60 protein-coding genes and 1 riboswitch (2 of these 61 cut by a window edge) are annotated in these 55,300 nt (G+C 71.8%); of the genes, 21 read left to right on the top strand and 39 right to left on the bottom strand.

Annotated elements, in window-relative coordinates; genetic code table 11:
- The 3 genes in view from AC6JBM_RS51030 to AC6JBM_RS51020 are tightly spaced (at most 4 nt apart) and all read right to left on the bottom strand, a layout consistent with a single transcriptional unit that may run on beyond the window.
- On the bottom strand, nt 1–483 hold the 5' portion of the coding sequence (locus AC6JBM_RS51030) for an ABC transporter permease (protein WP_497980740.1). 291 nt of this gene lie to the left of the window's left edge; only the first 483 of its 774 coding nucleotides appear in the window; the start codon lies at nt 481–483; its stop codon lies off the left edge, out of view.
- Between the two features lie 4 nt (nt 484–487).
- Complete coding sequence (locus AC6JBM_RS51025) at nt 488–1,249, bottom strand: ABC transporter permease (RefSeq protein WP_497986720.1); 762 nt, start codon at nt 1,247–1,249, stop codon at nt 488–490.
- Nucleotides 1,249–2,187: an ABC transporter ATP-binding protein gene (locus AC6JBM_RS51020; protein WP_497980739.1), complete on the bottom strand. Its 939-nt coding sequence runs from the start codon at nt 2,185–2,187 to the stop codon at nt 1,249–1,251. Before AC6JBM_RS51020 ends, AC6JBM_RS51025 begins: the two co-directional genes overlap by 1 nt.
- 54 nt (nt 2,188–2,241) lie before the next feature.
- Between AC6JBM_RS51020 and mptB the strand changes: the two genes are divergently transcribed.
- Nucleotides 2,242–3,555 (top strand): polyprenol phosphomannose-dependent alpha 1,6 mannosyltransferase MptB, encoded by a 1,314-nt coding sequence (mptB, locus tag AC6JBM_RS51015; RefSeq protein ID WP_497980738.1) that lies wholly within the window; start codon nt 2,242–2,244, stop codon nt 3,553–3,555.
- A 46-nt stretch (nt 3,556–3,601) separates the two neighbouring features.
- Here the strand turns inward: mptB and AC6JBM_RS51010 are convergent, their stop codons facing one another.
- Nucleotides 3,602–4,144 (bottom strand): hypothetical protein, encoded by a 543-nt coding sequence (locus tag AC6JBM_RS51010; protein ID WP_497980737.1) that lies wholly within the window; start codon nt 4,142–4,144, stop codon nt 3,602–3,604.
- A gap of 108 nt (nt 4,145–4,252) precedes the next feature.
- Between AC6JBM_RS51010 and AC6JBM_RS51005 the strand changes: the two genes are divergently transcribed.
- Entirely contained in the window at nt 4,253–4,723 is a 471-nt protein-coding gene (locus AC6JBM_RS51005; RefSeq protein ID WP_497980736.1) for a hypothetical protein, read from the top strand.
- On the opposite strand, the gene dnaG is transcribed toward AC6JBM_RS51005, so the two are convergent.
- Nucleotides 4,656–6,548, bottom strand: coding sequence for a DNA primase (gene dnaG / locus AC6JBM_RS51000; RefSeq protein WP_497980735.1), 1,893 nt, complete (start codon nt 6,546–6,548; stop codon nt 4,656–4,658). The two genes, AC6JBM_RS51005 and dnaG, sit on opposite strands and share 68 nt — an antisense overlap.
- Before the next feature lie 616 nt (nt 6,549–7,164).
- On the opposite strand from dnaG, the gene AC6JBM_RS50995 reads away from it, so the two are divergent.
- The 3 genes from AC6JBM_RS50995 (at nt 7,165) to AC6JBM_RS50985 (ending at nt 9,945) form a co-directional block, all read left to right on the top strand.
- A complete protein-coding gene (locus tag AC6JBM_RS50995) occupies nt 7,165–8,265 on the top strand; it encodes a polyprenyl synthetase family protein (RefSeq protein WP_497980734.1) in 1,101 nt (366 codons plus the stop codon).
- Between the two features lie 250 nt (nt 8,266–8,515).
- Entirely contained in the window at nt 8,516–9,034 is a 519-nt protein-coding gene (locus AC6JBM_RS50990; RefSeq protein ID WP_497980733.1) for a SigE family RNA polymerase sigma factor, read from the top strand.
- Nucleotides 9,031–9,945 carry a hypothetical protein gene (locus AC6JBM_RS50985; RefSeq protein ID WP_497980732.1) on the top strand — a complete coding sequence of 305 codons (915 nt, stop codon included), beginning with the start codon at nt 9,031–9,033 and terminating at the stop codon, nt 9,943–9,945. Before AC6JBM_RS50990 ends, AC6JBM_RS50985 begins: the two co-directional genes overlap by 4 nt.
- Before the next feature lie 5 nt (nt 9,946–9,950).
- Here the strand turns inward: AC6JBM_RS50985 and AC6JBM_RS50980 are convergent, their stop codons facing one another.
- From AC6JBM_RS50980 to AC6JBM_RS50970, 3 genes are all read right to left on the bottom strand, one after another.
- The gene (locus AC6JBM_RS50980) at nt 9,951–10,601 is read right to left on the bottom strand and encodes a hypothetical protein (RefSeq protein WP_497980731.1); all 651 of its coding nucleotides are present in this window, start codon (nt 10,599–10,601) and stop codon (nt 9,951–9,953) included.
- A 236-nt stretch (nt 10,602–10,837) separates the two neighbouring features.
- A riboswitch (cyclic di-AMP (ydaO/yuaA leader) is annotated at nt 10,838–10,977 on the bottom strand.
- A gap of 73 nt (nt 10,978–11,050) precedes the next feature.
- Complete coding sequence (locus AC6JBM_RS50975) at nt 11,051–12,595, bottom strand: sensor domain-containing protein (protein ID WP_497980730.1); 1,545 nt, start codon at nt 12,593–12,595, stop codon at nt 11,051–11,053.
- 80 nt (nt 12,596–12,675) lie between these two features.
- Complete coding sequence (locus AC6JBM_RS50970; RefSeq protein ID WP_497980729.1) at nt 12,676–13,827, bottom strand: FAD-dependent monooxygenase; 1,152 nt, start codon at nt 13,825–13,827, stop codon at nt 12,676–12,678.
- Nucleotides 13,828–13,894: 67 nt separating this feature from the next.
- On the opposite strand from AC6JBM_RS50970, the gene AC6JBM_RS50965 reads away from it, so the two are divergent.
- On the top strand, nt 13,895–14,806 hold the full coding sequence (locus AC6JBM_RS50965) for a TetR/AcrR family transcriptional regulator C-terminal domain-containing protein (protein ID WP_497980728.1): 912 nt from the start codon (nt 13,895–13,897) through the stop codon (nt 14,804–14,806).
- A 132-nt stretch (nt 14,807–14,938) separates the two neighbouring features.
- Nucleotides 14,939–15,766 (top strand): aldo/keto reductase, encoded by an 828-nt coding sequence (locus tag AC6JBM_RS50960; protein ID WP_497980727.1) that lies wholly within the window; start codon nt 14,939–14,941, stop codon nt 15,764–15,766.
- Nucleotides 15,767–16,042: 276 nt separating this feature from the next.
- Here the strand turns inward: AC6JBM_RS50960 and AC6JBM_RS50955 are convergent, their stop codons facing one another.
- The 5 genes from AC6JBM_RS50955 to AC6JBM_RS50935 all read right to left on the bottom strand — a co-directional run bounded on the left by AC6JBM_RS50955 (nt 16,043) and on the right by AC6JBM_RS50935 (nt 20,329).
- Nucleotides 16,043–16,225, bottom strand: a complete 183-nt coding sequence (locus tag AC6JBM_RS50955; RefSeq protein WP_497980726.1) for a hypothetical protein — start codon at nt 16,223–16,225, stop codon at nt 16,043–16,045.
- 102 nt (nt 16,226–16,327) lie between these two features.
- Nucleotides 16,328–17,587 (bottom strand): NAD(P)/FAD-dependent oxidoreductase, encoded by a 1,260-nt coding sequence (locus AC6JBM_RS50950; RefSeq protein WP_497980725.1) that lies wholly within the window; start codon nt 17,585–17,587, stop codon nt 16,328–16,330.
- A gap of 71 nt (nt 17,588–17,658) precedes the next feature.
- On the bottom strand, nt 17,659–18,882 hold the full coding sequence (locus AC6JBM_RS50945) for a deoxyguanosinetriphosphate triphosphohydrolase (protein WP_497980724.1): 1,224 nt from the start codon (nt 18,880–18,882) through the stop codon (nt 17,659–17,661).
- Nucleotides 18,879–19,979 (bottom strand): AI-2E family transporter, encoded by a 1,101-nt coding sequence (locus tag AC6JBM_RS50940; protein WP_497980723.1) that lies wholly within the window; start codon nt 19,977–19,979, stop codon nt 18,879–18,881. Before AC6JBM_RS50940 ends, AC6JBM_RS50945 begins: the two co-directional genes overlap by 4 nt.
- A complete protein-coding gene (locus AC6JBM_RS50935) occupies nt 19,976–20,329 on the bottom strand; it encodes a VOC family protein (RefSeq protein ID WP_350620716.1) in 354 nt (117 codons plus the stop codon). The genes AC6JBM_RS50940 and AC6JBM_RS50935 overlap by 4 nt, the downstream gene beginning before the upstream one ends.
- A gap of 303 nt (nt 20,330–20,632) precedes the next feature.
- Here AC6JBM_RS50935 and AC6JBM_RS50930 point away from each other — a divergent pair, with 303 nt between their 5' ends.
- The 4 genes from AC6JBM_RS50930 (at nt 20,633) to AC6JBM_RS50915 (ending at nt 22,871) form a co-directional block, all read left to right on the top strand.
- Nucleotides 20,633–20,986 carry a hypothetical protein gene (locus AC6JBM_RS50930; RefSeq protein WP_497980722.1) on the top strand — a complete coding sequence of 118 codons (354 nt, stop codon included), beginning with the start codon at nt 20,633–20,635 and terminating at the stop codon, nt 20,984–20,986.
- Entirely contained in the window at nt 20,983–21,945 is a 963-nt protein-coding gene (locus AC6JBM_RS50925) for an ADAM 12 protein (protein WP_497980721.1), read from the top strand. The genes AC6JBM_RS50930 and AC6JBM_RS50925 overlap by 4 nt, the downstream gene beginning before the upstream one ends.
- A gap of 42 nt (nt 21,946–21,987) precedes the next feature.
- Nucleotides 21,988–22,413 carry a roadblock/LC7 domain-containing protein gene (locus AC6JBM_RS50920; protein WP_497980720.1) on the top strand — a complete coding sequence of 142 codons (426 nt, stop codon included), beginning with the start codon at nt 21,988–21,990 and terminating at the stop codon, nt 22,411–22,413.
- 86 nt (nt 22,414–22,499) lie between these two features.
- On the top strand, nt 22,500–22,871 hold the full coding sequence (locus AC6JBM_RS50915; protein WP_350620724.1) for a hypothetical protein: 372 nt from the start codon (nt 22,500–22,502) through the stop codon (nt 22,869–22,871).
- A 104-nt stretch (nt 22,872–22,975) separates the two neighbouring features.
- Here AC6JBM_RS50915 and ppdK read toward each other — a convergent pair whose 3' ends face one another.
- Nucleotides 22,976–25,627: a pyruvate, phosphate dikinase gene (gene ppdK / locus AC6JBM_RS50910; protein ID WP_497980719.1), complete on the bottom strand. Its 2,652-nt coding sequence runs from the start codon at nt 25,625–25,627 to the stop codon at nt 22,976–22,978.
- A gap of 346 nt (nt 25,628–25,973) precedes the next feature.
- On the opposite strand from ppdK, the gene dusB reads away from it, so the two are divergent.
- Nucleotides 25,974–27,089: a tRNA dihydrouridine synthase DusB gene (gene dusB, locus AC6JBM_RS50905; RefSeq protein ID WP_497980718.1), complete on the top strand. Its 1,116-nt coding sequence runs from the start codon at nt 25,974–25,976 to the stop codon at nt 27,087–27,089.
- A 27-nt stretch (nt 27,090–27,116) separates the two neighbouring features.
- Here dusB and AC6JBM_RS50900 read toward each other — a convergent pair whose 3' ends face one another.
- The 10 genes from AC6JBM_RS50900 to AC6JBM_RS50855 form a co-directional block, all read right to left on the bottom strand.
- Complete coding sequence (locus tag AC6JBM_RS50900; RefSeq protein WP_497980717.1) at nt 27,117–27,521, bottom strand: PIN domain nuclease; 405 nt, start codon at nt 27,519–27,521, stop codon at nt 27,117–27,119.
- Entirely contained in the window at nt 27,518–27,736 is a 219-nt protein-coding gene (locus tag AC6JBM_RS50895) for a type II toxin-antitoxin system VapB family antitoxin (protein ID WP_497980716.1), read from the bottom strand. Before AC6JBM_RS50895 ends, AC6JBM_RS50900 begins: the two co-directional genes overlap by 4 nt.
- Nucleotides 27,737–28,253: 517 nt before the next feature.
- A complete protein-coding gene (locus tag AC6JBM_RS50890) occupies nt 28,254–28,406 on the bottom strand; it encodes a hypothetical protein (protein WP_497980715.1) in 153 nt (50 codons plus the stop codon).
- A 464-nt stretch (nt 28,407–28,870) separates the two neighbouring features.
- The gene (locus AC6JBM_RS50885) at nt 28,871–29,374 is read right to left on the bottom strand and encodes a polymorphic toxin-type HINT domain-containing protein (RefSeq protein ID WP_497980714.1); all 504 of its coding nucleotides are present in this window, start codon (nt 29,372–29,374) and stop codon (nt 28,871–28,873) included.
- A 240-nt stretch (nt 29,375–29,614) separates the two neighbouring features.
- A complete protein-coding gene (locus AC6JBM_RS50880; RefSeq protein WP_497980713.1) occupies nt 29,615–30,340 on the bottom strand; it encodes a hypothetical protein in 726 nt (241 codons plus the stop codon).
- Nucleotides 30,337–31,203 carry a hypothetical protein gene (locus AC6JBM_RS50875; RefSeq protein WP_497980712.1) on the bottom strand — a complete coding sequence of 289 codons (867 nt, stop codon included), beginning with the start codon at nt 31,201–31,203 and terminating at the stop codon, nt 30,337–30,339. The genes AC6JBM_RS50880 and AC6JBM_RS50875 overlap by 4 nt, the downstream gene beginning before the upstream one ends.
- A gap of 249 nt (nt 31,204–31,452) precedes the next feature.
- The gene (locus AC6JBM_RS50870) at nt 31,453–32,187 is read right to left on the bottom strand and encodes a hypothetical protein (protein WP_497980711.1); all 735 of its coding nucleotides are present in this window, start codon (nt 32,185–32,187) and stop codon (nt 31,453–31,455) included.
- 64 nt (nt 32,188–32,251) lie between these two features.
- Nucleotides 32,252–32,413 carry a hypothetical protein gene (locus tag AC6JBM_RS50865; RefSeq protein ID WP_497980710.1) on the bottom strand — a complete coding sequence of 54 codons (162 nt, stop codon included), beginning with the start codon at nt 32,411–32,413 and terminating at the stop codon, nt 32,252–32,254.
- A 266-nt stretch (nt 32,414–32,679) separates the two neighbouring features.
- Entirely contained in the window at nt 32,680–33,435 is a 756-nt protein-coding gene (locus tag AC6JBM_RS50860) for a zf-HC2 domain-containing protein (RefSeq protein WP_497980709.1), read from the bottom strand.
- Nucleotides 33,436–33,738: 303 nt separating this feature from the next.
- On the bottom strand, nt 33,739–34,710 hold the full coding sequence (locus AC6JBM_RS50855) for a TetR/AcrR family transcriptional regulator (RefSeq protein WP_497980708.1): 972 nt from the start codon (nt 34,708–34,710) through the stop codon (nt 33,739–33,741).
- A 64-nt stretch (nt 34,711–34,774) separates the two neighbouring features.
- Here AC6JBM_RS50855 and AC6JBM_RS50850 point away from each other — a divergent pair, with 64 nt between their 5' ends.
- Nucleotides 34,775–35,206 carry a VOC family protein gene (locus tag AC6JBM_RS50850; RefSeq protein ID WP_497980707.1) on the top strand — a complete coding sequence of 144 codons (432 nt, stop codon included), beginning with the start codon at nt 34,775–34,777 and terminating at the stop codon, nt 35,204–35,206.
- Entirely contained in the window at nt 35,203–36,204 is a 1,002-nt protein-coding gene (locus AC6JBM_RS50845; RefSeq protein ID WP_497980706.1) for an aldo/keto reductase, read from the top strand. Before AC6JBM_RS50850 ends, AC6JBM_RS50845 begins: the two co-directional genes overlap by 4 nt.
- A 344-nt stretch (nt 36,205–36,548) precedes the next feature.
- Here the strand turns inward: AC6JBM_RS50845 and AC6JBM_RS50840 are convergent, their stop codons facing one another.
- The 6 genes from AC6JBM_RS50840 to AC6JBM_RS50815 all read right to left on the bottom strand — a co-directional run bounded on the left by AC6JBM_RS50840 (nt 36,549) and on the right by AC6JBM_RS50815 (nt 41,918).
- Nucleotides 36,549–36,953, bottom strand: coding sequence for a RidA family protein (locus AC6JBM_RS50840; protein ID WP_350620739.1), 405 nt, complete (start codon nt 36,951–36,953; stop codon nt 36,549–36,551).
- Nucleotides 36,954–37,082: 129 nt separating this feature from the next.
- A complete protein-coding gene (gene cobF, locus AC6JBM_RS50835; RefSeq protein WP_497980705.1) occupies nt 37,083–37,844 on the bottom strand; it encodes a precorrin-6A synthase (deacetylating) in 762 nt (253 codons plus the stop codon).
- A gap of 501 nt (nt 37,845–38,345) precedes the next feature.
- On the bottom strand, nt 38,346–39,428 hold the full coding sequence (locus tag AC6JBM_RS50830; RefSeq protein ID WP_497980704.1) for an ABC transporter ATP-binding protein: 1,083 nt from the start codon (nt 39,426–39,428) through the stop codon (nt 38,346–38,348).
- Nucleotides 39,429–39,585: 157 nt separating this feature from the next.
- Nucleotides 39,586–40,380 (bottom strand): ABC transporter permease, encoded by a 795-nt coding sequence (locus AC6JBM_RS50825; protein WP_497980703.1) that lies wholly within the window; start codon nt 40,378–40,380, stop codon nt 39,586–39,588.
- Between the two features lie 324 nt (nt 40,381–40,704).
- Nucleotides 40,705–41,511: a molybdate ABC transporter substrate-binding protein gene (modA, locus tag AC6JBM_RS50820; RefSeq protein ID WP_497980702.1), complete on the bottom strand. Its 807-nt coding sequence runs from the start codon at nt 41,509–41,511 to the stop codon at nt 40,705–40,707.
- Complete coding sequence (locus AC6JBM_RS50815; protein WP_497980701.1) at nt 41,508–41,918, bottom strand: TOBE domain-containing protein; 411 nt, start codon at nt 41,916–41,918, stop codon at nt 41,508–41,510. Before AC6JBM_RS50815 ends, modA begins: the two co-directional genes overlap by 4 nt.
- 91 nt (nt 41,919–42,009) lie before the next feature.
- On the opposite strand from AC6JBM_RS50815, the gene AC6JBM_RS50810 reads away from it, so the two are divergent.
- Nucleotides 42,010–42,936 (top strand): class I SAM-dependent methyltransferase, encoded by a 927-nt coding sequence (locus tag AC6JBM_RS50810; RefSeq protein ID WP_497980700.1) that lies wholly within the window; start codon nt 42,010–42,012, stop codon nt 42,934–42,936.
- Nucleotides 42,937–43,167: 231 nt separating this feature from the next.
- Here AC6JBM_RS50810 and AC6JBM_RS50805 read toward each other — a convergent pair whose 3' ends face one another.
- The 7 genes from AC6JBM_RS50805 to AC6JBM_RS50775 all read right to left on the bottom strand — a co-directional run bounded on the left by AC6JBM_RS50805 (nt 43,168) and on the right by AC6JBM_RS50775 (nt 48,875).
- The gene (locus AC6JBM_RS50805) at nt 43,168–43,644 is read right to left on the bottom strand and encodes a YcxB family protein (RefSeq protein ID WP_497980699.1); all 477 of its coding nucleotides are present in this window, start codon (nt 43,642–43,644) and stop codon (nt 43,168–43,170) included.
- A 188-nt stretch (nt 43,645–43,832) separates the two neighbouring features.
- On the bottom strand, nt 43,833–44,546 hold the full coding sequence (locus AC6JBM_RS50800) for a histidine phosphatase family protein (protein ID WP_497980698.1): 714 nt from the start codon (nt 44,544–44,546) through the stop codon (nt 43,833–43,835).
- Nucleotides 44,547–45,293: a TIGR03943 family putative permease subunit gene (locus AC6JBM_RS50795; RefSeq protein ID WP_497980697.1), complete on the bottom strand. Its 747-nt coding sequence runs from the start codon at nt 45,291–45,293 to the stop codon at nt 44,547–44,549.
- On the bottom strand, nt 45,290–46,297 hold the full coding sequence (locus AC6JBM_RS50790) for a permease (protein WP_497980696.1): 1,008 nt from the start codon (nt 46,295–46,297) through the stop codon (nt 45,290–45,292). The genes AC6JBM_RS50795 and AC6JBM_RS50790 overlap by 4 nt, the downstream gene beginning before the upstream one ends.
- A 135-nt stretch (nt 46,298–46,432) precedes the next feature.
- Nucleotides 46,433–47,815, bottom strand: a complete 1,383-nt coding sequence (locus AC6JBM_RS50785) for a glycine--tRNA ligase (RefSeq protein WP_350620761.1) — start codon at nt 47,813–47,815, stop codon at nt 46,433–46,435.
- Between the two features lie 173 nt (nt 47,816–47,988).
- Nucleotides 47,989–48,513 (bottom strand): hypothetical protein, encoded by a 525-nt coding sequence (locus tag AC6JBM_RS50780; RefSeq protein ID WP_497980695.1) that lies wholly within the window; start codon nt 48,511–48,513, stop codon nt 47,989–47,991.
- 41 nt (nt 48,514–48,554) lie between these two features.
- A complete protein-coding gene (locus AC6JBM_RS50775) occupies nt 48,555–48,875 on the bottom strand; it encodes an antibiotic biosynthesis monooxygenase family protein (RefSeq protein WP_497980694.1) in 321 nt (106 codons plus the stop codon).
- A gap of 32 nt (nt 48,876–48,907) precedes the next feature.
- Here AC6JBM_RS50775 and AC6JBM_RS50770 point away from each other — a divergent pair, with 32 nt between their 5' ends.
- From AC6JBM_RS50770 to AC6JBM_RS50745, 6 genes are all read left to right on the top strand, one after another.
- The gene (locus tag AC6JBM_RS50770) at nt 48,908–49,156 is read left to right on the top strand and encodes a DUF6703 family protein (protein ID WP_497980693.1); all 249 of its coding nucleotides are present in this window, start codon (nt 48,908–48,910) and stop codon (nt 49,154–49,156) included.
- A gap of 32 nt (nt 49,157–49,188) precedes the next feature.
- Nucleotides 49,189–50,019, top strand: a complete 831-nt coding sequence (locus tag AC6JBM_RS50765) for a metal ABC transporter ATP-binding protein (RefSeq protein ID WP_497980692.1) — start codon at nt 49,189–49,191, stop codon at nt 50,017–50,019.
- 11 nt (nt 50,020–50,030) lie between these two features.
- Complete coding sequence (locus tag AC6JBM_RS50760; RefSeq protein ID WP_497980691.1) at nt 50,031–50,903, top strand: metal ABC transporter permease; 873 nt, start codon at nt 50,031–50,033, stop codon at nt 50,901–50,903.
- 70 nt (nt 50,904–50,973) lie between these two features.
- Complete coding sequence (locus tag AC6JBM_RS50755; RefSeq protein ID WP_497986719.1) at nt 50,974–51,225, top strand: ArsR/SmtB family transcription factor; 252 nt, start codon at nt 50,974–50,976, stop codon at nt 51,223–51,225.
- The gene (locus AC6JBM_RS50750) at nt 51,209–51,982 is read left to right on the top strand and encodes a hypothetical protein (protein ID WP_497980690.1); all 774 of its coding nucleotides are present in this window, start codon (nt 51,209–51,211) and stop codon (nt 51,980–51,982) included. Before AC6JBM_RS50755 ends, AC6JBM_RS50750 begins: the two co-directional genes overlap by 17 nt.
- A gap of 27 nt (nt 51,983–52,009) precedes the next feature.
- Nucleotides 52,010–52,606: a hypothetical protein gene (locus tag AC6JBM_RS50745; protein ID WP_497980689.1), complete on the top strand. Its 597-nt coding sequence runs from the start codon at nt 52,010–52,012 to the stop codon at nt 52,604–52,606.
- 80 nt (nt 52,607–52,686) lie between these two features.
- On the opposite strand, the gene AC6JBM_RS50740 is transcribed toward AC6JBM_RS50745, so the two are convergent.
- Both AC6JBM_RS50740 and AC6JBM_RS50735 read right to left on the bottom strand, forming a co-directional pair.
- Nucleotides 52,687–54,591 (bottom strand): acyl-CoA dehydrogenase family protein, encoded by a 1,905-nt coding sequence (locus AC6JBM_RS50740; protein WP_497980688.1) that lies wholly within the window; start codon nt 54,589–54,591, stop codon nt 52,687–52,689.
- A gap of 38 nt (nt 54,592–54,629) precedes the next feature.
- On the bottom strand, nt 54,630–55,300 hold the 3' portion of the coding sequence (locus AC6JBM_RS50735) for an alpha/beta fold hydrolase (RefSeq protein ID WP_497980687.1). 154 nt of this gene lie beyond the right edge of the window; the window shows 671 of its 825 coding nt (coding positions 155–825); its start codon lies off the right edge, out of view — the gene reads right to left on this strand; it ends in the stop codon at nt 54,630–54,632.

The raw sequence follows: 55,300 nt of genomic DNA, 5'->3' as shown, positions 1-55,300 counted from the left end.
CCCCAGCCCACCGAAGGCGAACCCGACGAGCAGCGCCGCGGGGAAGGCCGCGATCGCCCGCAGCGGCGAGGTCAGGCCGAGGGCCACCATCACCACGAGGAACGCGGCCGAGTAGAACGCGCCCCGCGTCATGGCCCACAGCAGCTCGCCCGAGGCCAGCTGCAGCGGCGTCACCGGCGTGGCCAGCGTCGCGTCGTACAGCTTCATGAACTTCAGCTTCCCGTAGAAGTTCATCACCGTCTCGGCCATCGCGCCCGTCATCGCCGAGGCCGCCAGCGTCGCCGGGGCCACGAACTCGGCATAGGACACCAGCCGCCCGTCCCCGACCGGCACCTCGCCGATGAGCTGCCCGACGCCCACCCCGATCGAGAACAGGTAGAGCATCGGCTCGGCGATCCCCGACACGAGCACGAGCCAGTAGGTCACGTGCCGCGCCGCCGACACGTTGCGCAGCATCACCGAGAGCGCGCCCCCGAGCAGCATCGCCTCAGTCCTCCAGCCGCCGGGTGAACCCGCGCACCGCGAGCGCGTAGCCGAGCCCGGCGTAGGCGGCCAGGACCCCGAGGTGCGCCCACACGCCCCAGGCCGTCGCCGTGCCCAGCGTCGCCGCGCGGCACAGCTCGACGCCGTGCCACAGCGGCGACGCGTAGGCCAGGACGCGGGCCGGCGCCGGCAGCGCGCCGACCGGGAAGAACACCCCGGCGAAGAGCGTCATCGGCACGACCACGAGCCGGAACAGCACCGCGAAGTAGTTGTCGCTGGCCACCACCGAGGCGAACGCGAACGACGGCGCCGCGAACGCGAGCCCGGTCAGGATCGCGGGCCCGAGCGTCGCCGGCGCCCACCACGAGTGCAGGGCGCCGAACGGCAGCAGCACCAGCAGGAAGGCGAGCGCCGCGACCCCGACGCGCAGGCACACGTAGAGCAGGTGCCCCCGCAGGATGTCGGCGGACGTCACCGGCGAGGCGCGCATCGCGTGGTAGGTGCGAATCCAGTTGAACATCGAGAACACGGGCCAGGTCGCGTCGTTCACCGCGACCTGCAGCGCCGTCGAGGCGAGCAGCCCCGGCCCGATCCAGTCGAGGTAGGGCGCGCCGAGCCCGGACGGCCGCGCGTCCACGTATCCGCCGACCGTCACCCCCATGGCGACGAGGAACATCGCCGGCAGCGCGAAGGAGCTCAGCACCGAGCCGCGCCAGATGCGCCGATAGCACACCAGGTGGTATTCGAGGACCGCGAACGTCCCCATCACTCGACCAGCGTCCGGCCGGTGAGGTGCAGGAACACGTCCTCGAGCGAGCCGCGGCGCACCAGCGTGCTCGACGGGGCCAGCCCCCGCGCGGCGATCTCGGCCAGCGCCTCGTCGCCGTCGTCGGCATAGACGAGCGTGCGGTCCGGCAGCACCTCGATCCGCTCGCCGATCCCGCCGAGCTTGTCGCCCTGCGCCGGGTCGGCCGGGCTTTCGAGGCCGAAGCGGACCTCGACGACCTCGCGGGTCGAGTGCCGCGCGATGAGCTCCCGCGGCGAGCCCTCGGCCACGATCCGCCCGCCGTCCATCACCACGAGCCGGTCGCACAGCTGCTCGGCCTCGTCCATGTAGTGCGTGGTGAGCACCAGCGTCACGCCCCGCTGCTTGAGCCGGAACAGCCGCTCCCACACCAGGTGCCGGGCCTGCGGGTCGAGCCCGGTCGTCGGCTCGTCGAGCAGCACCAGGTCGGGCTCGTTGACCAGCGCCCGGGCGATCGTCAGCCGCCGCTTCATGCCACCGGACAGCGGCTCGACCTTGTCCCCGGCCCGGTCCCCGAGCTGCACGAAGTCGAGCAGCTCCCGGGCCCGCTCGCGCGCGACGCGCCGCGGAATGCGGAAGTAGCGCGCGTAGACCACCAGGTTCTCCAGCACGGTGAGCTCGGGATCGAGCGTGTCCTGCTGCGGGCACACCCCGAGCCGCGCCCGGATCGCCGGCCCGTCGCGCGCCGCGTCCAGGCCCAGGATGCGCAGCCGCCCGCTGGTGGGCCGCGACACGCAGCCGATCATGCGCATCGTGGAGGACTTGCCGGCCCCGTTGGGCCCCAGGAACCCGAACGCCTCGCCGGGCGCCACCCGGACATCGATCCCATCGACAGCCGTAAAATTCCCGAACCGTTTGACCAGCCCGCTCGCCGCGATCAATGCCCCGTCGTCGACCACGACCCGACCATAGCGGCGGGGCACGACATTTTCGCGGCGATTACGATGCCCCTCGTGCGATGGCTCGGGCTCGCGGCCTCAACCCTGCTGGCGCTCAGCGGATACCTGGCGGGCCGGCCCGGGACCCACGACGCCGCCTGGGTGACGGGCGTGTGCGTCTGGTTCGTGGCGCTGGGCATCCTCGCCTACGCCTGGTGGAACCTGCGCGGCGAGCCGGGGAGCCTGCTCGTGACGGCCGCGCTGTGGAGCCTGCCGCTGCTCGTCGCCCCGCCCATGGGCGCCCTGGACGTGTACGCGTACGCCTGCCAGGGCCAGCTCTTCAACGCCGGCATCAACCTCTACGAGCACGGCCCGTCAGCGCTGCCCTGCACGTGGCTGTCGGACGTCCCGCCGCTGTGGCGCGACACCCCGACGCCCTACGGCCCGCTGTGGTTCGCCGTCTCGGGCGCCGTGGCCTGGGCCGCGCACGGGCACCTGCTCGTCGCCGTCGGACTCTTCCGCCTGGTCGCGGTTCTCGGGCTGGTCATGTGCGTGGCGGCCGCGCACCGGTTCACGGACGGCAACGCGGCGCTCGCGGCCAGCCCGCTGGTGCTGGTACACGTGATATCCGGCGCGCACAACGACATCCTGGTGGCCGGGTTCGCGCTCGCCGGCTTCGCGCTGGCCGCCCGCGGCCGGGCCACGCTCGGCGGCATCGCCTTCGGGCTGGCCGCCGCGGTCAAGGTGACCGGGCTGGTGGCGGCGCCGTTCGCCGTCCTGCTACTGCTGTCCCTTCGGAAGCGAACGACATTTGTGGCGGCGACGGTGGCGACCTACGCTGTTCTTGCCGCACTGACCGGCCACGGCCTGGGCTTCCTGCGCGCGCTGGGAGCCACGGCGGGGCTGGTGCAATGGCTGTCGATCCCGAGTGGCGTCGGGATGGCGGTCGGATACGTCCTGCGGGTCGCGGGCCTGCCGGGCGCGTTCGGCACCTCCGTCGCGATCGCCCGCGCGATCGGCCTGGTGGTCCTCGCCGCCCTGCTGCTCTGGCTGTGGCTGCGGGCCGTGCGCCGATCGGCCGACCACAACGCCGTCCTGACCCTGGCCGGCCTCGCACTGCTCGTCACGGCGGTGCTCGGACCGGTGTTCTACGCCTGGTATGCGCTCGCGGGCATCGCCGTGCTGGCCGCGACGCAGCTCACCGGCCGCCTGCGCACCGGCGTGCAGGTGGCCGTAGTCGCCCTGCCGTTCCTGACCCTGCCCGACAGCCTCGGCCTGGCCACGAAGACCAAGGTCCCGGGCGCGTTCCTCGACGTCGCCCTGGTCGTCACGGTAGCCGTGCGCCTGGCCCGCCGCCGCTCACGCGACCACTTCGCCCAGGCGCCATAAGCTCGGCCGCGTCGACACCCTCACCGCGCGCCCGGCCCACCACCGCTCACGCGACCACGCCGACACCCGACTTCGCCCAGGCCACCAGCGCCGCCGTGTGCTCGGCCACCCCGGGCGCGCCCGCGTCGACACCCTCGTCGTAGCGCACCGTCCACCGCAGCCCGTTGACGCCCGGCACCCGCCGCCCCACGACGCGCACCCCGCCCTTCGCCCCGGTGATCTCCTCGAGCGGATGATGCGACGTGTGCGCGATCGACTTGTTGACCCGCACCCGCACCTGATCCGGCACCCGATCGGGATCGAGCAGCGTGACGACGAGCGGCGGCCGGTCCTCCATCACCGCGTACGCGTCGTCACCCACCGGCACCTCCCGCGCCGCGGTCACGGAGAGTTGCCGCCCCGACCACGTCGCCTTGTGAATCTCGTGCCACCCGAGCCGCTCCTCGGCCCCCGGCAGCCACACCCCGTGATTGGTCACCACGACGACGTCATCGCCGGTGGCCCCCGCCCACGCGACGACGCGCTCGTCCGCCCCGAGCCTCGGCCGGCGCCCGGCCGGCAGCTTCCGCCGCTTGAAAACGCCAAACACGGCTAATACTCCCATTTCCGAAGTTCATGACTCAGGTCCGCGGGGGTCCGGACCGTTGCTCCCGTCAGACACCGTTCGGCCCTGGCGGGCCTCTCTGCCGGGCCCGCCGTGGCAAGAACGAAGGAACCGGCCCGACGAGCGGACACCGAGCCCAACGGCCCGCACCTCACCACCGGCCCGCGCCCCGACGGTGCGGCGCTCGAATACGACACCGCCACTCGCAGCACGCCCCATCCGCGCGACGACCCTGGCCTCGTCACCAGCCCGCGCGTCGACCTCGCGGCGCACGGACACGACACCGCCACCCGCCCCGCGAACGGCCCGCGCGGCGACCTCGCGGCACACGGACACGACACCGCGGCCCGCAGCACGCCCCATCCGCGCGACGGCCCGCGCCTCGCCACCGGCCCGCACGTCGACCGCGCGGCGCACGGGCACGACACCGCCACCCGCGGCGCGCCCGATCCGCGCACCCGCACGATCGCCGGCCACGGAACGCGCGAGCCGCGGCTCACCAACGACTCGCACCCCGATCGCGCAGGGCGCGGGCGTGCTGCTCCAGCGACACCAGCTCGCTGAACAGCCGCAGGTGCTCGTCGGCGCTGCTCACCGGGTTGATCCGCTGCAGCTTCGACTTCAGCTCGCCGATCGTGCGGTTCAGCGCCATGAGCTGCAGGCGGTTGATCGTCACCTCGACGTAGCGCGGGTCCGGGTCGCCGTCCAGGCGCAGCGGCTCCACCGCCAGCTCGGCCACCATCGCGCCCGCGGCCAGGTCCAGGCAGGCCTCGCGGACCTGCTCGATCCAGACCGCTCCGCCGGTCGCGCTCGAGGCGCCGCCCGCCTCCAGCACCGCGGTGCGCAGGACGCTGTAGGTCGGGTGCGTATACATCTCCGGGCCGATCGCGTCGAACATCGGCCCGGCGAGCGCCGGCTGCTGCAGCGCGAGCTTCAGCGCCTCCCGCTCGACCAGCGCCTCGGCGCTGTCCGGGGCGAGGACGCGGCGCTGCTGCGTGGGGGGCATCGGGTCGACGACGCCCTTGGCCGCCGAGGCGACCGAGCGCTGCACCGTCTCGAGCTCCATGCCGAGGTCCCCGGCGAGCTTGCGCGCGTATTCGGGCCGCAGGGTCCGGTCCTTGATCTTCGCGACCAGCGGCGCGGTGGCCCGCAGGGCGCCGACGCGGCCCTCGGCGGTGTCGAGGTCGAAGCGCTGGATGACCGAGCGCAGCGCGAAGTCGAGCAGCGGCTGCCGGTCGGCGACCAGGTCCCGCACGGCCGCGTCGCCCTTGGCCAGCCGCAGCTCGCACGGGTCCATGTTGTCCGGGCCGACCGCGATGAACGTCTGGGCGACGAAGCGCTGATCGTCCTCGAACGCGCGCAGTGCCGCCTTCTGCCCGGCCGCGTCGCCGTCGAACGTGAAGATGATCTCGCCGCCGTAGCCGTCGGCGTCCATGAGCAGCCGCCGCAGCACGGAGATGTGGTCGCCGCCGAACGCGGTGCCGCAGGTCGCCACGGCCACCGGGACGCCGGCCAGGTGGCAGGCCATCACGTCGGTGTACCCCTCGACGATCACGACCCGGCTCTGCTTGGCGATCTCGCGCTTGGCCTGGTCGATGCCGTAGAGCACGTGCGACTTCTTGTACAGCGGCGTCTCGGGCGTGTTGAGGTATTTCGGCCCGTCATCGTCGTCGAACAGCTTCCGCGCGCCGAAGCCGATCACCTCGCCCGAGATGTCCTTGATCGGCCACACGAGCCGCCGCCGGAACCGGTCGATGAGCCCGCCGGAGCGCCCCTCGCGGCACAGTCCGGCGGTGGTCAGCTCCTGCGCCGAGAACCCCTGCACCCGCAGGTGCTTGGCCAGGTTGTCCCAGCCCTCCGGGGCGAACCCGCACCCGTAGCGCTCGGCCGCCTCCTTGCTGAACCCGCGCTGCGCCAGGAACTCGCGCGCCTTGCGGGCCCCGGGCGTGCCGAGCTGCGCGGCGTAGAAGCGCGCGGCCTCGGTGTGCGCGGCGATCAGCCGGTGCTTCTGGCCACTGGGCCGCACCGGAGCGCTGCCGGCCTCGACGTAGTGCAGCTGCAGCCCGGCCTTGGACGCCAGCCGCTCGACGGACTCCACGAACGAGAGATGATCGTGGTCCATCAGGAACTTGATCGCGTCACCGCCGGCGCCGCAGCCGTGACAGAAATACACGTTGCGGGTCGGTGAGACGTTGAACGAGGCGGTCTTCTCGTCGTGGAACGGGCACAGCCCCTTGAGGTTGCCGCCACCCGCCGACCGCAGCGTGACGTGCTCGGAGATCACGTCCTCGATCGACGTGCGCTCCCGGACCAGGGCGATGTCCTCGTCCTTGATCTTGCCGGCCAACCGCCACCTCCCCACCAGTCCGGCTTGCGCGCTGTCATACATCCTGCCTCGCGGCTACGACAATTTACGACTCGCGCGCCGCCACCGCCTCGCCGGGCGCCTCACCCGCGCCCTCACCCGGACACCGGCCGGGGCAATAAGGCCCTATGGCCTCCGACTCGCCACCCTCCACAGTGGAGCCGACGCACCCGCCGGTCAGCGACGTGCCCGCGAGGCGGCGCACGCTCGAGCGGCCGACGCGCGGATCGCGGACTCGCGCGGGGCCGGCGCGCGCTGCGACAGGCGACACGCGGATCACGGCTCCCCGAGGCCGGCGCACGCTCCGGCGGCCGACACGCGGATCGCGGCTCCGCGAGGCCGGCGCACCCTCCGGCGGCCGACGCGCGCATCGCGGGTCGCGGGCCGGCGCGCGCTGCGACGGGCGGAACGCGGACGGCGGCTCCGCGGGGCCGGCGCACGCTCCGGCGGGCGACACGCGGATTTCGGCGCGACACGCACCGTACGGGCGAATGCGGTCTTCGCCACACAGCCCCTCCATTGCGGAATCCGGCATGCGCACCCGACCGCCCCGGCATACTTGACCAGGTTCACGGGCGCCGGGCGGCTCGCATCGGCACGGCCCGATCCCGAGCACCTGCTGCGTGCTCCCTCTCTGGCGATGGGTGGTGCGACCGCGGTGGTCATCGTGCTGCGGACCACGGACGACGTCCTGCGCTGGGCCGGCCGGCTGGTCGACCCGCCCCTGCGGACGGCGATCGGGCGCCTGCCCGAGCCGTCCCGGGAGGTCGCCGAGCTGCAGCTGGGCTGGCATCACCGCACCTGGGGCGGCGAGGACGCCCCCGCCGCCTCGATACGCAGCGCCCTGACCCTGGTGTGCGCGGACGCGGTCGGCGGCGACCCCCACGACGCGGTGCCCTCGGCGGTCGCCGTCGAGCTCATGCACCACTGGTCGGCGATCCGCCGCGACCTGGTCGACGAGCACCCCGACGGCACCGCCTGGAGCGTGGTCGGCGCCGAGCCCGCCTCCCTTGGCGGCGAGGCCCTGCTGGCCCTGGCCTTCGACGTGATCGCCACCGGTGACCCGACCCACAGCAGCCCCGCCCGCCCCCGCCAGCGCCCCGGCCGCCCCGGACCCGACCGGGCCATGCTGCGCATCCTGGGCGACGCGGTGCAGGAGCTCCTGCACGGGCAGCACGCCTCCCTGGCCCTGCGCGACACCCCGCCCCTGGCCCGCACGCAGCCGCCCCCGGTGGGCGGCGGCGAGGAGCGGACCGATCTCCTGCGCGACTGCCTGGCCATGGTCGAGCAGCGCACCGGTGCGCTGTTCGGCGCCGCCTGTGCCCTCGGCGCGGTGGCCGGCGGCGGGGACCCGGCGCAGGTGGAGCGGCTGCGGCTGTTCGGCGTGCGGCTGGGCCTCGCGGTGCAGTTCACCGAGGACCTCCTGGGCATCTGGGGCGAGCGCGGCGGCATCGGGCCCGACCTGCGCCGGCGGCGGCGGTCGCTGCCGGTGGCCGCGGCGATCGCGGCCGGGGCCGACGAGCTGGCCGCGCTCTTCGAGGGCCGGGCCCGGCTCAGCGACGCGGACGTGGAGCGCGCCGCGAAGACGATCGAGCAGTCGGGCGCCCGCGACTGGTGCCGGCGTCAGGCCGGGGAGCTGCTCTCCCAGGCGTTGCTGGCGCTCGACCTCGCCTCGCCCTCCCCCACGGCCGTGGCCGAGCTCGTCGCGCTGGCCCGCCGCGCGACCGCCACTCCGCGCTGAGCGCAACCGCCACTCCACGCTGAGCGCAACCCGCCACTCCACGCTGAGCGCAACCGTCACTCCACGCTGAGCGCAGGCCGCTACTCCGCGCTGAGCGCAACCGCCGCTCCACGCTGAGCGCAACCGCCGCTGCCTGCTGAGACTCGTCGGCCCGCCGTAACGAAACACCTGGCACGCGCAATCTTCGGCTCCGGCGAACCGGGGTGAGGCCCGCGTACGCCTAAGGGGGTGAAGCGGGGAGGCAGCGACCATGGCGAATGCCGTCGAGCAAGAGTTTCACGAGTTCGTGCGGGCGCGGCTGCCCGGGCTGCGGCGGGCGGCGTACCTGCTCTGCGGCGACTGGACGCGCGGCGACGACATCGTGCAGCGCGCGCTGACCGACGTCTACGTGCGCTGGCGGCGGGTCCGGCGGGCCGAGAACGTCGACGCGTACGTGCGCACGGTCCTGGTGCACCGGTTCATCGACGAGCGGCGGCGCGGCTGGTCCGCGCGCGTGTCGCTCGTGGACCGGGTGCCGGAGCGGCCCGCCGAGGACGTCGCGCTGCAGGGCATCCCCGCCGGGCTCGAGCTGCGGCAGGCGATGGCGCGGCTGCCCGACCGGCAGCGGGCGGTACTGGTGCTGCGGTTCTTCTATGACATGTCCGTCGAGCAGACGGCACTGGCCATGCGCTGCGCGCCCGGCACGGTCAAGAGTCAGACCTCGGCGGCGCTCGCCACGATGCGGCGGCTGCTTGAGGACACCACCGAGCACGCGGGGAGGGCACGGTGAACGACTGGGAGGAGGGCCTGCGGGTCCTCATGCGCGACGGCGACGAGGCCCCGGCCTCGCGCGTCGACCTGGGGCGGGTGGTGACCGAGGGGCGGCGGCGCCGGCGGCGGGCCGCGGCCGCGGGCGGGGCGGTGGCCGCTGCGGTGCTCGCCCTGGTCGCCGGGGTGGCGGTCACGCTGCCGGGGCGGCCCGAGGGCGGGCCGGTGCCCGGGGCGGCGGACGCATCGGGCGCGACCCGGGCCGGGGTCGGCGGGTTCGATCCGGTGCTGGTCCTGCGGCTGCGGCCGGGCTGGTTGCCGGACGGGGTCGCGGCCGGCCCGAGCCCGTCGCTGTGGGCGGCGCGGCAGTCCGAGCGGTACGCCGACCAGCCCGCGACCACCGACTTCACGATCTCGCTCTACGCGCCCGGGTTCGTGCCGCGCTTCCTCGACCCGGCCACGAAGGCGGACGAGCCGGCGATGCTCCTCGACCCCGCGGACTCCCTCGGCGGGCGTCCGGCGCAGTGGTACAGCGAACAGGCCCACCCCGAGCGCAGCGGGCTGCTGTGGCAGTGGGCGCCGGACGCGTACGCCAGCGTGGAGGGGATCACGCCCGGCTCGGCGGCGCAGGACCGGGCCGTGTGGCGCCACGTCGCCGAACAGCTCGCCACGAACGCGCGCCGGCCGGTGCCCGTGCCGGGATACGTCACGGACACGCCGGCCGGCGTGGCGCTGATCGGCATGGACCGGGTCTTCGACCGCACCCGGCAGCGGTGGGCCACGGTGCTGGTCCTCAACCGCTACGCGTACGTGCCGCCGCCCGAGGGCCGGCCCCGGCCCGGCATCGAGGTCACGTTGACGCCGGGCGGAACCGTCGGCACGGTACACCTGGCCGACCACGAGGACGAGTGGACCATCGATCCCGTTCGCTGAGCGACTCAGGCGATCGCGGCGACGACCTCCGCGGCCCGGCCGGCGTGCTTCTGGTACGCCCCCGGGTACGCGGAGCGCTGCACCGCCTGGGCCGCGGCCGTGACGCTCATGCTCTGCCAGCCCGACACCCGGGCGAGCGCCGAGTAGAACAGCGCGGCCGAGTGCGCCGGGTCCATGAGCTCGGGCACGCTGCCCCAACCCTGGCTCGCGCGCTGCTGGAACAGCCCGACCGAGTCGTGGTCGGTCGAGACGGCGTCGTGCGGCAGCTTCATCGAGGACGGGACGGCCGGGCTGGCGACGTTGTAGAGGTCGCTCTCCTGCATCGCGGTGGCGACCGCCACGACGAGCCCCTTCTCGGGCACGCCCTGGGCGCGGCCCTGCCGGACGATCGCGGCCGCGTTGTTCATCTGGGTCTGGTTCAGCCCGGCGACCGGCCGCGGCAGGGCGGGCGGGGGCGGGGGGACCGGCGCGGGCGCGTCGGAGAGTGCGGCCTGCCCGTCGAGCTGGGACAGCACGAGCGAGGCGTCCTCGGTGTACAGCGGCGCGGGCGCGGCGGGCGCGGCGACCGGCGGGCGTGGCGCGCCGGCGGAGGCGGAGTGGCCGGCCGAGCCGGACGCGAGCAGGGTGGCGGACAGGACGACCGCGGACACGGCCACGGGCTTGACGGTCAGCAGTGATCGGCGATGACGCGCCTGGAATTGGCGCGGTAAAGGTTTCAGCAAGATCATTCCTCAGACGGATGCGGGCGCGCGCCATCGGCACGATCCCGTGGTGCGAAAGGGATCGCGCGGCGGCGAGACGAACGGTCAGCGGGTGGACACGGGCCAGGTCAGGTCCTGGCGATCACCCGTCCGAGGGAAAGACGACACAGGGCGTCGACGAACACGAGAAGGTCTCCTTCCGGTGCCGCCTACCGGGTTAGCTGACGGGTTCGGACGGGAGGATTCGCCCTACCGTGACTCGGTCACGGATACACCCCAAGGACTGCGATGGGTCCCCGGCTCACGACGCCGAAGTGAGCGTCGCGACTCGACGGCGCCCGCCCGGTGGCCCCGCATTTCGGAGCGCGTCGCCCGTGGCAGACCACCCGACAGTAACGGGGACTTCAGGACTCGGCCAGCCACAGCAACGGGATCCCACCCGGCGCACCGGAACGCTCACCGTGCGCTGTCACACGATCGGTCATCCCGCGCCCGTGCCGAGCGCCCTTGACCTGGTACATCGCCCGATCCGCCAGGCGCAGGGCGGCCCCGGCATCGAGCACCGTGTCATCGATCACGGCCGCCCCGACGCTGACCCGCACCCGCAACACGTGCCCGTCGTGCACCACCGGCGCCGAGACGGCCCGCTCGACCCGGTCGACGAGCGCGGCCAGGCCGGCCGCGTCGGTGCCGGGCAGGTCGGTGGCGAGCACCACGAACTCGTCGCCGCCGAGGCGGGCCACGGTGTCGCCGGGCCGGACGAGCGCGCACAGCCGCTGGGCCACGGCGACGAGCACCGCGTCCCCGGCGTCGTGACCGAGCGTGTCGTTGACCGTCTTGAAGTCGTCGAGGTCGCAGAAGAGCAGCGCCCCGACACCGTGTCCGGACCGGGCCCGGCGGACCGCGGCGGCGAGCGGTGCGGCCAGCGCGTCGCGGTTGGCCAGGCCCGTGAGCGGGTCCCGGGACGCCCGGCGCACCAGGTCGGCCTCGGCCGCCTTGCGCTCGGTGATGTCCTGGACCTGCAGGATGCCGAAGGCGGGCGGCCCGGCCACGATGGACAGCGTCGCGGCGACCCAGATCACCGTGCCGTCGCCGCGCACGCAGCGGATCTCGTAGTCGCGCACCTGGGTGCCCTTGCCCGTGGTCGCGGCGGCGAAGGCGAGCCGGGCCAGGTCGAGGTCGTCCGGGTGCATGAGGTCGGCGATGCGCAGCTCGAGCAGCTCCGCCTCGGTGCGGCCGAGCAGCTCGCACAGGGCGGGGTTGACGCGGGTCATCCGGGCCTGGGTGGCGCCGGCGAGGCCGAGCATGCACATGCCCGTACCAGCACCCGTGAAGGCCAGCCGGAAGGCCTCCTCACTGGCGGCGAGGTGACGGCGCTCCCGCTGCAGGGCCTCGACCAGATTGGCGTTGTTGATCGCGATGCCGGCCTGCGCGGCGAGCATCTCCAGCAGCTCACGCTGCAGCGGCCCGGGCCGGCGGCCGTCGGTGGGCAGGTCGACGCCGAGGATGCCGACCAGCTCGCCGTCGGGCGCCCGCAGCGGGGCGAACAGGGCGTCGAGCGGGTGCCAGCGCTCCGCCTCGGGCACGTCCTCGCAGCCGGGCACGGCGTCGGGCACCCAGGAGTGGATGTGATCGCTGTGCCGCTCGTGCGGGAGGTACCGCAGCTGCCCCCACGCCTCCGTGCGCCCGAGGTACTCGTCGAGCTCCGCCGCCGGGTACCGCGTCCCGAGCAGCGTCGCGCGCGCCTCCTCCGAGCCGGCCAGCGCGATCGCCTCGTACTCGCCCTCCGGGTGCAGGTAGTTGACCACGGCGACGGCGAACCCGGTCCCGTCGACGACGGCGTCCACGATGAGCTGCAGGGTCTCGGCCAGCGTGGTGCCGGTGTTGATGCGGCCCGTGATGCGGTACACCGAGCGGATCGCGTCCATCGCCGCGTCTCGATCACGCATCGCTCGCCTACCCGCGTCCGGCCGACCCTGCACCCTTACATCGACGCATCAAACCGGATCTGAAGTAAACCCCTTCGGCGTCACGAGATTGCCGCGGGCAGTCGCAGTGCCCCCGCGGCGCGCCGGGCCTCGCGGGTCATCGCGGCGATCATCAGGCCGTTGCCCGGCAGGTACGGCAGCATGCGGATGCTCAGGTGCCGCAGCTTCACGGCCAGCTCGGACTTCGGCGCGAAGCCGCGGGCCGGGGCGAGCGCCGCCTTGTGGTTGACGTCGACGAAGCCGCGCATCTGACGGTCATATGCGGGCAGATCGTGCAGATTCGCCGCGAGCACGTACGCCCCCACGAGCGCCATGCCGGTGCCCTGGCCCGTCAGCGCGGAGGGCGCGTAGCCGGCGTCGCCCACCAGCGCGACCCGACCGGCCGTCCAGGCGGGCATCCTGACCTGGGCGTTCGGGGCCACGTACAGGTCGGGAGCGGCCCGCATCAGCTCGAGCAGCCGCGGCACCACCCAGCCCGAGCCCTGAAACGCGTTCTCGATGGCGCGCAGGCGCTCCTCGCGGTCGCGGGATGGCATCGGGCCGCCGTACAGCAGCGTCACCTTCACCGTCTCCGAGCCCTTGTCGGTCTTGACGCTGACGACCCGGCCCGGCATCGAGTGCACCAGCTGCCAGCGCTCGATGCCCAGCTCGTTCGGGGCCGTGAAGACCGCACTGCTGCTGCCGAGGTGGTGCAGGTACTGCCGCGACGGCCCGAACACGAGCTCCCGGACGCGCGAGTGGATGCCGTCCGCCCCGATGACGTAGTCGAACCGCCGGGGCGGGGTGTGACGGAACGTGACCCGATCCCCGGCGATCTCCTCGATCGTGTCGCCGAAGATCCACTCGACGCCCGCGGGGACCTCGGCGTGCAGCAGCCGGGTGAGGTCGCCCTTCATGATCTCGATGTCGGCGGGGTCGAGCACCCCGAAACCGAGCGGCAGCGTGGCGATGCGTTTGCCGGCGGCGTCGACGAAGCTCGTGCCTTCGGTGTCGGTACCGTGCGCACGGGCCTTCGCCGCCACTCCCATGCGCTCGGCGACCTCGAGCGCGACGCCGCGGATGTCGATCGCGTACCCGCCCGCGCGGATCGCCGGCGCCCGCTCGACCACCGTCACCGCGCACCCCTTCCGGGCCAGCAGCGCGGCGGCGGCATTGCCGGCGATGCTCGCGCCGGAGATCAGAACCCGTGTCATGCGTACACCGTACGAACACCGCGACGGGGCGCTCAACGACGCGTGTACGGCGGTAGGGTGTGCACTAGTGCCCCCCTACCTGAGGATCGTCGCCCGGATTCGGGCCGCCATCGCCGCGGGCGACCTGCGTCCAGGCGACCGCGTGCCCTCGACGCGCGAGCTGATGCGGACGTACGGGGTGGCCATGGCGACCGCGACCAAGGCGCTGACCGCGCTGCGGCAGGAGGGCCTGGTCGAGCCGCAGCCGGGCATCGGCACCGTGGTGGCGCGCCGCCCCCGCTCCCCCGCGGCGGGTCCGGCGGCGGACCCCGACCGCCTCGTGTCGACCGCGATCCGGCTGGCCGACACCGACGGGCTGGCCGCGCTGTCGATGCGGCGGCTGGCGGCCGCGCTCGGGATGCCGACGATGACGCTGTACCGGCACGTCACGAACAAGGAGGAGCTGCTGCTGCTCATGACGGACGCGGCCTTCGGCGAGGCGCCGCTGCCGGACTCCGCCGGCCGGGCCGCGGGCTGGCGGGCTCACTTGACGATCTCGGCGCGGTTGCAGTGGGGGGTGTACCGCCGCCATCCGTGGGTCGCGGAGGTCATGTCGTTCACGCGTCCCCCGATGGCCGTGCGGGCGATGGCGCACACGGAGTGGTGCCTGGCCGCGCTGGAACGGGCGGGCCTGGCGCTGCCGGTGGCCATGCACGCCACGATGATGCTGGCCAACCACGTTCGCGGTACCGCGGTGAACCTGGAGTGGGAGGCGAACGCGGAGCAGGACACGGGCGTGGACAACGTGGAGTGGTTCACGGCCCAGGAGGCACGCTTCGCCCAAATCACCGCAACCGGCGCTTTTCCGGCTTTTTCCCGACTTGCCGCCCTCGGCCCGGATGCGGTGGACTACGAGCTGGACGCGCTGTTCGAGTTCGGCTTGACACGCTTGCTGGACGGCCTGTCGGCGCTGGTGGACGCCTTGCCCCACCGCCCGTGAGGCGCTGCGCGTGCCGCGCGGCGCGACCGCGTGCGTAGGCCTTGCCCCACCGCCCGTGAGGCGCTTCCCGTGCCGCGCGGCGCGACCCGCTGCGCGTGCCGCTCGGCGCGACCGCGTGCGTAGGGTTGCATCATGAAGATCCCGACCGTAACCCTGAACTCCGGCCACGAGATGCCGGTCGTCGGCTACGGCACCTACCCCCTCCAGGGCCGCTCAGCCACCGAAGCCATCCTCGCCGCCATGGCGTCGGGCTACCGCCTGCTCGACACCGCCGCGTCCTACGGCAACGAGGACGCCGTCGGCGCCGCCGTGCGCGAATCCGGCCTCGACCGGGCCGACCTCTTCATCACCACCAAGCTCCGCGGCGCCGACCAGGGCCGCGGCTCGACCCGCGCCGCGCTCGAAGCCTCGCTCGAGCGCCTCGGCCTGGACCACGTCGACCTGTACCTCATCCATTGGCCCCTGCCGGCCGTCGGCCGGTACGTCGACTCGTACGCCGAGATGGCCGAGCTGCACCGCGAGGGCCTCATCCGCTCGCTCGGCGTCTCCAACTTCCTCCCCGAGCACATCGACGCCGTGGTCGCCGCGACCGGCATCGTTCCCGCCGTCGATCAGCTCCAGGTCTCGCCGTCGCACGCGCGGGCCGAGATCGTCGGCGCCGTGCAGGGCAAGGACACCGTGGTGCAGGCGTGGAGCCCGCTCGAGCGCAACACCGGCGTGCTCGAAGACTCCGGCATCGTGGCCGTGGCCGATCGGCTTGGCGTCACCCCCGCTCAGGTCGTGCTGCGCTGGCTGCTCCAGCGCCAGGTCACCGTCGTCCCGCACTCGTCCGACCCCTCGCGGCAGCGCGCGAATGCCGACCTGTTCGGGTTCGAGCTCTCCGCGGCCGACCTGGCCGTCGTCGACTCCGTTGCCCAGATGCCCGTCAAACAGGACCCGGCTACCTGGGAAGAGTTCTAGTCGGCGGCGGGCGTTGTTCCGTTTTCCCCACCAGCGTACCCAGCGCCACCTAACCGATCATGATCATGCGCCGTCGAAAGAGTCGCTGGTCATGGTAGTTGCAGGGCCCGGCCGGACACCGCCCCACACACTCTCGGTAGCCGCGCCGCGGCCCCCGGTGATTACGCTCTGAGCCTACCGGCACACCACCAGCAGCGGCCCTACACCGCCGCAGCAGCCGACGCCGACCGTGATCAATACCGCCGCCAGCGCCTGCTCGACGATGACGGCGGCCAGTCAGACGGTGCAGAGCAGCGGCAGGTAGAGGTCCCAGCGATCGTCCCGGAACGCGCTGGCGTTGCCGTTGCCGCCCCAGTTCGGGCACTGCCGCTGGTCGGTGATCGGGTTGAGGTACAGCACGAGCACAGCCAGCGCGGCGAACCCGATGAGGCAGGCCCACAGACCCCGCGGTCGCTCCACCCCGCGAACCCTAACGACGCCATGTGCAGAACCCGTGCGCCGCCGGTGAAGATCGCCGGCCGGCCCGCCAGCCATCGTGCGAGAGCGGGCAGGCGCGGAGCCTCAGTCGAGCAGCTGATCCAGCGCAACGTCAGGGTCGGCGAGCTTGGCCAGGTCGACCGCGGTGCCCTTGTAGCCGGCTCGAACCAGCGCCTGGATCGGGTCGGTCACGTCCCAGACGTTCGCGTTCATGCCCGCCAGCACGCGCCCGTCCTTGACCCAGAAGGCGATGAACTCCGGCGCCTTGCCGTCGCGGATGGCCGGGTCGCCGCGGAACACCACGGTGTCGTACTCCCCCGGGACCGCGAACCCGCTGTACTCCATCCCGAGGTCGTACTGGTCCGAGAAGAAGTACGGCACCCGGTCGTACACGACCTCCTCCGAACCCAGCAGGGCCTTCCCCGCCGCCTTGCCGCCGTTCAGCGCGTTCGCCCAGTGCTCGACCCGCACGCGCCGGCCCAGCAGCGGGTGGTCCAGGTTCACCACGTCGCCCGCGGCGTACACGTCGGGGGCCGAGGTCGCCAGGCCCGCGGAGACGAGCACGCCGTTGTCCACCGCCAGGCCGCCGTCCACGGCCAGCTCGGTGTTCGGCTGGATGCCGATGCCGACGACGGCCACGTCCGCGGGCAGTTCGGTGCCGTCGGTGAGCACCACCGACGAGAGCGCGCCGGTTCCGCCGAAGGAGGCGACGCCGGTACCGAAGCGGAACGTGACGCCGTGGGCCTCGTGCAGATCACGGAAGACCGCCGCCACCTCGTCGCCGAGGACCTTCTGCAGCGGCAGGGCGGCCTGCTCGACCACGGTTACGTTCGCGCCGTGGTGGCGGGCCGCGGCGGCGGTCTCCAGGCCGATCCAGCCCGCGCCGATGACGACGACGTTCGCGGCCGTGCGCAGGTGCTCCAGGAGGGCGTCGGACTCGTCGATGGTGCGCAGGTAGCGGACGCCGTGCAAGGCATGTCCAGGCACGTCCAGGGTGCGCACCCGCGAGCCCGTCGCGAGCAGGAGCCTGTCGTAGTGCAGCTCGTCGACGCCGTCCAGAACAAGAACATGCGTCGCCGGGTTCAGGTGGGTGACCCGGGTGGCGAGACGCAGGTCGACGTCGTGCTCCGCGTACCAGCCGGGCTCGTGCACGAACGCCTTCTCCCGGGCGCCTTCCTTGCCGTGCAGGTGGTCCTTGGACAGCGGAGGGCGCTCGTAGGGGCGCTCGGTCTCCTCGCCGATCAGGATGATCCTGCCGGTGAAGCCGTCGGCGCGCAGCGTCTCCGCCGCCTTCGCACCGGTCAGGCTCGCTCCGACAATCACAAACGTGCGCTCGTCAGCCATACGACAAGCCTGTCACGAAGTGGCGAGACGCGCGTGCCACGAGCAGCGAGACGCGCGTCGAGACGCGCGGGTCACGAAGTGGCGAGACGCGCGTGCCACGCCACGGCGGACTGGTCGGTCAGGCTCGCCACCTGGTCGATCACCACGCGGAGCCGGGCCGCGTCGTCGGGCGCGGCGCGCCACATCGGGGCGAAGACCGGGTCCAGCGCGTCCGGGCCGCGGTCCAGGAGAGAAGCCACAAGCGACTGCAGCAGGTGTACCTCATCGGCGTACCGCTGCGAAGAACCCGGCCTGCGCATGACGTATCGCAGCGCGATGCCCTTGAGCAGGGCGCAGTGCGCGCGCACCAGGGGCGGCACGAGCAGGTCGGCGGCGTAGCGGCGCAGCGGGGCCGGGCCGTGGCGCTCCCGGGTCGCCGCGACCGCCGCGGCCGCGAACCGGCCGGTCAGCACGCTCGTCATCCGCTTGAGGGCGATCTGCGCGGGGTGGCTGCCGTCGTAGTCGTCCAGCGGCTCGAACACGGGGTCGGCGAGCAGGTCGAGCAGGATGGCCTCGAGGTCGGCGGCGGACTCGTGGGAGTACGCGGCGGCCACGTCGGCGCACAGTGCCCCGCGCTCGGCGGCGTCGACGCGCAGCGGGGCGAGGTGGACGTACCCCCCGTGAATCCCGTCCTCGAGGTCGTGCACGGAGTAGGCGACGTCGTCGGCCCAGTCCATCACCTGCGCCTCGAGGCAGCGGCCCGGCCCGGCCTCGGCCCGCAGCCACGCGAAGACGGCGGCGTCGTCCGGGTACACGCCGAACTTGCGCCGGCCCTCCTCGCGGAACCACGGGTACTTCGACACCGCGTCCAGCGCGGCCCGGGTCAGGTTGAGCCCGGCCCCGGGCACCTTGGCCTCCAGCCGGGTCAGCACCCGCAGCGTCTGCGCGTTGCCCTCGAAGCCCCCGCACGGGCCGGAGACGGCGTCGAGCGCGTCCTCGCCGTTGTGCCCGAACGGCGGGTGGCCGAGATCGTGCGCGAGCCCGGCGGTGTCGACCACGTCCGGGTCGCAGCCGAGGCGGGCCCCCATCTCCCGGCCGATCTGGGCGACCTCCAGCGAGTGGGTGAGCCGGGTCCGCAGGAAGGCGTCGGTGCCGGCCGTGTGCACCTGGGTCTTGGCGGCCAGCCGGCGGAAGCCCGCGGAGTGCAGCACCCGCGCGCGGTCGCGCTGGAAGGGTGTCCGGCCGTTGTCGGCCGATGTGGTGACGGTGTCCTTCTCCGACTCGGGCACGAAGCGGTCGGCATCTGCGGAGGTCACGATTCGAGCTTAGAAGAGTCCTCACCCCTGGGCTCCGGGATCGGCACCGGTGGCTCGGCGGGGGGCTCGCGGGGCGGGGGCTCGTTCAGCGCCTCGACCATCGGGGTCATGAGCACCTTGACGGCCGCGACGATCGGGATGGACATGAGTGCCCCGACGACGCCGAGGATCGCGCCGCCGGTGAGCGCGGCGAGCAGGACGGCGACCGAGGACAGGTCCACCGTGTTGCGCAGCACGCGCGGCGCGATGAGGTAGTTCTCGACCTGCTGGTACGCGACGAAGAACACGATCAGCACGACCGTGGACGTCAGGTCGCCGGTGACCAGCGCGACGACGCAGCAGCCGGCCGCCCCGACGGTGGCGCCGATCATCGGGATGAGGTCGGTGAGCGCGACCCACACGGCCAGGGGCAGCGCGAAGGGCACCCCGAGCGCGAAGAGGCAGACGAACGACGACACCCCGGCGAAGAGGCTGATGACCAGGTTGCCGATCATGTAGCCGCCGACCTTGTCGACGACGACGTTGATCGCCTGCGCGGCCCGGGGCCGGTTCGCCCGCGGGACCAGCCGGACCAGGCCGCGGCGGATGCGCGGCAGGTCGGCCATGAAGTACACGGTCAGCACGGTCACCAGCAGCACGTTGAGCAGCGCGCTGAAGACGCCGGTGAGGACCCCGAGCGCGCCCCCGCCGACCTTGGCCGGCAGCGTCTTGGCGAACTCGGCGAGCCGTTCGGTCAGCCCGTACCGGTCGGCGATCTCCTGGTAGGTGCGCGAGCGGTCCTGCAGTTCCTGCTGGTAGTGCGGGATGTTGGCGAGCAGGTCGCCGGCCTGCCCGACGAGCGGGGGCACCAGCGACCACACGAATCCGGCGAGGATCGCCAGGACCAGCACCCCGATGACGGCGACGGCGATCGAGCGTCGCACGCCGTGGCGGATCAGCAGCCGTACCGCCGGATCGAGACTGACCGCGACGAAGAGCGCGATGATCACCTGGACGAGCACCTGGCGCACCGAGTAGAGCGCGAACGCGCCCACGCCCACCGTGAGCAGGCCCAGCCCGGCCGCGATGGCCAGCCGGTAGGTTTTTGCGAAGGTCATCGGTTTGGCCGGATGATGCAAAATTCGTTGCCCTCGGGGTCGGCGAGCACCACCCAGGCGGCATGCTCGGGCTCACCGAGATCCACGTGCCGGGCGCCCATGTTCACCAGCCGCTCGAGCTCGGCGTCGAGATCGTCGGGGCGCAGGTCGAGGTGCAGGCGGTTGCGGGCCCGCTCTTCGTGGTGCTGCAGGGTGAAGACGATGCGGGGATGGCCGTCGACGGCCGGGCCGATCACGACCTCGTGCGGGGCGACGCTCTCGACGCGGTGGTCGAGCACCTCGGCCCACCAGCGGGCCAGGCGCTCCGGGTCGATGGCGTCCACGATCAGCGCGTACCAACGACTCCCCATACACACCTCCGCCTTGCGTGGGGACTCACCTTACGCCGAGCGGAGGGCCGTCGCAGCCGTCCGCTGCGGCGGGGGTTGGGCAGCTTAGTACGTTTCCGGCCCTCCTGGTGGCCAAACGTGCAAATTGCAAAATTCAAAAACCGATCAGTCAGCGGTTCATGGCCGAAGCACGGAGTAGTGGATCGATGACTGCGGGGTAACTTGCCGTGAACGCGCCGTGATTCCGCCGTACCCGCGCGTCCAGCTAAGCCGCGAAACCAGGAGCAAGTGTTGCCTGCTATCGATGAATGTCTCCGCCGTGCCATGTCCATCCGGGGCGCGATCGGGGCCAGCCTCATCGACTACACCACCGGCCAGACACTCGGGCTGGAGGGCGGCCAGGAGCACATCGCACCCCACGCCGATCCCGCCGCTGCCGCCCTGGGCACGGCGAGCGTGATCCATGCCGCTATGCAGACCGCGGCCTATGCCCCGGCGGTCCCGGGCGACTCGGTGGAGGACGTCATCATCAGCACATCGGCCGCGTACCACCTCATCCGGCCGGTACGCACCAGCTTCGACTCCCGCCTCGTGCTCTACGTCTGGCTCGACCGCAACGAGGGGAATCTGGCCATGGCCCGCCGCCGGGTCCGCTCGCTCGCCGACGACCTCGCGTGAACGTGGTCGCATCAGGGGCGAAGGCGAGCAACCCCGGCAAGCAGCCTCAGTTCCCGCGGGGCACCTCGCCCGTCAAGGCCCTCGGCCAGCTCGCGGCGCAGGGCGCGACCGGCGCGCTGACCGTGCGCGGCGAGCCCGGCGGCGTCATCTTCCTGCGCGGCGGCCTGGTCAACGGCTGCGAGTCGCCGGCCGCGCCGAGCGTCGACCGGCTGCTCACCGCGTGCGGCAAGGTCGAGGAGCGGGTGTGGGAGACCATCCCGTCCCGGCCCGCCCGCGCGCTCGTCGAGGGCGGGCACGTCACCGCGGCCGAGATCGAGCTCTGCGCGCTGCAGGCGCTCTACGACGCGGCCTTCTTCGTGCTCAGCACCGCCCGGGCCGAGCTGCGCTTCGACGAGGGCATCGAGCACTGGCTCGGCGCCGAGGCCACCGTGACGGCGGACCAGGTGTGCGACCACGTCGCCCGCCAGCGGCGCATGCTCGACGAGGTGCACCCCTCCGAAGCAACCGACCTCGCACCGGTCGTGCCGGTCCTGCGACCGGGACTCGACCGGGTGCTGCTGTCCGGCCTGCAGTGGGAGATCGTCCTGCACGCGGACGGGCAGCGCACCCCGCAGGAGCTGGCCGGCCTGCTGGGACGCTCGGCCTACGCCGTGACGCTGGACGTGCGCCGGCTGGCGGCGGCGGGGCTGGTCGCAGCGCCGGAGACTCCGGCGGAGGCGCCGCCGATCAGAGCCGTCGCACCGGTACCGCACGAGGCACCCCCCGAGCCTCCGCCGAAGGAGGTGCTGCCCCAGCGCGTCCCCGGCACCTTCACGTTCGAGGAACCGGCGCCCTCTCCGGCGCGCCGGGAACTGCCGGCGGGGGTCAGCGCGCTGGCGGTACTGCCGGGGGCGATCGACAAGTCACCGGACGAGTCGCTGCTGAAACGGATTCGCGCGGCGTTGCTGGCGCTGCGGTAGGGCCCACCGGCCCGGCCGCGGCGGAAGGGAGGAGACGACTCGATGAGGACCGACGCGGAGCTGCGCGGCGAATTACTGGCGGAGCTCAGCCGGCTGCGACGGACGGTGCCCGAGATCACCGGGTGCCTGGTCGCCAGCACGGACGGCCTGCTCATCGCCGAGGACGCCCACTCGCTCGCGGTCGAGGGGGTCGCGGCGCTGGCGGCGGCCTGCCTCGGTGTGAGTCAGCGCATCGCCGGCAGCGCCGGTCACCAGGACTTTCAGGAGGTGCTCATCAGCAGCACAGGAGGGCACGTCGCCATGTACATGGCCGGCCACGGCGCGGTGCTGGTGCTGATGGCCCGCGCCGACGCGAACGTGGCCCGGCTGCACCACGAGGCGCGCCGGGCGATCGCGGTGGTGTCCCGGGTGATGGCCGACGCCGCGCTGAGCTTCGCGAAGTCCGTGCCGGAGCCGGCGGCATGGTGAGCCGGGGCGGTGGCCTGCACCGCAGAACCAGACGAAGTACCGAATCTTCCCCCACTTCCCCTACTAGAAAACTCTCGGAGGTAGCCATGGCGGACATGGAGACTGCGCTCAAGGAACTCATGCAGATCGACGGCGCCGTCGGCGTCGCGCTCGTCGACTACAACAGCGGGATGGCGCTCGGCGTGCTCGGCGGGTCCAAGGACCTCGACCTGACCGTCGCCGCGGCCGGCAACACGGACGTGGTGCGGGCCAAGATGCGCACGATCGAGATGCTGAACCTCAAGGAGGGCATCGAGGACATCCTGATCACGCTGGCGAACCAGTACCACCTGATCCGCCCGGTCACCGGCCGCTCGGGCAAGGGCCTGTTCCTCTACCTGGCCCTCAACCGGCAGCGCGCGAACCTGGCGCTGGCCCGCCACCAGCTGTCCCGCGTCGAGGACGAGATGGAAGTCTGAGTCCGCCGCACACGAGAAGAAGGCCGGGGCGCCGTTGCCCCGGCCTTCTCAGTGCTCACCGGGGACTCGAAACCCGGTGAACTGTCACCTGCCGCCGACCCACGTCATCGGGAGTCGGAACCGGTGGTCTCGATGGCCGCGCGCCCGGCCTCCAGGCGGGCGACCGGCACGCGGAACGGCGAGCAGGACACGTAGTCCAGGCCGACCTCGTGGAAGAAGTGCACGGAGTCGGGGTCGCCGCCGTGCTCGCCGCACACCCCGAAGTGCAGTTCGGGCCGGGCCGCCCGGCCCTCGTCGACCGCGATGCGGACCAGCCGGCCCACCCCGTCGCGGTCGATGGACTCGAACGGCGAGACGCCGAAGATGCCCAGCTCCAGGTACCGCCAGAAGAAGGCTCCTTCGACGTCGTCGCGGGAGAACCCCCAGCCCATCTGGGTCAGGTCGTTGGTGCCGAACGAGAAGAAGTCCGCGGCCTGGGCGATGTCGCCCGCGGTGAGCGCGGCCCGGGGCACCTCGATCATGGTGCCGATCTTCACGTCGACGGCGAACTCGCCGATGATCTTCTCGGCCTCGGCGCGGATCGTCTCGAGCTCCTGCACCGCGCCGACCAGCGGCACCATGATCTCCGGGTGGGCGTCCGGCACGGCCGCGGCCGCCTCGACGATCGCGCGCACCTGCATCGCGAACAGGCCCGGGATGACCAGGCCGAGGCGCACGCCGCGCAGGCCCAGCATCGGGTTCTCCTCGTGCATGCGGCGCACGGCGTCGAGCAGGTCCTTGTCGTGGCCGGGGTCCTCGCCGCGCTCCTCGGCCACGGCCACCTTCACCGCGAGGTCCTCCAGCGGCGGCAGGAACTCGTGCAGCGGCGGATCGATGAGTCGTACCGTCACAGGCAGTCCGGCCATCTCGCGGAACAGCTCCGTGAAGTCCTCGCGCTGCAGCGGCAGCAGCTCCGCCAGTGCGGCCTCGCGCTGCTCGGTGGTGCGGGCCAGGATCAGCCGCTCCACGAGCGCGCGGCGCTCGCCGAGGAACATGTGCTCGGTGCGGCACAGGCCGATGCCCTGCGCGCCGAAGCGCCGGGCCCGGGCCGCGTCCTCGCCGGTGTCGGCGTTGGTGCGCACCCGCAGCCGGCGCCGCTCGTCGGCGTGCGTGAGGATGCGGTGCACGGCCGAGACCAGCGGGTCGGCCTGGGGGTCGAGGGTGCCCTCGAAGTACTGCACCACCGGCGAGGGCTGCACGGGCACCTCGCCGAGGTAGACGCGGCCGGTCGTACCGTCGACGGAGATGACGTCACCCTCGGACACCACGTGGCCGTCCACGGTGAACTGTCCCTTGTGGAGGTTGACGTCGAGCTCGTCCGCCCCGCACACGCACGTCTTGCCCATGCCGCGGGCCACGACGGCGGCGTGTGAGGTCTTGCCGCCCCGGCTGGTGAGGATGCCCTGCGCGGCGATCATGCCCGGCAGGTCGTCGGGGTTGGTCTCCCGGCGCACCAGGATGACCTGCTCGCCCTCCTTGGCCATGGCCACCGCGTGCTGGGCGTCGAAGACCGCCTTGCCCACGGCCGCGCCCGGGGACGCCCCGACGCCGCGGGTGAGCTGCTCCGGCTCCGCGGACAGGTCGAAGGTCGGGAACATGAGCTGGGCGAGCTGGGCGCCGCTGACCCGGTGGACGGCCTCGTCGAGGTCGATGACGCCCTCGTCGACGAGGTGCGTGGCGATCACGAACGCGGCCGCGGCCGTGCGCTTGCCCACCCGGGTCTGCAGCATCCACAGCTTGCCGCGCTCGATCGTGAACTCGATGTCGCACAGGTCCTTGTAGTGCTCCTCCAGCGTGGTCATGATCGACATCAGCTGGTCGTAGCTGGCCTTGTCCCGCTGCTCGAGGTCCTGCAGCGGCATCGTGTTGCGGATGCCGGCCACGACGTCCTCACCCTGGGCGTTGGCCAGGTAGTCGCCGTACACCCCGCGCTCCCCCGTCGCCGGGTCGCGGGTGAACGCGACGCCGGTGCCGGAGTCGGCGCCCAGGTTGCCGAAGACCATCGCGACCACGTTGACCGCGGTGCCGAGGTTCGACGGGATGCGCTCCTGCCGGCGGTACAGCACCGCCCGGTCGGCGTTCCAGGACCGGAACACGGCGCCGACGGCGAGGTCGAGCTGCTCGCGGGGGTCCTGCGGGAAGTCGCGCCCGGTGTGCTCGGAGAAGATCCGCTTGTAGTCGGCGACGAGCTCCTTGAGGTGCTCGGCCTTCAGCCCCACGTCGTCGCGGGTCCCGGCGCGGTGCTTGGCGTCGTCCAGCGCGTGCTCGAACTCCTCGCCCGGCACGTCGCAGACGGTCTTGCCGAACATCTGGATGAGCCGGCGGTAGGAGTCCCAGGCGAAGCGCTCGTCGCCGCCCGCCTGCGCGGCCAGCCCGGCGACGCTGTCGTCGGTCAGCCCCACGTTGAGGACGGTCTCCATCATGCCGGGCATGGAGAACTTGGCGCCCGAGCGCACCGAGACCAGTAGCGGGTCGGCGGGCTCCCCGAGCCGGCGGCCCATCTTCTCCTCGAGGGCGGCGAGGTGCTTGGAGATCTCGTCCTGGCCGGGCATCTCGCCGGTCTCCAGGAACGCGCGGCAGGCGTCGGTCGTGATCGTGAAGCCGGGCGGCACCGGCAGACCGAGGTTGGTCATCTCGGCCAGGTTGGCGCCCTTGCCCCCCAGCAGGTCCTTGAGGTCGCGGTTGCCCTCTTCGAAGTCGTACACGAACTTCTGCACAACGCCTCCATACCCACTGAGCCCACGTTTAGGTCCTGGGTGTGCCGGACACCGTAAGTCGTGTTTTTGGTTGGTGGCCATGCCGGGTGACAAGTCTGACAAGAATCGGCACACACTTCGATTCTCCCTGCATTTGGGAGCGATCCCACGAGCAGAAACGCGCATCTTCACTGCTGAGAGCGCTCTCTTTCCGGTCTCAACACCCGATGCGCTTTGTTGATTCGGCGGTCCCTTTTCCGCGCAGAAACGAACTTTCTCGTTCTGCCCCCTGGCGCTCGTTCGTGGGCGCGGCGGCGCGCTCGCGCTCGTTTGGGGGCGTGACGGCGGGCGTGGGACCATCGGGGACGTGCCCCTGCAGCTCGGACCCCACGTCGTCGACCCGCCGGTCGTGCTCGCCCCCATGGCGGGCATCACGAACCAGGCGTTCCGCCGACTGTGCCGCGAGCAGGGCGCCGGCCTCTACGTGTGCGAGATGATCACCACAAGAGCCTTGGTCGAGCGCAACCCGAAGACCATGTCGATGATCAGGTTCGCCGAGGGCGAGCACCCGCGCAGCCTGCAGCTCTACGGCGTAGATCCCGCCACGATCCGCAAGGCCGTGGAAATGGTCGTCGAGGAAGACCTGGCCGACCACATCGACATGAACTTCGGCTGCTCGGTCCCGAAGGTGACCCGCCGAGGCGGCGGCTCAGCCCTGCCGTGGAAGCGCCGCCTGTTCGCCTCGATCGTGTCGTCAGCGGTGGACGCGGCGGAGGGCCTGCCGGTCACGGTGAAGATGCGCATCGGCATCGACGACGACCACCAGACGTACCTGGACGCCGGCCGAATCGCCCAGGACGCCGGCGTGGCGTGGGTCGCCCTGCACGCCCGGACGGCCGCCCAGCGCTATTCAGGAACGGCGGCCTGGGACGCGATCGCGGCTCTGAAGCAGGCGTTGGACGTCCCGGTGCTGGGCAACGGCGACATCTGGGAGGCGACGGACGCCCTGGCGATGATGTCCCAGACGGGCTGCGACGGTGTGGTCATCGGTCGCGGCTGCCTGGGCCGCCCTTGGCTGTTCGCCGACCTGGCCGCCGCTTTCGCGGGCCGCTCTTCACGGGTACTGCCTTCGCTGGGCGAGGTGGCGGCCCTGATGTACCGGCATGCCGAGCTGCTGACGGAGTGGCTGGGCACGGAACGCGACGGCGTGACGGACTTCCGCAAACACGTCGCCTGGTATTTGAAGGGCTTTCCGGCGGGCGGCGAACTGCGGCGCTCCCTGGCCATGTCCTCATCGCTTTCAGAACTGGCCGACCTACTGTCGGAGCTGGACCATTCGGCACCTTTCCCGCGCGAAATCCTCGGGCAGCCACGGGGCCGGACAGGCACCCCGGGCAAGGTGGTGTTGCCGGAGGGTTGGCTTCAGGACCGCGACTCCGATCTCATCCCCGAGGGCGCCGAACTGGACGACTCCGGCGGCTGACCTCGAGCCTTGTCCCCGCGCGGTTGGTCAGGACTGGTCGATGCGGATCATGGCGATGCCCGGCCGGACCTTGGCGATCGAGTCGAAATCCGCGTCGACGTGCAGCAGCGTCAAGTGCTGCTCCTGCGCTGTCAAGGCAATGATGATGTCCATCGGCGAAGGTCCGCGGTGATGGCCGATTTTGATGAGATCGCGCTGGACTGCGAGCACATGACGCCACGGGTCGTCGAGTGCCGGGCACCAGCCGAACGTCCGGCGCAGCACGGCGAAGAACGGCTCATACTCGCGGTCGGCGCGCACCGAGACCATGAGTTCGGCCTCCACCGGTGGGCAGAGCGCGACAACACCCTGCGCGACGTAGCGAGGCCACGGATCTGCAATCTGTTTCCGCAACAGGCGCCAGGCGGCCGAGGTGTCCGCCAGATAGGTCATCGCCCAGCCCGCTCGGCATCTTCCAGGACGTCGAAGTCAAGGATGAGTTCCGCGTTGTCCTGGAGCCACGCCAGCCCGCGGGCACGATCGTCTGCGCTGGTGCCGGCCGCGATGGCAAGCGCCCTGTTGATCGTCTCGCGCTTGGTCTTGGTGCCGAGCTGACGCTGCGCCAACGCCAGCGTCGCCTCGTCCAGATCAATGACGGTACGCGCCATGCCGGCCTCCTGATATACGCAGATGCAACCTGATATCAGGTCAAGCATACTCAGTGCCCTCGCGCGCGGACAGCACCCGCACCGACCGGATCACGCTCAAGCGTGACTCATCACAAAACGTCAGCTGCTCGATCCGAAGGTGACTCGCCGCGACGGCGGTTCGGCTCTGTCGTGAAAGCGCCGCCTGTTCGCCTCGATCGTGTCGTCCGCGGTGGACGCGGTCCACGGCCTCCAGGTCACGTGAAAATGCGCGGTGTTGCGCAGGGTGGCGATGACGGCGGGTCCGGTGCCGGTCCGGGCCGAAGCGGTAGCTAAGCTTCCGCCGTCCTGGATATCACTACGACGTCCGTCGTCGCGTCCTTCAACGACGCGAGTTCTGTGTCTCTCGTGGTCCTCGCCGACAGCTCCCGCTGCGGGCGGGTTGCCACAGCGGGCACTGGCATCCGGCTGGTCGAAGGCGGCCACTCAACCTCGACCAGGGTGCCGCAGGCCTCGAACCTGCTGGCGGTTTCGCAACCTACTCAGCTTGCACTCCAAATGTCACAGGAATGCTGCGAACCCACGCGGCGCGATCCTTTCGTCCGTCCCGTTCGTCGCTTGCGGCAATCGCCTCAATCGCGTCGAGGAATCCCTGACGCTCACCTGGATCCATCTGCAGAAGCTGATACATGATACATGATACATGATACCTTCCTCCGCTTTTACCGACATACCCGAGGCGGGATCCAACTCCTCAATGTCCTCGAGGTGCGCGATCGCCGTCAATAGAGCATTAACTATCCGCGTGGCCGCCACGGTGCCAACCTTACCTTGATTCGTGATACCCCAACTCTCAAGGGTTTGTCGGGCTCCTTCCACCCCCACCCTTCGGGCCAGTCATCCAGGGCCGCTCATACACGGCCTGCACCCCGTGGAAGTGAGCTACTACCGATTGCCGCTCCGCTTGGCGTCTCGACTTCGGTGTAGGCGCAAGACTGAGCTTGCGGTCAATCGCCTCGTCACCGTATGCCGTATCGAACCTGGCCTTCACTACAGATCCGTCCGGCATTTCGGCGGAGTACTCCGGCACCTCTCGCTTGCCGTTCGCATTCGAACGCGTGTTCACCGCTTGGGACTCGTAAACCGCGGGATCCTCTAAGGTGCTCCGCGCGGGTGGCGTCGTGCTCTGGTTGCCGCCTTCGGTGACCAGTCGGTGGCCTCTACAGCCTTATTCCCGCACGGCAGTTCGATCTGATGGTTGTGGACGAGGACGGGCTGGCCGGCGGTGAGGACGTAGTACGTGTGGACGTCGGCCATGGTGAGGTCGCGCATGTCCTTGGCGCCGGTGAAGTTCTTGACGTCGGTGACCTCGACGGTTGCGCCGTCGTCGGTCTTCAGTTCGTCGCCGGGCTTCAGCTCTGCCGCGTTCACCCACGTGTTCGTGGTGCGGTTCCAGAACGGGTGGTGCTGCGTCGTGTGCAGCACCGTCGTCGTCGCGCCGACCGCGAGCGCCGCCGCGGCCGTCATCGCCGCGCCCACCTTCGCCAGCTTCAGCGCCAGCGAGGTTGTGGCCGCCGGCTTGGCATTCGTATCCGCTGAGACGACCCGAACCGTCACGTCCGTGAGCTCGGTGTCGTGGTTGAGCCACAGCTTCGTCACCGGCTTCGGCTGCGTAGCGCCCGTCTCCGGGTCCGTCTTCGATCTTCTTCGTCGAGCCGTCCGCCATCAGCACCCGCGTCTGCGGATCGAAGCTGTGCTTCCCGCACGGCGCCTTCTTCCCGGCCTTACCGCCCGAGACCGCGCCTCTGATCCCGCCGACCAGCGCACTCGTGCCGACCGAGCCCCAGTCGACCTTGCCGGTAGTACCGAACTGGCCCACCGCATCCGAGATCGCGCCGCTCACGGCGCCCGAGATCGCGCCCGCGACGACCTTGCCGAAGGTGTTGACCGCCAGGCCGCCGAGCTTGTTCGCGGCCCAGCAGGCGACCTTCCCGCCGACCACGCCGCCCAGGGCACCGCCCGCCGCGCCGGCCAGTCGCGCGTGTCGAACTGGCCTGTGTCGGTGTTGTACCAGCGGGCCATCATGTTGAGCCGGCTCGTTGACGTGTCCGTCCACTCCGACTGGTAGCCGAGGCTGCCCTGCATGCCCGTCGACGCGAGGACCTTGCCCGGCGGGTCGTAGACCGTCGAGCTCGACAGGCTCGTGCCGGTCGCGGTGAACAGGCCGGTGATGTCGTCGTGCAGGTCGGTGTACGCGTACTGCGCCGACGCGCCCTTCACGCCGACGACCGCGCCGCCGGGGTCGCGGGTGTACGTCGCCGTCGTGTCCGCCGCGAGGTCGTTGTCCAGGCCCGAGTACGACAGGCCGGTCTTCGTCTGTCGCCCCAGACCGTCGTACGTGTAGGTCGTCGTGCCCTGCTGCGCCACCTGGCCGTACGCGTCGGTCTTCGTCAGCACGCCGTTCGCCGAGGCGAGGGTGCCGCGCGGCGTGTACGTATAGGTGATGCCGCCGGTCTGGGTCAGCAGGCGGTTGCGCTGGTCGTAGGTGAACGTCTTGGCGCCGTTGGTCAGGCGGTTGCCCGACTTGTCGAACGTGTAGTTCGTCGTCGCGGTGCCGTTGTTCACGACGTCAGGCGGTTGGCCTGGTCGTACGTGTAGGTGTTGGTGACCGTGCCGCCGAAGCCGGTCGTGGCCTTCGACGTCTCGTTGCCGTTGTTGTCGTAGCCGTACGTGATCTTCGTGGCCGACGTGCCGCCGGACGTCTTGAGCTCGTCGGTCTCCAGGCGGTGCTGGACGTTGTAGCCGAACGTCCGCACGTTGCCCGTGCCGCCGTACGTGACGGTCTTCGGCTGGTTGATCGTGTTGTACGTCAGCTTCGTCGCGACCGACGTGCCCGGGTTCGCGACCGTGTCGAGGCGTCCGGCCGAGTCGTAGGCGTACGTCGTCGTCCCGGCCGCGTCCAGCCGGCTGCCCAGCTGGCCGTCGGCCTTGTAGCCGAGCGTCGCCGAGCCCGACACGCCGCTCGTGGTAAGCAGCAGGCCGCGGTCGTCGTACGTGAACGTGTTCGCCCCGCCCTCCGCCCCGGCGCCGGTCTCGCCCGTGAGCTTCCCGACGTCGTTGTACGTGTTCGTGATCGTCACGCCGCCGGGCAGCGTCTGCGTCGGCGGGCGGGCGAGCGCGTCGTAGGCGATCGTGAACGTGCGGTCCGAGGCGTTCGGATGCGCGGTCGTCGACGGCTCGATCTGGAATTCGGGGAGGCTGTTGAGGAACGTGACCGCGTTCTCCACGGTCTGGGCGCCGGAGACCTCGAGGTACTGCACCTTCGCCTTCGTCTGCTGCGACGCGTCCTGCATCGCCGCCCAGACCGGCCCGGCCGCCGCGCCCCGGACCCCGTCCTGCGGCGTGAGCAGGCAGGCGGTGAACTCGAGGTACTCCCGCTCACGCGGTGGCTCGGTTGCCGGGTCGGGCCACAGTGCGATCGCCAGCACGATCGCGACGCCGAGCGCCGCCGCGCCGCCCGCGAGCAGGCGCTGCGCGAGCGTGAAACGGCGCCACCAGGCGACCGGTGGCTGTTATGCCGTCTTTCGGGCCATGAGGCGCCTCCCCCGTCGTCGGCCTCTGCGGCGCGCACGCCAGGAGACGCACGCCGGAAACTCCACTGGGGTACGCCACGGGCCGGACACCCCCGTTGATGCCCGGCCCTGTCAATGGAGCGGCTGGCGAAGTCGCAGGAACGCTCAGCCCACGTAGGCCAGCAGCCGCATGTCCTTCATCGCGTCGCCCTCGGCGATCGACGCCACCTGGCGCAGCTGCGCGTCGAGCACCACGACCCGCCCGTCCCCGCGCACCAGCGCCTGCCCGTTCGCGGCGAAGAGCACGGTGCCGCTCACCGGCAGCGCTACGGCCTTGCTCGTGGCGGTGTCGACGACCGCGAACGTGTCCCACTTTCGCGACGGGTCGGTCCCGAGCCAGCCGACTGCGACGTACCGGCCATCGGCCGACACCCCGCGTGCGGCCCACCCCGAGTAGCGCTCGGCGTCGGCCGCCGGGGGCTGGTACGAGTACACGTGGCTCTGCTGTCCGTTCGTGACCAGTCGCTGGTCGTTGAACTTCGAGGCCTTCCAGGAGCCGTCGGCCGAGGCCGCCTGGAGCTGCTCCGGGTCGGCGATCGGCGTCGCGGCCCCCTTGGCGAGGTCGTACGCGATCTGGCGTCCGTCCTTGCTCGCGGCGAGCAGATCGCCGCCCTTCCACACGAGCGCCGCCGCCCCGAAGCAGAGCACGCCGGTGTCGACGGTCTTCTTGCCGGACCCGTCGGTCGCCTCGACGAACAGCGACCCGGTCCCCTTCAGCTCGTCCGCGTCTCCGATCCAGGCCACGCGCTTGCCGTCGGGCGAGACGGTCATGCTGTTGGATTCGCAGGGGCCGCCCCCGCCGGAGACCTTGGCCTTGACGACGTCCTGGTCGCCGCGCACCGCGTGCGCGGTCGCGTCGTGCTGGTCGAACGCGAGGTACCACCGGGTCGCTGTAGCCGCCCCGTCAGCATTGCTCGGCGCGTCGGTCGCGGGGGGGCGAACTGTCCCCGCCCTGTGCGGTGGCCTGGTCGGCGCTCGTGTTCTTGTCCGTGGAGCAGCCGGCCAGGCCGACGAACGCGGCGAGCGCGAAGGTTGCGGCGACGATACGGGAGACGTTGGCACGCATGGGGTTCCGTCCTCTGGGTCGGTGACGCATCGAAGAGACGCCACCCAAGACGCAACCTTGGTGCCAGACAGTTGCCGTTCTTCCGAAGATTTTTCGCTCGAGCCCTCAGCGGCGCGGCCGGACCGCCTCCTTTTCAACCTGTCACTGCCGTCGGCGCGAAGTCACCATCGCGGAGCGCACTCCGGGCTCGGTGTCGTTCCGCTTATTTCACCGTACCTGATGGCACCAAACTATTGATCTTGTCGTATCTATACGCGATTTTGATCTCACGCAGCGCGACGATGCGCCGGGTCGTCCACGCGGGCCTGGCCTTGGATCAGACGCAGGCGCGACGGAGTCGGGGCCGGGGGCGGCACCTCGTCCAGCGCCGCGGGGCGACGCCACTGCCACGGCGGCCCCTGACGACCCGCCGGTGGGCGGCCCGGGTCGAGCGCCGGGCGGGACAGGGCGAGCACGATGCCGTACCCGGCCAGCACGAAGCCGTGCGAGATCAGCCGGGTCGTCTCCACGGTGCCGTTCATCAGGTCGCTCGCGCTCAGCAGGGCGAGCAGCGCCACGAACGCGGTCAGCATGGGCAGCGCCCCGGCCGGCGTGGCGCGGCGGGTCGCGATCCAGGCGAAGCCGGCGCCGATGGCCACGTTCCAGGCCGCGGACTCGTGGAAGACGTGGCCGGAGCCGTGGATGTGGTTCGTGCTCGCGGCGGTCGCGGCCTGGGTGATGCCGAGCACGAACTGCGCGAGACCGAACAGGCCAAGAAGAACTCTCAGCGTCAGTACGAGTTGGCGCTTGCCGAACACCCGCCGTTTCCTGGACTTGAAGCCCGCGAGCAGGGATTCCACGGGCGGCGGGGTGCCGGGCACGGGCTGCAGCCGCACCAGTCGCGTCACGGCCTGGGCCTCGCGCTCCCACTGGCGGCACGCCGCGCATCCCGCCAGGTGCGCGTCGACCAGCGCCGGCTCGATCGGTTCGTCCTCGCCGTCGAGCCGGGCCGACAGCGCCTCTCGGTACCGCTCACACTCCACGGTTGGATTGTCGCCGCACGCGGCGGGTTAGTTCCAGCCGAAGCCAGGTAACCGCACGTGAGGCCCACATGCGGTCAACCCGCGTGCAGTCCCCGGCACTCACCGCTCCGCGCGAACGCACGCCCCGGCCAAGGGCAGCGCGGCGCCGGCTACTCCGTATCTCCGCGCACGGGCAGATCTCCACGCGCGGGCAGATCTCCGCGCACGGGCAGATCTCCACGCGCGGGCAGATCTCCACGCGCGGGCAGATCTCCACGCGCGGGCAGACGGAATCGGTCTCGGTACGCGCGCGAACCGCCAGACTCACGCAACTCCGAGTGCGCGAATCCACAAGTGCGTGAGGGTGTCCACAAGTACCTCCCGGTCGTCGAAGGGCGGGATGCGGGAGGCGGCGAGGTAGTACAGCCGCTCGCCGAGCCAGGTCAGCGACGCCGCGAGCGCGGGGAGGTCGGCGCCTTCGAGGCCGGGCTCGTCCGCGATGCGCGCGAGGGTCGCGGCGGTGAAGGTGTCCATCTGTGCAAGCCAGAGTTCGCGAAGCTGTGCGTCCGAGGCCCAGCTCTCCACGATCGCGCGCAATACACCGGCGTTGGCGAGCCATAGGTCGGCGCCGGCCGCGATCCCGTGCCGCAGCGCCTCCCGCGGACCGAGCGCTTCCGGCGGCCCAGCCGCCGTCTGCGGGCCGGGCACTTCCGGCAGCCCGGCCGCCGTCTGCAGGCCGGGCACTTCCGGCAGCCCGGCCGCCGTCTGCAGGCCGGGCACTTCCGGCAGCCCAGCGGCCGTCTGCGGGCCAGGCGCCCCCTCCACCATCGACGAGCCGGGCGCGCTAGGACGTGGGTCGGCGGCACCCTGCCGCGCCGCAGCCCGATCGCCGGCAGCTCCCGGAGGCGGGCCGGCCAAGGCGCCGGCAGCTCCCGGAGGCGAGCCAGCCAAGGCGCCGGCAGCCCCCGGAGGCGAGCCAGCCGAGGCGCCGGCAGCCCCCGGAGGCGGACCGGCCGAGGCGCCAACCGCGTGTGGCTCGGCCAAGGGGGCCGCAGACGACAGCCACGGCTCGGCGGCCACATGCCCGGCGCCCACCGCACGCCGGACGAGCTCGGCCAGCGCCGCCTGCTTCGACGGGAAGTAGAAGTAGAAGCTCGCCCGCGACACCCCGGCGGCCGCGATGATCTCCGCCACGCTGAGGGAGTCGAAAGTGCGCGTGTCGAGCAGTTCGCGCAGTGCGTCCAGGACACGTTCGCGCAGTTCGGTATCGGAGGGTTCATCGCGGCGGGCGTTCACGGCACACACCGTACCGTATGCAATGTCTGGACAGTGTGACCAGACAGCTTGTATGGTCGCTCGCATGACACAGATCGCCGTCCATCTGGTCGTGGACGATCCCGCCGCGGCCGCCGCTTGGTATGCCGAGGCCCTCGGTGCCGGCGAGACCGGCCGGGTCAACCTGCCCGATGGCCGTCCGCTCACGATCGAGCTCCGCGTCGGCGACACGGTCCTGGCCGTCGCCGGCGAGATGATCGGCCGGAGCTTGCGCACGCCCGCGGCGCTGGGCGGTTCGCCGGCCGCATTCCACGTGCCGGTCGACGACGTCGATGCCGCCTGGGCGCGGGCGATCGCCGCGGGCGCCGAGCCGTTCGAGGAGCCGCACGACGCGTTCTGGGGCGACCGCACCGCGCAGTTCCTCGACCCGTCCGGACACCGCTGGGCGATCGATCAGCACCTCCGCGACGTCGAACCGGACGAGATCGCGCAGCACGTGGCGGCGATGTTCGCATGAGGTACCGCACATTCGGACGCACGGGTCTGCGCGTTTCCGAACTCGTCCTGGGCGCCATGACCTTCGGCGAGCAGGGCGGCGTCGGCGCGCCGCTCGAGGAGTGCCGCCGAATCCTCGACGCGTACTCGGACGCGGGCGGCAACATGGTCGACACGGCGATCAACTACCGCGGCGGCGCCAGCGAGGAGATCGTCGGCGAGCTGCTGGAGGGGCGCCGCGACCGGTTCGTGCTCTCCACGAAGTACACGGTCACCCGCGACGCCACCGACCCCAACGGCGGCGGCAACCACCGCCGCAACCTGCGCCTGTCGCTCGAGACGAGCCTGCGGCGCCTGCGCACCGACCACATCGACGTGTACTGGGTGCACATCTGGGACCGGCACACGCCGATCGAGGAGACGATGCGCGCACTGGACGACGCGGTGACGGCGGGCAAGGTGCTGTACCTCGGCATCTCCGACGCCCCCGCCTGGCTCGTGTCCCGCGCGAACACGCTCGCCGAGTGGCGCGGATGGACTCCTTTCGCCGGGCTCCAGATTCCGTACAGCCTGGTCAACCGCGACGCCGAGCGCGAACTGCTGCCGATGGCGGACGCGTTCGGCCTGTCGGTGACGGCGTGGAGCCCGCTCGGCGGCGGCGTGTTGAGCGGCAAGTACGACAAGTTCGATCACGCGGATGCGCAACACGCGCGACTCAATCGCGCGGACATCAGCGAGCACGACCTGAACATCGCGCGCGCAGTCCGCGCAGTGGCCGACGAACTCGGCGCCACGTCCGCGCAGGTCGCGCTCGCCTGGACCCGGCAGCGGCCCGCCGTGTTGCCCATGCTCGGCGCGCGCACCGAGGCGCAGATTCTGGACAATCTCCGGTGTACGGACATCGAGCTCACGCCGGAACTGCGCGAACGGCTCGAAGCCGCGACCGGGTTCAAGCCCGGCTTTCCGACCGACTTCATCGCGCAGACCGAGCAATGGGTCCTGGGCCGAGCGGCGCTTTGAGCGTTCGCTCAGCCGCGGCTGTCCGTAAGCCGGCGGATCCTGGCCGAGCAGCGCATTGAGCGTTCGCTCAGCAGGCGCTGTCCGTTAAGCCGGCGGAGATGGGCGTCCGAACGGCGCTCCAGCGATCGAACGGCGCACTGAACGTTCGCCCAGCAGGCGCTGCCCGCCAAACTCCGCAGAGATGGGCGTCCGAACGGCGCTCCAGCGATCGAACGGCGCACCGAGCGTTCGCTCAGCGGGCGCTAACCCCCAAACCCGCGGAGATGGGCGTTCGAACGGCGCACTGAGCGTTCGCCAGCAGGCGCTGCCCGCCAAACCTGCGGGCAGCGCCTCCGGCAACCCGCTCAGGCGGCTTTCTGGTCCGCGGCCACGACCACGATCTCGATCAGCCACTCGGGCCGGACGAGCGCGGGCACGGTCAGCAGCGTGCTCGCCACGAGCCGCCCCGACATGAACGTGTCCCGCTCGGCCATGGCCTCGGCGAGCCCGTCTTCCATGGCCGACGCGACCACGTACGTCGTGATGCTCACGATGTCGTCCGCGGACATGTCCGCCGCCGCGAGCAGCGCGGCGATGTTGTGCCAGATGACCTTCGCCTGCGCGGCCACTCCGTCTGGCACGTTGCCGTCGGCGTCGATGCCCACCTGACCGGCGGTGTGCAGCCAGCGCGCCGGGTTCGTGACGAGCGTGGCGTGCGCGTATCGCGCCGCGGGCCGGGGCATCGAGTCGGGCATGATCGGCTGATGCATGCCTCCGAGCCTAGGCGCCTTCCGTTGCCCGTCGCAGCGGATACGTGTCCATCACCCAGCCTTGCGCGTTCGCGCACCAGCCCGGCGCCATAACGTCAAACACGAACAGCCGACAGGACGCGTTCGGACCTAGACGCCTTCCGTACGCCGCCGAAGCAGATACGTATCCATGATCCAGCCCTTGCGCGTCCGCGCATCGGCGCGCACGGACTCGATCTCGTCGAGGACATCGGCGAGCCGGCCGCTGCGGAGAATCTCGTCGGGCGTGCCCAGGTACGCGCCCCAGTAGATGTCGATGGGCTCGTCGCGGTATCGGCGGCAGGCCAGGTTCGCGTCGAGCATCACGACGACGTCGTCGCATCCGGCCGGCCACTCGGCCGCGAGCCGCCGTCCTGTCGTAATGTGCACGGATCCGGCCACCCGATTGAGCGTTACGCGATGCCGGGCCGTCAGAATCTGCACGCTGCTGATGCCCGGGATGACGTCGTACTCGACGCCGCCGATGCCCTCGAGAATGCGAATGGTGCCGTCGTACAGCGCAGGGTCCCCCCACGCCAGGATGCCCCCGACACCGTCCGGCCCGAGCTCGCGCTCGATCGCCTCGCCGAGCAGCCGCGCGCGTTCGTCCCGCCAGTCCTTGACCGCGCCCGCGTAGTCGGACGCGGCCCGGTCGCGCGGCGGATCGGCGATCACAACGGTGCGCGAATCTGTCCGTTCGACGTACCGCGCCACGAGTGCCTTGCGCGCGTCGGTCAGCTCCGCCGCCGCCTCGCCCTTGTCGAGCACGAAGAACACGTCGACGGCGTTCATGGCGTTGATCGCCTGGACGGTGACGTGCTCCGGGTCACCGGCACCCACCCCGATGATCAACACCTTGCGCATGCCGCCCATCGTAAGTGCGCACGGCGGACGCACCAGGCGCGGGTGCCGACCGCCTCAGATCGGCGCCATCACACGCGTGCGAGGGAGACCCGCCGACGGCGATGCGCACGACGCGCACAAACGACAGTCCGAACGCGCAGACAAACGACGCGCACAAACGACAGTCCGAACGCGCAGACCAAACGCATCGGCCCACCGCACGGCGCCGCGTGCAGGAGAGCGAACAGCACGAACGGACGGCATGAGGCCGGCAGCACGAGGCGAGCAGCACGAGGCCGTAAGCATGAGGCAGACAGCAGCAGGCGGACGCACCGGCCGGCCGCGAGCCCTGACCGCATGAAGCTGCCCAAGACCGTGCGCCAGGCCGTGGTGAAGTCGGCGTTCCGGCCCGCCCGCGCGGTGGCTCAGGCCGGATAGGCCCGCGTCTCCGCCGCCTTCACCGCCGCCGCGCGGTGGCTCAGGCCGGATAGGCCCGCGTCTCCGCCGCCTTCACCGCCGCCGCGCGGTGGCTCAGGCCGGATAGGCCCGCGTCTCCGCCGCCTTCACCGCCGCCCAAATCTCGCGGCCCGGCATCAGCTCCAAATGCGCCGCCGCCGCAGGCGTGACGTCCGCGGCCGCGGCAAGCGCCCCCTCCAGCCGAATCCGCAAATTGTCCCCATGCCGCTGAATCCCCGCGATCGTCGCCGGCCACGTATTGCGCGGACTCCCATCCGGCCGCGTCGCATGCAGCGCGACGGCCGAGGGCGGAAACGCCACGAACGCGTCGCCGTTCAGCGAATCGGCCGCCGTCAGTACGACGCCGCCGACGTCGACCGCGTGTCCGTCGGCGCGCCCGCGGTACAGGTTCAGGCCCACCAGCCGAGCCACATATTCGGTGCGGGGCCGCGCCGTGATTTCCGCCGCGTCTCCTTCCTGCACCACGGCCCCGTTTTCGAGAATCACGAGCCGATCCGCGAGCACGAGCGCGTCGAGCGGATCGTGCGTGACGATGAGCGTCGCGCCCGGATGGTCGGCGAGGTGCCGCTGCAGCTCGGCCCGCGTGTCGGCCCGCGTGCCCGCGTCGAGCGCGGCGAGCGGTTCATCCAATAGCAAAAGCCGCGGTTGTACCGCCAATGCCCGAGCCAAGGCCACCCGCTGCGCCTGTCCGCCCGACAATTGCCGCGGCTTGCGCCGAACGAAATCGGCCAATCCGACGCGGCCGAGCCATGCTGTTGCCTCGGCGCGGGCCGTCTTCCGGTCCCGGCCATGACGCCGCGGCCCGAAGGCCACGTTGTCGAGCGCGGTCAGATGCGGAAACAGCAGGTACTCCTGGAACACCACGCCAATGGCCCGCCGCTCCGGCGGAATCCACACCCGCCGAGCCGGCCGGTCGAGGTCCTTCCCGTCGAGCACGATGTACCCATCAGTGAGCGACGCCAGGCCGGCAAGCGCCCGAAGCGCCGTGGTCTTCCCGGCCCCATTGGGCCCGAGCAGCGCAACGACTTCGCCCGCCGCGATGCGCAAGTGCGCATTAAGCCGAAACGCCCCGCGCTCGACCACAACCCGCGCATCGAGATAAGCCCCCGCGCCACCGGCCACTTCGCCCGCCGTCACAGCGCCTCCACCGACACGCCACTGCCGAGCACCCGAACACGCGCGCCCGCGCCCGCGCCCGCACCCGCACCCGCGAGCCAAACGCCGGCAAGACGATCGCCGACGTCCCCCCGCAGAGCCGCGAACGAAGCCCGCCCGTGGCAAGGCACCGGCGCGCTCATGCGGTGATCCATTTGTCGCGCAGCGAGGCCAGGATCGCGACCGAAACGGCCAGCAGGATCAGGCTCAGCACGATCGCGGCCTGCAGATCGGTCTCCAGCGCGAGGTACACCTCAAGGGGCATCGTCCGAGTCGTGCCCGGGAAGCTCCCCGCAAAGGTGATGGTCGCCCCGAACTCCCCCAGCGCCCGCGCCCAGCACAGCACGCCCCCGGCCGCGATCCCCGGCGCCACCAGCGGCAGCGTCACGTGTGTGAAGGTCGTCCACCGCCCGGCCCCGAGCGTCGCCGCCGCCTCCTCGTAGCGGCTGTCCGCCCCGCGCAGCGCCCCCTCGACGGCGATGATGAGGAACGGCATCGCCACGAACGCCTCGGCGAGCACGACCGCGCTGGTGGTGAACGGCAGCGTGATCCCGAACGTACTGTCCAGCCACTCCCCCACGAGCCCCCGCCGCCCGAACACGAGCAGCAGCGCGACACCCCCGACGACGGGCGGCAGCACGAGCGGCACCGTGACGAGCGCGCGCACGAACCGCCGCCCCGGAAAGTCCACTCGCGCAAGCAACCACGCCAGCGGTACCCCGAGCACCAGACACAGCACCGTCGCGATCGTCGCGCTCTGCAACGACAGCCGCAGCGCCGTGAGCACCCCCGGCTGCGCGATCCGCTCGGGCAACGTCGTCCAGGGCGCCCGGATCAGCAGCCCCGCGAGCGGCAACACCAGGAACACCAGCCCGAGCCCGGCCGGAACGAGCAACCCGATCGGCACCCGCCGAACCCCGTCACGCCTGCGCAAGCAACCTCACCTCACACCGCCGAACCGCGGCCGAAGCCGCGCCGAGCCCAGCCCGAAGCCGCCGCCGAACCCCAGCCCGAAGCCCGGAGCCGCCTGCCGAACCCCAGCCCGAAGCCCGGAGCCGCCTGCCGAGCCCCAGCCCGAAGCCCGGAGCCGCCTGCCGAACCGCAGCCCGAAGCCGCCGAACCCCAGCCCGAACGAGCACCGACACACCGCGACCCGGGCTGCGCGACGGTACGCAAACAGCCAGCCCGTGCCGAACGGCACCGGGAGCGCGCCCGACCCAGCGGGCCGGCCACGCTCCCCCGTCGATCCGATGCCGGATCACGGAGCCTGGAAGCCCGCATCCGAGAGGACGGCCTTGCCCTTGTCCGACAGCACGTACTCGACGAATGCCTTCGCCCCCGCGGCGTTCGGCGCTTTCTTCAGCACCACGATCGGGTAGCTGTTGATCGCCCCAGCGGACTCGGGGAACTCGATGTCGTCCACGTCCCGCGCGGCGGCCCGGGCGTCCGTGCGGTACACGAGCGCGGCGTCGACCTCGCCGAGCGTCACCTTCGACAGCGCCGCCTTCACGTCCTGCTCCAGCGTCACCGGGGTGAGCTTCACGTTCGCCGCCGTCAGCGCCGTCTTCGCGGCCGCCCCGCACGGCACCTGCTCCGCGCACAGGGCCACCTTCGTGCCGGGCTTGGTCAGGTCGGCGAGGCCCTTGATGCCCTTCGGGTTGCCGCTCTGCACCGCGATCACGAGCTGGTTCTTCACGAACGTGGTCGGGTCGCCGGAGGCGTTGCCGGCGTCGGTGACCGTCTTCATGTTCGCGGGCGCGGCGGAGGCGAACACGTCCGCCGGGGCGCCCTGGTTGATCTGGGTCGCCAGCGCCGAGCTGCCCGCGTAGTTGAAGGTCACCTTGCTGCCCGGGTTGGCCGCCTCGAACGCCTGGCCGATCTTGTTGAAGGACTCGGTCAGCGACGCGGCGGCGAAGACGGTGATGGCGCCGGTGACACCCGTCGCGGCGCCCGACGACGGTGCGGCCGGTGCCGAGCCGGTGTCGGTCTTGTCGTCACCGCACCCGGCCAGCCCGGTCAGACCGACCGTGATGGCCACGAGCCCGGTCAGAACGGCACGCCTCATGAGTGGCTCCTCCCTTTGTCAACACGCTCCACCACGACGGTGGTCGACTTGATCACGGCGACGGCCAGCGATCCGACCCTGAGGTCGAGCTCGTCGGCCGCCTCCCGGCTCATGAGTGACACCACCCGGAACGGCCCGGCCTGGATGTCGACCTGGGCCATGACGGTGTCCTTGACCACGGCGGTGACGATGCCGCGCAGCCGGTTGCGCGCGGACGATCCCTCGGTGCCCGCGTCCGACTCGGCGGCCTGCGAGCGCGCGAACGCGGCCAGGTCGACGCCGTCGATCACGCGGTGGCCGTTGTCGTCGCGCCCGGCGGGGAGCCGCCCGGCATCGATCCAGCGCCGCAGCGTGTCGGCGCTGATGCCGAGCAGCTCGGCGGCCTCGCCGATCCGGAAGGTGGTCATGGCGAAAAGCCTATATCTCGCAGTTGCGGCCGCGAATCGGTCTGGAGGCTGGTATCTGCCCAAGGAAATCGGACCGGGGCATGATGGACTCATGACGCAGCGATGGTCCGAGGTGCTCAGCCTGGTGACGTACGCGGTGGGTCCGGGTCCGGCCACGGTGGTAGTCCACGGCGCGGATGCCGAGGTCGTGGCGGCGACCGCCGACCGGCTGACGGCCGCGCTGAGCGAGGCGGCCCGGGGCGTCTGCCGCGAGGGCACGACGATCAGCGTGGGCGGCGGCGGCCCGCGTGTGGTCGTCTGGCTGCGCACGGCACGGGACCGCCACGCCGGGGAGGCGGCCCGCGGCGACCGCGCGGACATCGTCGTCGACCTGCACGACCGGGCGTGGCCGGTGATCCGCCACGTCGCGCCCCATCTGGCCGAGCACGGCATGTGGTACCTCCGCGAGTCCCGCGCCTTCTTCGGCGTCCGCGCGGCCACCTGGGACACCAGGTTCGGCGACGACGGCCCGGCGTACGCGGCCGCCGTGCATCGGGCCGGCCTGCGCCAGGGCGGCACCGTGCTCGACGCCGGCTGCGGCACCGGCCGCGCCCTGCCGGCCCTGCGCGCCGCCGTGGGCCCCGCGGGCGTGATCGTCGGCGTCGACGTGACCCCGCAGATGCTCGACCTGGCCAGGAGCCGCGACGAGCCCCTGGTGCTCGCCGATGCACGCCGGCTGCCGTTCGCCGCCGGTGCCCTGGACGCGATCTTCGCCGCCGGCCTGGTGACGCACCTGCCTGACGCGACCGAGGGCCTGCGCGAACTGGCCCGGGCCGTCCGGCCCGGCGGCCGCCTGGTGCTGTTCCACCCCTCGGGCCGCGCGAGGCTGGCCGCGCGTCACGGCCGCACCCCTGCGCCCGGACGAGCCGCTGGCCGAGGCCCCGCTCGCGGAGTCCTGCGAGCTCGCGGGCTGGACGCTGACCGAGTACGACGACGCCGAGGATCACTTCTACGCACTGGCGATACGCAAAAATGCTGATAAGTCCGAAATATCCGGCTAGCGAAGCGCCGGATATTTCGCGAAAACTCGCAGCGGAAGCGAAAACCCGCGAAGCGGAGGCGGAAGCCCCATAGCGAACATGAAGACCCGCAGCGAAGCGCAAGCCCCACAGCGAAAGCGAACACCCGCGGCGGAGGCGGAAGCCCCACAGCGAAAGCGAACACCCGCGGCGAAGCGCAAGCCCCACAGCGAAAGCCGGAAGCGAGCCCCCTACACCGGAACGAGCAGACCCCGCTCGGAGAGGAAATCGCGAACCTTCCGCTCCTCAGGCTCCGGCAGCAGCGTGAACGGCACCACCAGCATCCCGGCCCCGCCCACCACGACGATCCAGAACTCGCCGTTGTCCTCGACGCGCTCGACCGCCGGCCACGAGTACCCCGCTCGCAGGCTCGGCGTGAAGACCCGCACGCCCTCGTCGGTGATCTCGTAGGTCGCCGTCTCCGCGAAGACCCCGGTGCGTGCCTTCGCCGCCGCCTGGATCAGCAGCCACGGGCCGACGAGGATGATCACGCCGGGGGTCAGCAGGACGCCGGCGCCGACGGGCAGGCCGAGCACGAGCGCGCTGAGGCCGGCCACCGACAGACCGCCGCCGACCAGGTTCCACGAGCGCAGGCTGCCCCGCATGCGCGCCCGCACCGACCTGCGCGTCCGGCCGCGATCGGGCTGGACCGTCAGCGTGATCAGCATCAGTCCCCGTTCATCGATTGCTGCCGTAGGGTACGCCATCCGGCCCGAGCCGCAGCGCGGCCCCCACGCGAAACTTTCTCGCCACCACGGCGATCGCGAGGGTGCCTGCCGAGCCCGTGAACATTCACGGCGACCAGCGCGCCGACGCCCGGGGAAGCGACCTCACGGCCGCGCGGTCCCGGCGCCGCTCAGGCGGAGCCGACCGTCCAGTAGACCTGGTTGTAGTCGAGCAGCTCGAGCCGCTCGCCGGTGTCCTGGTAGGTCGTGATGCCGCAGTTGGCCGGGGACTGCCCCGACGGCCACCGCTGCGCCTGCGCGTAGGTCCAGCCCTCCAGCAGGAAGCGGAAGCAGCGCAGCGTCCCGCCGTGCGTCACGATCATGATCTTCTGGCCGGCGTGGTCGCGGAACAGCGAGTTGAGGAACGTGTGCACGCGGCCGACGACGTCGGCGAGGCTCTCCCCGCCGGGCGGGCGGGCCATGAACCCGCCGAACGTCTGCCAGTACTCGTTCAGCCACGGGAACGCCGCCTCGGCCTCGGCGGTCGTCATGTCGTAGGCGAATCCCGGGTCCCGCTCGCGGATGAACAGGTCGGTCTTGACCCGCATCCGGGCGCGCTCCGCGGCGGGATAGGCGCTCAGCACGCCCTCGGCGGTCTGGTCGGTCCGGGCGTACCCGCTGGTGAACACGTAGTCGAAGGAGCCGAACCGGTCCCGCACGGCGTGCCCGGTCTGCTCGGCCTGCTTGTGCCCGTCGGCGGTCAGGTCGATGAGGTGGTCCGGCACACCGCGGACCACCTGGCGGGCGGCGTCGTCGGCGAAGTACACACTGCCCTTCTTGGCCAGGTTGCGCGCCGACTCGGCGTGGCGGACGAGCACCAGGAGGGCGGGTCGGGAAGAGTCCATCTACGACTCGTACTGCTCCTGCGGCACCGCGATCAAGGTGACATCCGACACCGAGATGAACGGGATCGCCTCGCCGTTGACGTTGTCCGTGACCTCGCGCCCGCTGTATCGGCCGGTGACGCGCACCCACTGCTGGTCCCGCAGCCCGTCGGGCAGCTCGCCGTCGAGCGCGACCTTGACCGGCCGGGCGTCGGCCGCGCAGCAGCTGACCATCATCCGGGCCAGCAGCCACTGGTCCTGCGGCCCGCGCATCACGAAGCCGGTGAGCTGGATGCGGCGCTCGCCGAGCGAGACGCCCTTGTCGAACACGGCCCGCGAGGCGTAGTCGAGCATCGTGAGGCTCAGCGGGTCGCCGGCGGGCAGCGGCGCGTATTCCGAGCGGGCGGTCACCGCCGAACCGGAGCGCCCGGCCGCGTAGGAGCCGAGCGCGGGCGGCGCGAACAGCAGCAGCCCCAGCACCGGCGCGAGCAGCAGCCAGGCGACCTTCGGACCGCCGTGAGCGTGCCCGTGCCCGTCGTCGTCGCCGTGGGCGTGCCCGTGCGCGTCGTCGCCGCCGTGCGTGGTCTTCGCGCCGCGCAGCTCGTACCACAACGTGAAGGCCCCCGCGACCACCAGGATCGCGCCGGCGGCGATGAGATACGGCTGCAGGCCCGCCTTGACGTAGTTGAGGTATTGCCCCGACAGCGACGCCCGCAGCACCGCCCCGCCGATGAGCAGCAGAATGACGGCCTGCGCCTGCTTGTTCACAACAGCACCGGTCCCAGGATCGCGGAGACGAGGATCGCCATGACGAACGTGGCGGGCGCGAAGCGCAGCGCGAACCGGCGGCCGAAGATGCCCGCCTGCATCGCGAAGAGCTTCAGGTCGATCATCGGCCCGACGACGAGGAACGCCAGCCGGGCGGTGAGCGAGAACTGGGTCAGCGACGCGGCCACGAACGCGTCGGCCTCCGAGCAGATCGACAGCAGGACGGCCAGCAGCCCCATCACGACGATCGCCAGGACCGGGTTGGACGCGACGTGCTCCAGCCAGGTCTTGGGCACCACGACGGCGATGACGGCCGCGGACGCGGCCCCGATGACCAGGAACCCGCCGGCGTGCAGCACGTCGTGGCGCACCGAGGCCCAGAACGCCGGCCACTTGGCCATGCCGTCCAGGTGCGCCCGCGACGGCATCCGCAGCCAGCTGCCCTTGCCGAACGCCTGCCACAGCCAGCCCATCAGGCAGGCGACGACGAGACTGGCCACCGCCCGGCCCACCACCATCTGCGGCTGGCCCGGGAAGGCGACCGCGGTGGAGATCAGCACGATCGGGTTGACGGCGGGCGAGGCGAGCAGGAACGCGAACGCCGCGGCCGGGGTGACCCCGCGCTGGACGAGCGCGCCGGCCACGGGCACCGACGCGCACTCGCAGCCGGGCAGCACCACGCCGGCCACGGACGCCGTCGGCACCGCCAGCGCCGGGTGCGACGGCAGCGCCTTGGCGAAGAACGACGGCGGGATGAACACGGCGATGATCGCGGAGAGCACGACGCCGAAGACGAGGAACGGGATCGCCTGGGTGAGCACCGAGACGAACACCGTCAGCCAGGTCTGCAGCGCCGGCGTGGCCAGCGAGCGGGTGATCGGGCCGCGCAGCAGCACCACGAGCACGAGCAGGACCGCGAGCACCTCGACGGACCCGGGCCGCCAGCGCTTGCGTGGGGGCGCCTCGGCCTCCGCGGGGGGTACGTGCTCGTCGGTCACCGTCACGACCAGGAGGCTACCCCGTCGATCGGTACCGCCGGCATGAAGCGCCGACGAACACTTCGGAGCGTGAACCCCCGGACACCGGGCTGGTCGCCGACAAGCAACGACCGGCCCGGCGGGTTCGCCTTCCAGCGCGGACTAGCAGCCGGGGAGACGCTCGATCAGGTACGACTCGACCTGGTCGATCGACACCCGCTCCTGGCTCATCGTGTCGCGGTCCCGCACGGTGACCGCGTTGTCGTTGAGCGTGTCGAAGTCCACCGTCAGGCAGTACGGGGTGCCGATCTCGTCCTGGCGGCGGTACCGCCGGCCGATGCCCTGGGCGTCGTCGAAGTCCACCGTCCAGCGCTTGCGCAGCTGGGCGGCGAGGTCGCGGGCCTTGGGCGAGAGGTCGGCGTTGCGCGACAGCGGGAGCACGGCCGCCTTCACCGGGGCGAGCCGCTTGTCGAAGCGCATGACCGTGCGCTTGTCGACGGAGCCGCTGGTGTTCGGCGCCTCGTCCTCGTCGTAGGCCTCGAGCAGGAACGCCAGCACCGCGCGGGTGAGACCGGCGGCGGGCTCGATGACATACGGCACCCACCGCTCCTTCTTCTCCTGGTCGAAGTAGGACAGGTCGACGCCGGAGTGCTTGGAGTGCGTGGTGAGGTCGAAGTCCGTGCGGTTCGCGATGCCCTCGAGCTCGGAGAACTCCTGGCCACCGAAGCGGAAGCGGTACTCGATGTCGACCGTCCGCTTCGAGTAGTGCGAGAGCTTCTCCTTCGGGTGCTCGTAGAAGCGCAGGTTCGCCTCGGAGATGCCCAGGCCGATGTACCAGTTCCAGCGCTCCTGCAGCCAGTACTCGTGCCACTGCTCGTCGCTGCCCGGCTCGACGAAGAACTCCATCTCCATCTGCTCGAACTCGCGCGTGCGGAAGATGAAGTTGCCCGGGGTGATCTCGTTGCGGAAGCTCTTGCCGATCTGCGCGATGCCGAACGGCGGCTTCTTGCGCGCCGCGCCGGCCACGTTGTTGAAGTTGACGAAGATGCCCTGCGCGGTCTCGGGGCGCAGGTAGTGCAGGCCCTCGTCGTTCTCCACGGCGCCCAGGTAGGTCTTCATGAGGCCGTTGAACATCCGCGGCTCGCTGAAGGTGCCCTTGTTGCCGCAGTTCGGGCAGTTGATCTCGCCGAGCACGAACGGCTTCTCGGTGCCGTTCTTCTCGACCCAGGCCTCCTCGAGGTGGTCGGCCCGGAAGCGCTTGTGGCACGAGGCGCACTCGGTCAGCGGGTCGACGAACGCGTCGACGTGGCCGGAGGCGACCCAGACGTCGCGGGCCAGGATCACGGCGGAGTCCAGACCGACGATGTCGTCGCGCTGCTGGACCATGGTGCGCCACCACTGCCGGCGGACGTTGTCCTTGAGCTCCACGCCCAGCGGGCCGTAGTCCCAGGCCGAGCGCGTGCCTCCGTAGATCTCGCTCGACGGGAAGACAAAGCCGCGGCGCTTCGCGAGGCTGACGACGGAATCGATGCGATCTGCGGCCATGGTTCCTCCTAAGCCTCACGGCGACTGGCTGTCGGCAAGGCTGGTCGTGTGGTGTCCGGACTTGGGTCGTTACCCGGGCAAACCGTCAAACGTCACCATCGACGGTACGGTTACGCCGCGGCGAGCCGCACCAGATTAACGGGCGCGCCGGGCGGCCCCGCGCCGCGGTCGGTCTAGTCGATGCCCCCGCAGATCACGTAGCGGGTGCCGGCCTGTTCCATCGTGTACTCGTGATCGACCCAGGTCGTGCGCTCGCGCACCTGGGCCGGGACGGTGATCGTGTTGCTGATCGTGACGTCGTCCGCGTTGACCTTGAAGTCGGTGACCGGCGTGGCGCCGAAGTGGTCGGAGAACCAGCCGACCGAGTGCGTGCGCTGCTGCGCGTCGCACAGCTGGCGGCGCGCGGTGGCGTAGTCCTGGTCCCGCACGGCGGTGAGGTAGTCCTCGACCACGGCGGCGACCTGGCCCTTGCCGATCGAGTCGGCGTAGGGCAGCAGGAGCGTGACGCCGACGATGCCGCCGACGCAGCACAGCACGAGGACCAGCCCGCCGATGCCCAGCCCCCACCACAGTCCGCGCAGGTCACGGTCGCGCGGCGGGGAGGCGAACGGCGCGGCCACGCCCGGCCCGCGCGGCGGGGGCGGGACCTCGTCGGCCTGCTCCCAGAGGGGAGTCGGGCCGGCCTGCGGCGGCATCATGGCGTTCAGCCTATCCAAGCGCGCCGGGCGGGCGCTTGCGCTCAGGCGCGGTCACTGGTGGACACGGTCAGCTCGCCGCCCGGCGCGGCCTCGGCCAGCACCTCGAACGCGGAGGGCTCGTCGAGGGCCTGGGCCAGCAGCGGCGTGGCGTGCATCTTGACGTCGAAGTTCGACAGCGCGCGGCGGTAGGCCCCGACCGACTCCCACTCCGTGACGATGCTCCAGTGGGCCGGATCGTCGAACGCGCGTCCGAGGCGGCCACGAAGGTACCCTGGGCAGGCCGCGAGGGCGGCGAGCGCGGTGTGAGCACGGCCGGCGAAGCCGTCGTCCTCCTCGACGACGAACCTGGTCATCACGAGCATGCCGCCGAGCATACGGAAGGACGTCTGGCCCCATGACCGAGCGTGTGCTCCTCCGCCTCAATCGGATGAACAAGACCGCGGCGTTCCTGGCCGCCGCGGTGCTGGTCTTCCTCGGGCTGCTACTGCCGGGAATCGTGGGCTCGGCGGTGCTGCTGGTGTTCGCCGCCGCCCTGATCTGGCTGCTCACGAAGACCTGGGCCATCACCCCGCCCCAGATGCGGGTCCCCCGCGTGATCATCCTCGCACTGCTCCTGGCCGCCGCGGCCTACAAGGCAAGTTGACAACGATTCCCATTATCGGGCAGGCTCGAAGGGTGGTTCTCCAGGTCGAACGGGCGGTCGTCGCCTACGATGGCCGGCCCGTCCTCGACGGGGTCTCGCTCTCGGTGCGCGCGGGCGAGGTGGTCGCCGTCCTCGGCGCCAACGGCTCGGGCAAGTCCACCCTCGTGAAGGCCTCGATGGGGCTGGCCCCGCTGGCCGGCGGCGAGGTGCGGCTGTTCGGCACCCCGCTGCGGCGCTTCCGCGGCTGGCACCGCATCGGCTACGTGCCCCAGCGCGTCGGCGCCGGCTCCGGCGTGCCCGCGACCGTCGGCGAGGTCGTGGCCGAGGGCCGGCTGGCCCGCCGCGGCTTCCTGCGCCCGGCGTCCCCGGCCGACCGGCGCGCCGTGGCCGAGGCCCTCGATGCGGTCGGCCTGGCCGATCGCGCCCGCGAGCCGGTCTCCGTGCTGTCCGGCGGCCAGCAGCAGCGGGTGCTCATCGCCCGCGCCCTGGCCGGCGGCCCGGAGCTGCTGGTGCTGGACGAGCCGACGGCGGGCGTCGACGCGGTGAGCCAGGAGCTGTTCGCCGGGTGCCTGCGCCGCTTCGTGACCCAGGGCGGCACGGTCGTCTTCGTCGCGCACGAGCTGGGCCCGCTGCGCCCCCTGATCACCCGCGCGGTCGTGGTGAGCCGCGGCGAGATCGTGCACGACGGCGCCCCGCCGGCGACGGACAACGACCACGTGCACCCCCACGCCGACGCCGGCCAGCGGCCCGCCGCCGACCTGCACGTCCACGCCCACCCGGCGCCCGACGGCCACGTCCACACCGCGGCCGACGCCCACACCGCGGCCGACGGGCGCGTGCGCCCGAACGTCGCCGCGGCCTGAGCGGGGCCGGCGTGAGCATCTTCGCCTACGACTTCATGATCCGCGCCCTGCTCGGCGCGCTCATCACCGGCGCGTCCGCGCCCGCCATCGGCACCTACCTGGTGCAGCGGCGCCTCTCCCTGATCGGCGACGGCCTGGGCCACGTCGCGCTCACGGGCGTGGGCCTCGGCCTGCTGCTGCACCGCTCCCCCGTGATCATGGCGGTCCTGGCCGCCGCGGCCGGTGCCGTGGTCATCGAGCTGGTCCGCGAGCGCGGCCGCACCTCGGGCGACATCGCCCTGTCCATGCTCTTCTACGGCGGCATCTCCGGCGGCGTGGTCCTCGTGAACCTGTCGGACGAGCAGAGCAGCCGGAGTCTGGTGACGTACCTCTTCGGCAGCCCCCTCACCACGAACCGCCAGGACCTGACGGTCATGCTGATCCTGGGCGTCGCCGTGCTGGCGGTGGCGATCCTGCTGCGGCCCTGGCTGTTCGCCGTGTGCCACGACGAGGAGTACGCCCGCGTGTCCGGCCTGCCGGTGCGCACCCTGAACCTGATCCTCGCGATCACCACGGCGGTGACCGTCACCGTGGCCATGCGCGCCGTCGGCCTGCTGCTGGTCAGCGCGCTCATGGTCGTCCCGGTGGCGACGGCCCAGCAGATCACCCGCGGCTTCCGCGCCACGATGCTGACCGCGATCGGCATCGGCCTGCTCGTGTCGGGCCTGGGCGTGTGGCTGTCGACGGCGATCGACACCGGCCCGGGCGCCACGGTCGTCCTGCTCGCCATCGCCGGCTTCTTCGCCGTGACCGTCGCCGTCTCCGTGCTGCGCGCCGCCCGCCGCGCCCGCCATCGCAGCACCCCCGCCGAGGCGGAGGAGGTCGAGCCCAGTGCCGTCGCCTGAGCCATCGAGCGGACACCAGAACGGACACCAGAACGGGCACCCGAACGACGGGTACGAGGCCGCCGGCGAGCTGCTCAAGGCCCTCTCCGCCCCGCTGCGCATCCGCATCGTGACCGAGCTCGCCGACGGGCCGCGCTGCGTCCACGAGCTGGTCGAGACCCTCGGCGCCCCGCAGCCGCTCGTGTCGCAGCACCTGCGCGTCCTACGCGGCGCCGGCGTCGTGCGCGGTTCCCGGCGCGGCCGCGAGATCGCCTACGCTCTGATCGATGAGCACATCGCGCACATCGTCGCCGACGCCGTCAGCCATGCGCGCGAGGGCTGAGCGCCTCGCGGCGGCGGTCCTGGTGGCGGCGCTGGCCCTGACCGGCTGTACCGACGGCGCCAAACCCTCGTCGTCGTCCGGCGCCCCGGCGACGAGCAGCGCCGCGCCCGTGGCGACCGACCCGGCGTCCGTGTTCAAGGCGGCGGTCGCGAAGACGAACGGCGTCGCGCTGTCGTTCACGATCGACTCGGACCTCGGCGCGCTCGGGCAGATGCAGGGCGACGGCGCGTCCGACCCCGCCAAGAAGGCGACCGCCTACAAGGCCGAGCTGCTCACCCCCGACCGGAAGATCGACATTTCGGCGGTACTGGTCAGCCCCGACCTGTACCTGCAGGTCACCGGGGTCACCACCGACCGCTGGGCGCACCTGGACGTCACCAAGGTCAAGTCGCTGTCCAAGCTCGGGCTCGACGCCACCGGCAGCCCGACCGGCCTGGGCGCCCTCCCCGGCGAGATCGTCACCGTGACGCAGACGGGGCCGGGCACGTTCAGCGGCACCCTGGACAAGACGAAGAACCCGGCCGCGGCCGGCGCCGGCGCGACCGAGGCGCTCAAGAGCGTGCCGTTCGAGGCCACGGTCGACGCGAACGGATACGTCACGCAGCTCGTCACGCACACCCCGCCGCTCGGCTCCGCACCCGCGTCGAGCACCACGGCGAAGTTCGCGAACTTCGGCAGCAAGACGATCAAGATCGAGCGCCCGGACTCCTCCACGGTCGAGCAGGCGCCCGATTCCCTCTACCAGACACTGCGATAACCCGCGGCGTACGCGACGCTGGGAGCCATGAAGCTCTATGCCGACCGCGCCCCCGCCGCATTCCGGCAGTTCCTGACCGACGCGCTCGTCGTCGTGTGGGTGTACGCCTGGATCCGGCTCGGGATGAGCCTGTTCGACCTCATCCAGAAGCTCGCCGTGCCCGGCCAGAAGCTCGAGGGCGCCGGCAACGGGCTGGCCTCGAACCTCAACTCGGCCGGCGACAAGATCGACAAGGTGCCCGGCGTCGGCGACTCGATCGCGACCCCGTTCCGCAACGCCGCGAACGCCGCGACCTCGCTGGCCAACGCCGGCAAGGACCAGCAGGAGATCGTCAACGACCTGGCCTGGATCCTGTCCGTGGTCGTCGTGGTGGTGCCGGTGCTGCTCGTCGTCGGCGTCTGGCTGCCGCTGCGCGTCCGGTGGGCGCGGCGGGCGGCGTCGGCCGCGAGGCTGCGCACGGTGACGGCCGGTCGGGACCTGCTGGCCCTGCGCGCGCTCGCGACGCAGCCGCTCAAGCGCCTGATCAAGGTCGACCCCGAGGTGGCCGCGCGGTGGCGCCGCGGCGATCCGGAGACGGTGGAGGCCCTGGCCCAGCTCGAACTGCGCTCGCTCGGCCTGCGCTGAGCGGCCGGGCCGCCCCGACGCGCGAGCAGGGCCCCGGCCGTCAGACCGGGGCCCATCGAATCGAATGCTGGATCGAACGCTCAGAAGCGCCGGCGCACGTCCTCGGCCGTGGAGGGGCCCGGCTGCCAGTCGGCGGTGGAGGGACCGTCGGCGGCGACCGGCACGATGCCCTCCTCGAGCGAGAGGTACCGCCCGGCCAGCACCCGCTTGGCCGCCGAGACCTCCACCGAGTCGGCGTTGGCCCACAGCGAGCCGAACAGCGCCTCCGCCCGCAGCGTGGCCTGCCGGCAGAACAGGTCCGCCAGCTCCAGGCCCTCGGGCCGGTCGGCCAGCTCCGTGCGCGCCTTCACGCACGCGGCGGACATCGCGAACAGCTCGGCCCCGATGTCGACCACGCGGCCGAGGAAGCCCTGCTTGTGCTCCAGCTTGCCCTGCCAGCGCGCCATCGCGTAGAAGGTCTCGCGGGCCAGCCGGCGCGAGGCCCGCTCGACGTAGCGCAGGTGCGGAGCCAGGGCGCCGAACTCGGCGAAGCCGCCCGGCAGCTGGCCCTTGCCCGCGACCAGGGTCGGCAGCCACCTGGCGTAGAAGCCGCCCGCCTTCCCGGCCGCCTTCGCCTTGCGGCCCAGGCCCGCCTCGGGGTCGATGATGTCGCCCGCGACCGAGAGGTGCGCGTCGACGGCCTCCCGGGCGATGGCCAGGTGCATGATCTCCGTCGAGCCCTCGAAGATCCGGTTGATGCGCAGGTCGCGCAGGATCTGCTCGGCCGGGACGGCCCGCTCGCCGCGCGCGGCGAGGGAGTCGGCGGTCTCGTAGCCGCGGCCGCCCCGGATCTGCACGAGCTCGTCGGCGACCTTCCAGGCCAGCTCCGAGGCGTACAGCTTGACCAGCGCGGCCTCGATGCGGATGTCGTTGCGGTTGTCGTCGGCGAGCCGGCAGGAGACCTCGAGCATGGCCTCCATCCCGTAGGTGGTGCCGGCGATGAACGCGATCTTCTTGGCGATCGCCTCGTACGTGCCGATCGGCCGGCCCATCTGCACCCGCTCCGCGGCCCACTCGCGGGCCACGCCGAGGCACCACTTGCCGGCCCCGACGCACATCGCCGGCAGCGACAGCCGGCCGGTGTTGAGCGTGCTCAGGGCGATGCGCAGGCCCTGACCCTCGCCGCCGATGACGTTCTCCTTGGGCACGCGCACGTCGTGGAAGCGGGTGACGCTGTTCTCCAGGCCGCGCAGGCCCATGAACGCGTTGCGCCGCTCGATGGTCACGCCGGGCGCGTCGCCCTCGACCACGAACGCGGTGATCCCGCCCTTGTGCCCCTCGCTCCTGGGCACCACCGCCATGACCACGAACAGGGTGGCCAGGGTGCCGTTGGTGGCCCACAGCTTGACGCCGTTGAGCAGGTAGTCGCCGTCCTCGGTGGGCACCGCGGCGGTGCGCATCCCGGCCGGGAACGAACCGACCTCCGGCTCGGTGAGCAGGAACGCGGAGACCTCCCCGGCGGCCAGGCGGGGCAGGAAGCGCTGCTTCTGCTCGTCGTTGCCGATCAGCTTGAGCGGCTGCGGCACGCCGATCGACTGGTGCGCCGACAGCAGCGCGCCGATGGACGGGTTGACGGAGCCGACGAGCATGAGCGCGCGGCAGTAGTCGAGATTGGTCAGGCCCAGCCCGCCGTACCGCTCGTCGATCTTCATCCCGAAGGCGCCCAGCTCCCCGAGCGAGCGCAGCACCTCGTCCGGGATGTGGGCGTCGCGCTCGATCTGCTGGCCGTCCACCTCCGCGCTCAGGTAGGCGGCGAGCTTGGCGCGGAACTCGGCGCCGCGCGCCTCGGCGGCCGGATCGAGCTCCGGCAGCGGATCGATGAGGTCCAGGCGCAGCCGGCCGAGGAAGAGCTCCTTGCCGAAGCTCGGCTTGCGCCACTCGGTCTCGCGGTTCTCCTCGATGACCTTGCGCGCCTCCCGTTCCGCGCGCACCGACGTCGCAACCATGGACACCTCCAGGTAGACGCTCCCGAACCTCCAGGTTATTACCCACGAGTAGCGTCGGCTATGCCAACGATCGCGGCGGCGACGGCGGCGGGCGCCTCGTCGGGGATCCAGTGGCTGACGCCGGCCAGCGGCACGAACCGGTAGTCGGCCGCGACGTGTTCGGCACAGGCGCGGGCCGCCGTCGGGCCGATCGCCACATCGCCGTCGCTCCACACGTACGTCGTCGGCACCGTGGCGGGCCCCAGCCCGACGAGGTCGAGCGAGCTCATCGCCCGGTACCAGTTCAGCGCCGCCGTCAGCGCCCCCGGCTCGAGCAGCGGCCGCACGTACCCCTCGACGTCCTCCAGCGGCGCGAACAGCCCGCGCAGCCGTCGCGCGGAGTCGGCCAGCAGCACCTCCTCGGCCTTGCCCGGCTGCCGGAAGAGCTTGATGTACGCCGAGCGCTCCCGCTGGTCCGGGTCGTTCGCGTAGGCGTAGGCCGACGCGTGCGGGTGCGGCACCGAAACCGCCGTGAGCGTGCGCACCCGGGCGGCGTGCCGCAGCGCCACGTGCCAGGCGCAGATCGCTCCCCAGTCGTGGCCCACCAGGTGTACCGCCGGAATCTCCAGCGCGTCGAGGACCGCCACGACGTCCAGCGCGCACTCGGTGATCCGGTAGGCCTCGACCGGCGCGGGACGGGCGCCGGGCGAGGTGCCCCGCTGGTCGAGGG

The organism is Dactylosporangium thailandense (assembly GCF_059739745.1).
Note: the sequence above shows the minus strand (reverse complement) of the source record. Positions and strands in the feature narration are given on the sequence as shown.

Bases quoted from the DNA above. Each gene is read 5' to 3' on its own strand.
- modA (WP_497980702.1), bottom strand. From the start codon at position 41,511: ATGAGGCGTGCCGTTCTGACCGGGCTCGTGGCCATCACGGTCGGTCTG.
- AC6JBM_RS50995 (WP_497980734.1), top strand. From the start codon at position 7,165: ATGGGTGGTGCGACCGCGGTGGTCATCGTGCTGCGGACCACGGACGAC.
- AC6JBM_RS50740 (WP_497980688.1), bottom strand. From the start codon at position 54,591: ATGGTTGCGACGTCGGTGCGCGCGGAACGGGAGGCGCGCAAGGTCATC.
- AC6JBM_RS50895 (WP_497980716.1), bottom strand. From the start codon at position 27,736: ATGGCGCGTACCGTCATTGATCTGGACGAGGCGACGCTGGCGTTGGCG.
- AC6JBM_RS50975 (WP_497980730.1), bottom strand. From the start codon at position 12,595: ATGCGTGATCGAGACGCGGCGATGGACGCGATCCGCTCGGTGTACCGC.
- AC6JBM_RS50840 (WP_350620739.1), bottom strand. From the start codon at position 36,953: ATGCATCAGCCGATCATGCCCGACTCGATGCCCCGGCCCGCGGCGCGA.
- AC6JBM_RS50950 (WP_497980725.1), bottom strand. From the start codon at position 17,587: ATGGCTGACGAGCGCACGTTTGTGATTGTCGGAGCGAGCCTGACCGGT.
- AC6JBM_RS50770 (WP_497980693.1), top strand. From the start codon at position 48,908: ATGACCGAGCGTGTGCTCCTCCGCCTCAATCGGATGAACAAGACCGCG.
- cobF (WP_497980705.1), bottom strand. From the start codon at position 37,844: ATGGGCGGCATGCGCAAGGTGTTGATCATCGGGGTGGGTGCCGGTGAC.
- AC6JBM_RS50815 (WP_497980701.1), bottom strand. From the start codon at position 41,918: ATGACCACCTTCCGGATCGGCGAGGCCGCCGAGCTGCTCGGCATCAGC.
- AC6JBM_RS50920 (WP_497980720.1), top strand. From the start codon at position 21,988: ATGAGGACCGACGCGGAGCTGCGCGGCGAATTACTGGCGGAGCTCAGC.
- AC6JBM_RS50940 (WP_497980723.1), bottom strand. From the start codon at position 19,979: ATGACCTTCGCAAAAACCTACCGGCTGGCCATCGCGGCCGGGCTGGGC.
- AC6JBM_RS50805 (WP_497980699.1), bottom strand. From the start codon at position 43,644: ATGCTGATCACGCTGACGGTCCAGCCCGATCGCGGCCGGACGCGCAGG.
- AC6JBM_RS51025 (WP_497986720.1), bottom strand. From the start codon at position 1,249: ATGGGGACGTTCGCGGTCCTCGAATACCACCTGGTGTGCTATCGGCGC.
- AC6JBM_RS50845 (WP_497980706.1), top strand. From the start codon at position 35,203: ATGAGGTACCGCACATTCGGACGCACGGGTCTGCGCGTTTCCGAACTC.
- AC6JBM_RS50930 (WP_497980722.1), top strand. From the start codon at position 20,633: ATGTCCATCCGGGGCGCGATCGGGGCCAGCCTCATCGACTACACCACC.
- AC6JBM_RS50850 (WP_497980707.1), top strand. From the start codon at position 34,775: ATGACACAGATCGCCGTCCATCTGGTCGTGGACGATCCCGCCGCGGCC.
- AC6JBM_RS50865 (WP_497980710.1), bottom strand. From the start codon at position 32,413: ATGCGTGCCAACGTCTCCCGTATCGTCGCCGCAACCTTCGCGCTCGCC.
- AC6JBM_RS50800 (WP_497980698.1), bottom strand. From the start codon at position 44,546: ATGGACTCTTCCCGACCCGCCCTCCTGGTGCTCGTCCGCCACGCCGAG.
- AC6JBM_RS50935 (WP_350620716.1), bottom strand. From the start codon at position 20,329: ATGGGGAGTCGTTGGTACGCGCTGATCGTGGACGCCATCGACCCGGAG.
- AC6JBM_RS50970 (WP_497980729.1), bottom strand. From the start codon at position 13,827: ATGACACGGGTTCTGATCTCCGGCGCGAGCATCGCCGGCAATGCCGCC.
- AC6JBM_RS50785 (WP_350620761.1), bottom strand. From the start codon at position 47,815: ATGGCCGCAGATCGCATCGATTCCGTCGTCAGCCTCGCGAAGCGCCGC.
- AC6JBM_RS50990 (WP_497980733.1), top strand. From the start codon at position 8,516: ATGGCGAATGCCGTCGAGCAAGAGTTTCACGAGTTCGTGCGGGCGCGG.
- dnaG (WP_497980735.1), bottom strand. From the start codon at position 6,548: ATGTATGACAGCGCGCAAGCCGGACTGGTGGGGAGGTGGCGGTTGGCC.
- AC6JBM_RS50750 (WP_497980690.1), top strand. From the start codon at position 51,209: ATGCGCGCGAGGGCTGAGCGCCTCGCGGCGGCGGTCCTGGTGGCGGCG.
- AC6JBM_RS50890 (WP_497980715.1), bottom strand. From the start codon at position 28,406: ATGTATCAGCTTCTGCAGATGGATCCAGGTGAGCGTCAGGGATTCCTC.
- AC6JBM_RS50915 (WP_350620724.1), top strand. From the start codon at position 22,500: ATGGCGGACATGGAGACTGCGCTCAAGGAACTCATGCAGATCGACGGC.
- AC6JBM_RS50780 (WP_497980695.1), bottom strand. From the start codon at position 48,513: ATGATGCCGCCGCAGGCCGGCCCGACTCCCCTCTGGGAGCAGGCCGAC.
- AC6JBM_RS50745 (WP_497980689.1), top strand. From the start codon at position 52,010: ATGAAGCTCTATGCCGACCGCGCCCCCGCCGCATTCCGGCAGTTCCTG.
- AC6JBM_RS50810 (WP_497980700.1), top strand. From the start codon at position 42,010: ATGACGCAGCGATGGTCCGAGGTGCTCAGCCTGGTGACGTACGCGGTG.
- AC6JBM_RS50960 (WP_497980727.1), top strand. From the start codon at position 14,939: ATGAAGATCCCGACCGTAACCCTGAACTCCGGCCACGAGATGCCGGTC.
- AC6JBM_RS50900 (WP_497980717.1), bottom strand. From the start codon at position 27,521: ATGACCTATCTGGCGGACACCTCGGCCGCCTGGCGCCTGTTGCGGAAA.
- AC6JBM_RS50775 (WP_497980694.1), bottom strand. From the start codon at position 48,875: ATGCTCGTGATGACCAGGTTCGTCGTCGAGGAGGACGACGGCTTCGCC.